Source organism: Kluyvera ascorbata ATCC 33433 (assembly GCF_000735365.1).
GTDB classification, from domain to species: domain Bacteria; phylum Pseudomonadota; class Gammaproteobacteria; order Enterobacterales; family Enterobacteriaceae; genus Kluyvera; species Kluyvera ascorbata.
In genome coordinates this window covers 1-57,671 of the sequence record NZ_JMPL01000006.1, presented here as the reverse complement: position 1 = coordinate 57,671, position 57,671 = coordinate 1, and the positions used below count along the sequence as shown (strand labels likewise).

Annotated in this window: 52 protein-coding genes (1 of these 52 running past the window's edge); 27 read left to right on the top strand and 25 right to left on the bottom strand. The window is 55.0% G+C overall.

Features of this window, described 5'->3' with window-relative positions; genetic code table 11:
* The 3 genes from pyrH to rpsB all read right to left on the bottom strand — a co-directional run.
* A protein-coding gene (pyrH, locus tag GKAS_RS03215; RefSeq protein ID WP_035891961.1) for a UMP kinase crosses the window boundary here: on the bottom strand, positions 1-70 show its 5' end (the start). Its footprint begins 656 nt before the window's first position; 70 of the gene's 726 nt are visible here — the first part of the coding sequence; it begins with the start codon at positions 68-70; its stop codon lies off the left edge, out of view.
* A 166-nt stretch (positions 71-236) separates the two neighbouring features.
* Positions 237-1,088 carry a translation elongation factor Ts gene (tsf, locus tag GKAS_RS03210; protein WP_035891960.1) on the bottom strand — a complete coding sequence of 284 codons (852 nt, stop codon included), beginning with the start codon at positions 1,086-1,088 and terminating at the stop codon, positions 237-239.
* A 136-nt stretch (positions 1,089-1,224) separates the two neighbouring features.
* Positions 1,225-1,950: a 30S ribosomal protein S2 gene (rpsB, locus tag GKAS_RS03205; RefSeq protein ID WP_035891959.1), complete on the bottom strand. Its 726-nt coding sequence runs from the start codon at positions 1,948-1,950 to the stop codon at positions 1,225-1,227.
* Between the two features lie 334 nt (positions 1,951-2,284).
* Between rpsB and map the strand changes: the two genes are divergently transcribed.
* From map to GKAS_RS03185, 4 genes are all read left to right on the top strand, one after another.
* Positions 2,285-3,079: a type I methionyl aminopeptidase gene (gene map, locus GKAS_RS03200; protein ID WP_035891958.1), complete on the top strand. Its 795-nt coding sequence runs from the start codon at positions 2,285-2,287 to the stop codon at positions 3,077-3,079.
* A gap of 64 nt (positions 3,080-3,143) precedes the next feature.
* Positions 3,144-5,816: a bifunctional uridylyltransferase/uridylyl-removing protein GlnD gene (glnD, locus tag GKAS_RS03195; protein ID WP_035891994.1), complete on the top strand. Its 2,673-nt coding sequence runs from the start codon at positions 3,144-3,146 to the stop codon at positions 5,814-5,816.
* 33 nt (positions 5,817-5,849) lie between these two features.
* Positions 5,850-6,674, top strand: coding sequence for a 2,3,4,5-tetrahydropyridine-2,6-dicarboxylate N-succinyltransferase (dapD, locus tag GKAS_RS03190; protein ID WP_004872026.1), 825 nt, complete (start codon positions 5,850-5,852; stop codon positions 6,672-6,674).
* 108 nt (positions 6,675-6,782) lie between these two features.
* Positions 6,783-7,166 carry a DUF3461 family protein gene (locus GKAS_RS03185; protein WP_035891957.1) on the top strand — a complete coding sequence of 128 codons (384 nt, stop codon included), beginning with the start codon at positions 6,783-6,785 and terminating at the stop codon, positions 7,164-7,166.
* 55 nt (positions 7,167-7,221) lie between these two features.
* Here the strand turns inward: GKAS_RS03185 and cdaR are convergent, their stop codons facing one another.
* The 3 genes from cdaR to dgt all read right to left on the bottom strand — a co-directional run bounded on the left by cdaR (position 7,222) and on the right by dgt (position 11,627).
* A complete protein-coding gene (cdaR, locus tag GKAS_RS03180; protein WP_035891956.1) occupies positions 7,222-8,379 on the bottom strand; it encodes a DNA-binding transcriptional regulator CdaR in 1,158 nt (385 codons plus the stop codon).
* Positions 8,380-8,537: 158 nt separating this feature from the next.
* The gene (degP, locus tag GKAS_RS03175) at positions 8,538-9,977 is read right to left on the bottom strand and encodes a serine endoprotease DegP (RefSeq protein WP_035891955.1); all 1,440 of its coding nucleotides are present in this window, start codon (positions 9,975-9,977) and stop codon (positions 8,538-8,540) included.
* A gap of 135 nt (positions 9,978-10,112) precedes the next feature.
* A complete protein-coding gene (dgt, locus tag GKAS_RS03170; protein ID WP_035891954.1) occupies positions 10,113-11,627 on the bottom strand; it encodes a dGTPase in 1,515 nt (504 codons plus the stop codon).
* An 83-nt stretch (positions 11,628-11,710) separates the two neighbouring features.
* On the opposite strand from dgt, the gene mtnN reads away from it, so the two are divergent.
* Genes mtnN through GKAS_RS03155 form a run of 3 tightly spaced genes read left to right on the top strand, consistent with a single transcriptional unit; the run spans position 11,711 to position 13,840 of the window.
* Complete coding sequence (gene mtnN, locus GKAS_RS03165; RefSeq protein WP_035891953.1) at positions 11,711-12,409, top strand: 5'-methylthioadenosine/S-adenosylhomocysteine nucleosidase; 699 nt, start codon at positions 11,711-11,713, stop codon at positions 12,407-12,409.
* On the top strand, positions 12,402-13,202 hold the full coding sequence (btuF, locus tag GKAS_RS03160) for a vitamin B12 ABC transporter substrate-binding protein BtuF (RefSeq protein ID WP_035891952.1): 801 nt from the start codon (positions 12,402-12,404) through the stop codon (positions 13,200-13,202). Before mtnN ends, btuF begins: the two co-directional genes overlap by 8 nt.
* Before the next feature lie 14 nt (positions 13,203-13,216).
* A complete protein-coding gene (locus GKAS_RS03155) occupies positions 13,217-13,840 on the top strand; it encodes a TRIC cation channel family protein (RefSeq protein WP_035891951.1) in 624 nt (207 codons plus the stop codon).
* A gap of 134 nt (positions 13,841-13,974) precedes the next feature.
* Here GKAS_RS03155 and erpA read toward each other — a convergent pair whose 3' ends face one another.
* Positions 13,975-14,319: an iron-sulfur cluster insertion protein ErpA gene (erpA, locus tag GKAS_RS03150; RefSeq protein ID WP_035891950.1), complete on the bottom strand. Its 345-nt coding sequence runs from the start codon at positions 14,317-14,319 to the stop codon at positions 13,975-13,977.
* A gap of 82 nt (positions 14,320-14,401) precedes the next feature.
* The gene (gene clcA / locus GKAS_RS03145; RefSeq protein WP_035891949.1) at positions 14,402-15,820 is read right to left on the bottom strand and encodes a H(+)/Cl(-) exchange transporter ClcA; all 1,419 of its coding nucleotides are present in this window, start codon (positions 15,818-15,820) and stop codon (positions 14,402-14,404) included.
* A 181-nt stretch (positions 15,821-16,001) separates the two neighbouring features.
* On the opposite strand from clcA, the gene hemL reads away from it, so the two are divergent.
* On the top strand, positions 16,002-17,282 hold the full coding sequence (gene hemL / locus GKAS_RS03140) for a glutamate-1-semialdehyde 2,1-aminomutase (protein ID WP_035891948.1): 1,281 nt from the start codon (positions 16,002-16,004) through the stop codon (positions 17,280-17,282).
* Positions 17,283-17,402: 120 nt separating this feature from the next.
* On the opposite strand, the gene fhuB is transcribed toward hemL, so the two are convergent.
* From fhuB to hrpB, 6 genes are all read right to left on the bottom strand, one after another.
* Positions 17,403-19,385 (bottom strand): Fe(3+)-hydroxamate ABC transporter permease FhuB, encoded by a 1,983-nt coding sequence (fhuB, locus tag GKAS_RS03135; protein WP_035891947.1) that lies wholly within the window; start codon positions 19,383-19,385, stop codon positions 17,403-17,405.
* The gene (gene fhuD, locus GKAS_RS03130; RefSeq protein ID WP_035891946.1) at positions 19,382-20,272 is read right to left on the bottom strand and encodes a Fe(3+)-hydroxamate ABC transporter substrate-binding protein FhuD; all 891 of its coding nucleotides are present in this window, start codon (positions 20,270-20,272) and stop codon (positions 19,382-19,384) included. Before fhuD ends, fhuB begins: the two co-directional genes overlap by 4 nt.
* Complete coding sequence (gene fhuC / locus GKAS_RS03125; RefSeq protein WP_035891945.1) at positions 20,272-21,069, bottom strand: Fe3+-hydroxamate ABC transporter ATP-binding protein FhuC; 798 nt, start codon at positions 21,067-21,069, stop codon at positions 20,272-20,274. The genes fhuD and fhuC overlap by 1 nt, the downstream gene beginning before the upstream one ends.
* Positions 21,070-21,117: 48 nt before the next feature.
* Positions 21,118-23,322: a ferrichrome porin FhuA gene (fhuA, locus tag GKAS_RS03120; RefSeq protein ID WP_035891944.1), complete on the bottom strand. Its 2,205-nt coding sequence runs from the start codon at positions 23,320-23,322 to the stop codon at positions 21,118-21,120.
* Positions 23,323-23,626: 304 nt separating this feature from the next.
* Positions 23,627-26,164 carry a bifunctional glycosyl transferase/transpeptidase gene (gene mrcB, locus GKAS_RS03115; RefSeq protein ID WP_035891943.1) on the bottom strand — a complete coding sequence of 846 codons (2,538 nt, stop codon included), beginning with the start codon at positions 26,162-26,164 and terminating at the stop codon, positions 23,627-23,629.
* 122 nt (positions 26,165-26,286) lie between these two features.
* Positions 26,287-28,716, bottom strand: coding sequence for an ATP-dependent helicase HrpB (gene hrpB, locus GKAS_RS03110; RefSeq protein WP_035891942.1), 2,430 nt, complete (start codon positions 28,714-28,716; stop codon positions 26,287-26,289).
* A 73-nt stretch (positions 28,717-28,789) separates the two neighbouring features.
* Here hrpB and thpR point away from each other — a divergent pair, with 73 nt between their 5' ends.
* The 16 genes from thpR (at position 28,790) to GKAS_RS03030 (ending at position 43,394) form a co-directional block, all read left to right on the top strand.
* Complete coding sequence (gene thpR, locus GKAS_RS03105) at positions 28,790-29,323, top strand: RNA 2',3'-cyclic phosphodiesterase (RefSeq protein WP_035891941.1); 534 nt, start codon at positions 28,790-28,792, stop codon at positions 29,321-29,323.
* A gap of 12 nt (positions 29,324-29,335) precedes the next feature.
* A complete protein-coding gene (sfsA, locus tag GKAS_RS03100; RefSeq protein ID WP_035891940.1) occupies positions 29,336-30,058 on the top strand; it encodes a DNA/RNA nuclease SfsA in 723 nt (240 codons plus the stop codon).
* Positions 30,059-30,214: 156 nt separating this feature from the next.
* Positions 30,215-30,670, top strand: a complete 456-nt coding sequence (dksA, locus tag GKAS_RS03095; protein ID WP_035891939.1) for an RNA polymerase-binding protein DksA — start codon at positions 30,215-30,217, stop codon at positions 30,668-30,670.
* 68 nt (positions 30,671-30,738) lie between these two features.
* The gene (gene gluQRS / locus GKAS_RS03090) at positions 30,739-31,629 is read left to right on the top strand and encodes a tRNA glutamyl-Q(34) synthetase GluQRS (RefSeq protein WP_035891938.1); all 891 of its coding nucleotides are present in this window, start codon (positions 30,739-30,741) and stop codon (positions 31,627-31,629) included.
* 61 nt (positions 31,630-31,690) lie between these two features.
* Entirely contained in the window at positions 31,691-33,088 is a 1,398-nt protein-coding gene (gene pcnB / locus GKAS_RS03085; RefSeq protein ID WP_202209294.1) for a polynucleotide adenylyltransferase PcnB, read from the top strand.
* Positions 33,085-33,564 (top strand): 2-amino-4-hydroxy-6-hydroxymethyldihydropteridine diphosphokinase, encoded by a 480-nt coding sequence (gene folK, locus GKAS_RS03080; RefSeq protein WP_035891936.1) that lies wholly within the window; start codon positions 33,085-33,087, stop codon positions 33,562-33,564. The genes pcnB and folK overlap by 4 nt, the downstream gene beginning before the upstream one ends.
* Before the next feature lie 119 nt (positions 33,565-33,683).
* Positions 33,684-34,475 (top strand): 3-methyl-2-oxobutanoate hydroxymethyltransferase, encoded by a 792-nt coding sequence (gene panB / locus GKAS_RS03075; protein ID WP_035891935.1) that lies wholly within the window; start codon positions 33,684-33,686, stop codon positions 34,473-34,475.
* Positions 34,476-34,596: 121 nt separating this feature from the next.
* On the top strand, positions 34,597-35,445 hold the full coding sequence (gene panC, locus GKAS_RS03070) for a pantoate--beta-alanine ligase (protein WP_035891934.1): 849 nt from the start codon (positions 34,597-34,599) through the stop codon (positions 35,443-35,445).
* 262 nt (positions 35,446-35,707) lie between these two features.
* Entirely contained in the window at positions 35,708-36,088 is a 381-nt protein-coding gene (gene panD / locus GKAS_RS03065; protein ID WP_035891933.1) for an aspartate 1-decarboxylase, read from the top strand.
* Between the two features lie 360 nt (positions 36,089-36,448).
* Positions 36,449-37,033, top strand: a complete 585-nt coding sequence (locus GKAS_RS03060; RefSeq protein ID WP_051910716.1) for a fimbrial protein — start codon at positions 36,449-36,451, stop codon at positions 37,031-37,033.
* A 61-nt stretch (positions 37,034-37,094) separates the two neighbouring features.
* Positions 37,095-37,829 (top strand): fimbrial chaperone, encoded by a 735-nt coding sequence (locus GKAS_RS03055; protein ID WP_035891932.1) that lies wholly within the window; start codon positions 37,095-37,097, stop codon positions 37,827-37,829.
* A 57-nt stretch (positions 37,830-37,886) separates the two neighbouring features.
* Positions 37,887-40,463, top strand: coding sequence for an outer membrane usher protein (locus GKAS_RS03050; protein ID WP_035891931.1), 2,577 nt, complete (start codon positions 37,887-37,889; stop codon positions 40,461-40,463).
* 18 nt (positions 40,464-40,481) lie between these two features.
* Complete coding sequence (locus GKAS_RS03045; protein ID WP_051910715.1) at positions 40,482-41,057, top strand: fimbrial protein; 576 nt, start codon at positions 40,482-40,484, stop codon at positions 41,055-41,057.
* Between the two features lie 24 nt (positions 41,058-41,081).
* On the top strand, positions 41,082-41,642 hold the full coding sequence (locus GKAS_RS03040) for a fimbrial protein (RefSeq protein ID WP_035891991.1): 561 nt from the start codon (positions 41,082-41,084) through the stop codon (positions 41,640-41,642).
* A gap of 22 nt (positions 41,643-41,664) precedes the next feature.
* Positions 41,665-42,261, top strand: a complete 597-nt coding sequence (locus GKAS_RS03035; protein WP_373995170.1) for a fimbrial-like protein — start codon at positions 41,665-41,667, stop codon at positions 42,259-42,261.
* A gap of 23 nt (positions 42,262-42,284) precedes the next feature.
* A complete protein-coding gene (locus GKAS_RS03030; protein ID WP_035891930.1) occupies positions 42,285-43,394 on the top strand; it encodes a fimbrial protein in 1,110 nt (369 codons plus the stop codon).
* Positions 43,395-43,396: 2 nt separating this feature from the next.
* On the opposite strand, the gene GKAS_RS03025 is transcribed toward GKAS_RS03030, so the two are convergent.
* The 4 genes from GKAS_RS03025 to GKAS_RS03010 all read right to left on the bottom strand — a co-directional run bounded on the left by GKAS_RS03025 (position 43,397) and on the right by GKAS_RS03010 (position 46,935).
* Entirely contained in the window at positions 43,397-44,626 is a 1,230-nt protein-coding gene (locus GKAS_RS03025; protein ID WP_035891929.1) for a polysaccharide deacetylase family protein, read from the bottom strand.
* A gap of 63 nt (positions 44,627-44,689) precedes the next feature.
* Complete coding sequence (locus GKAS_RS03020; RefSeq protein WP_035891928.1) at positions 44,690-45,130, bottom strand: PTS sugar transporter subunit IIA; 441 nt, start codon at positions 45,128-45,130, stop codon at positions 44,690-44,692.
* Positions 45,131-45,241: 111 nt separating this feature from the next.
* Positions 45,242-46,012: an ABC transporter permease gene (locus GKAS_RS03015; RefSeq protein ID WP_035891927.1), complete on the bottom strand. Its 771-nt coding sequence runs from the start codon at positions 46,010-46,012 to the stop codon at positions 45,242-45,244.
* Positions 46,009-46,935: an ABC transporter ATP-binding protein gene (locus tag GKAS_RS03010; protein ID WP_035891926.1), complete on the bottom strand. Its 927-nt coding sequence runs from the start codon at positions 46,933-46,935 to the stop codon at positions 46,009-46,011. Before GKAS_RS03010 ends, GKAS_RS03015 begins: the two co-directional genes overlap by 4 nt.
* Before the next feature lie 226 nt (positions 46,936-47,161).
* On the opposite strand from GKAS_RS03010, the gene can reads away from it, so the two are divergent.
* Positions 47,162-47,824, top strand: coding sequence for a carbonate dehydratase (gene can, locus GKAS_RS03005; RefSeq protein ID WP_035891925.1), 663 nt, complete (start codon positions 47,162-47,164; stop codon positions 47,822-47,824).
* A 90-nt stretch (positions 47,825-47,914) separates the two neighbouring features.
* Here the strand turns inward: can and hpt are convergent, their stop codons facing one another.
* On the bottom strand, positions 47,915-48,451 hold the full coding sequence (gene hpt / locus GKAS_RS03000; protein WP_035891924.1) for a hypoxanthine phosphoribosyltransferase: 537 nt from the start codon (positions 48,449-48,451) through the stop codon (positions 47,915-47,917).
* A 204-nt stretch (positions 48,452-48,655) separates the two neighbouring features.
* Between hpt and GKAS_RS02995 the strand changes: the two genes are divergently transcribed.
* The gene (locus GKAS_RS02995; RefSeq protein ID WP_035891923.1) at positions 48,656-51,046 is read left to right on the top strand and encodes a glucose/quinate/shikimate family membrane-bound PQQ-dependent dehydrogenase; all 2,391 of its coding nucleotides are present in this window, start codon (positions 48,656-48,658) and stop codon (positions 51,044-51,046) included.
* 69 nt (positions 51,047-51,115) lie between these two features.
* Here GKAS_RS02995 and GKAS_RS02990 read toward each other — a convergent pair whose 3' ends face one another.
* Both GKAS_RS02990 and cueO read right to left on the bottom strand, forming a co-directional pair.
* Positions 51,116-51,640, bottom strand: coding sequence for a hypothetical protein (locus GKAS_RS02990; protein WP_035891922.1), 525 nt, complete (start codon positions 51,638-51,640; stop codon positions 51,116-51,118).
* Between the two features lie 122 nt (positions 51,641-51,762).
* Positions 51,763-53,328 carry a multicopper oxidase CueO gene (cueO, locus tag GKAS_RS02985; protein ID WP_035891921.1) on the bottom strand — a complete coding sequence of 522 codons (1,566 nt, stop codon included), beginning with the start codon at positions 53,326-53,328 and terminating at the stop codon, positions 51,763-51,765.
* Between the two features lie 143 nt (positions 53,329-53,471).
* Between cueO and GKAS_RS02980 the strand changes: the two genes are divergently transcribed.
* Positions 53,472-53,819: a YacC family pilotin-like protein gene (locus tag GKAS_RS02980; RefSeq protein WP_035891920.1), complete on the top strand. Its 348-nt coding sequence runs from the start codon at positions 53,472-53,474 to the stop codon at positions 53,817-53,819.
* A 33-nt stretch (positions 53,820-53,852) separates the two neighbouring features.
* On the opposite strand, the gene yacL is transcribed toward GKAS_RS02980, so the two are convergent.
* The 4 genes from yacL to acnB form a co-directional block, all read right to left on the bottom strand.
* Positions 53,853-54,215, bottom strand: coding sequence for a protein YacL (gene yacL, locus GKAS_RS02975; protein ID WP_035891919.1), 363 nt, complete (start codon positions 54,213-54,215; stop codon positions 53,853-53,855).
* 148 nt (positions 54,216-54,363) lie between these two features.
* Positions 54,364-55,086, bottom strand: a complete 723-nt coding sequence (locus GKAS_RS02970) for an SDR family oxidoreductase (protein WP_035891918.1) — start codon at positions 55,084-55,086, stop codon at positions 54,364-54,366.
* Positions 55,067-55,531 carry a GlcG/HbpS family heme-binding protein gene (locus GKAS_RS02965; protein ID WP_035891917.1) on the bottom strand — a complete coding sequence of 155 codons (465 nt, stop codon included), beginning with the start codon at positions 55,529-55,531 and terminating at the stop codon, positions 55,067-55,069. The genes GKAS_RS02970 and GKAS_RS02965 overlap by 20 nt, the downstream gene beginning before the upstream one ends.
* Positions 55,532-55,768: 237 nt before the next feature.
* On the bottom strand, positions 55,769-57,671 hold a 1,903-nt coding region (gene acnB / locus GKAS_RS02960; protein ID WP_035891916.1), incomplete at its 5' end, for a bifunctional aconitate hydratase 2/2-methylisocitrate dehydratase.

The following is a 57,671-nucleotide window of genomic DNA, read 5'->3' as shown; positions in this document are numbered from 1 at the left end:
TCCCCTGCAATGCTTCACCGCTAAGCTTGAGCAGAATACGTTTGTAGACAGGTTTTGCGTTGGTAGCCATTTTCTTTCCTGGAGTGTCACGATTGGGATGGTAAAAATTCAGGTGACATCATGCGTTCCATGCCAGTGCATCCCTATAGGAGCAGGCTGATTCTCACATGACGATTTTGTGCATTAACCCTTAGTGCACAAAAGAGAGCCGCCCTCAGGCGGCTCCTTTACAGCAATTAAGACTGCTTGGACATTGCAGCAACTTCTGCTGCGAAGTCAGTCTCAACTTTCTCGATGCCTTCGCCCACTTCGAAGCGGATGAAGCCAGTCACGTCAGCGTTGTGCTCTTTCAGCAGCTGGCCAACAGACTTGCTTGGATCCATAACGAATGGCTGGCCAGTCAGAGAAACTTCGCCGGTGAATTTCTTCATGCGGCCTTCAACCATTTTCTCTGCGATTTCTTTTGGCTTACCAGACTGCATCGCGATGTCCAGCTGTACCTGGTATTCTTTCTCTACCACTTCAGCGGATACGTCTTCTGGTTTAACGAATTCTGGCTTGCTTGCAGCAACGTGCATTGCCAGCTGTTTAACCAGCTCTTCGTCAGCGCCAGTAGCAGCAACCAGAACACCGATGCGAGCACCGTGCTGGTAGTTGCCCAGAACTTCGCCTTCCAGGGAAGCCACGCGACGGATGTTGATGTTCTCACCGATTTTAGCAACCAGCGCAACGCGTTCTTCTTCGAACTGTGCTTTCAGAACGTCAACGTCGGTGATGTTACCAGCAACAGCTGCGTCCAGAACTTTGTCAGCAAATGCCTGGAAACCGGAGTCTTTAGCAACGAAGTCAGTCTGGCAGTTAACTTCCAGAATGAAGGCGATGTTGCCATTGATTTTGGTTTTGATCACGCCGTCAGCAGCAACGTTGCCTGCTTTTTTCGCTGCTTTGATAGCACCGGATTTACGCATGTTTTCGATTGCCAGCTCGATGTCGCCATTAGCTTCAGTCAGGGCTTTTTTGCAATCCATCATGCCTGCGCCAGTACGCTCACGCAGCTCTTTTACCAGGGAAGCGGTAATTTCAGCCATTCTAAAATCCTCGGAAGATTTGATCTGCCCGGCGATAAACCGCACAGATTTAAAAGTGAAAAAGGGGGCCATAAACAGGCCCCCTAACCAAACGTGTTACTACCTGGTTTATAAGGGCTCTTTCGAGCGTGCCTTATTACTCAGCTTCTACGAAGCTTTCTTCCGCCTGGGAAGCCAGATCAGAAGAACGGCCTTCACGAACGGTAGCAGCAACTGCGCTCAGGTACAGGGTCACAGCACGGATTGCATCGTCGTTACCAGGGATAACGAAATCAACGCCATCTGGATCAGAGTTGGTATCAACGATAGAGAATACTGGGATACCCAGGTTGTTCGCTTCTTTGATAGCAATGTGTTCATGGTCAGCATCGATAACGAACAGTGCGTCCGGCAGGCCGCCCATGTCTTTAATACCGCCCAGGCTGTTTTCCAGTTTCGCCAGCTCACGAGTACGCATCAGCGCTTCTTTCTTGGTCAGCTTGTCGAAAGTACCGTCCTGAGACTGAGTTTCCAGATCTTTCAGACGTTTGATGGACTGACGAACGGTTTTCCAGTTAGTCAGCATACCGCCCAGCCAGCGATGGTTCACGAAGAACTGGTCGCAGCTCAGAGCAGCATCTTTCACAGCTTCGCTTGCAGCGCGTTTAGTACCAACGAAAAGGATTTTGCCTTTACGAGAAGAGATCTTGTTCAGTTCAGCCAGAGCTTCGTTGAACATTGGTACAGTTTTCTCAAGGTTGATGATGTGAACTTTGTTACGTGCGCCGAAGATGAAAGGCTTCATTTTCGGGTTCCAGTAACGGGTCTGGTGACCGAAGTGTACACCAGCCTTGAGCATGTCGCGCATGGAAACAGTTGCCATGGTTAAAACCTCTATAGATTAAGTTGGGGTTATGCCTCCACGTATCCCATATTACCGACCCCGAAGGGCACCCCGGAATATGTGCCGATACGTGTGTGTTATTTACACAAAGTGAGATTTGTCGCTTCCGGACAAAACAAGAATGAGCGGAAGTTCGGCGCGCTTTATACCATAAAAGCGGCGCAGATACCAACAGTTGTTATCTCCGACGCAGGGCACGAAAGGCGAAGTTCAGAATGATTCTCAATTTGGCACCAGGCGCCTCGGGCTGTTAACATTGACATTACTAACACTCAATTATTGTCGAAAAAATCGACACTGATGGACATATTCCATGGCGATTTCTATTAAGACCCCTGAAGATATTGAAAAAATGCGCGTTGCCGGCCGCCTGGCCGCCGAAGTGCTGGAAATGATCGAACCGTACGTGAAGCCTGGCGTGACCACCGGCGAACTGGACCGCATCTGCAACGACTACATCGTCAACGAGCAGAAAGCGGTCTCCGCCTGCCTGAACTACCACGGTTTCCCGAAATCCGTCTGCATCTCCATTAATGAAGTGGTATGCCACGGTATTCCGGATGACGAAAAACACCTGAAAGATGGCGACATCGTCAACATCGACGTCACGGTCATCAAAGACGAGTTCCACGGTGACACCTCCAAAATGTTTATCGTGGGTAAACCAACCATTCTGGGCGAGCGTCTGTGCCGCGTGACTCAGGAAAGCCTGTATGTGGCACTGAAAATGGTGAAACCGGGCGTGAACCTGCGTGAAATTGGCGCAGCTATCCAGAAGTTTGTGGAAGCGGAAGGGTTCTCTGTGGTACGCGAATACTGCGGTCACGGCATTGGCCGCGGCTTCCATGAAGAGCCGCAGGTACTGCACTACGACTCTCGCGAAACTGACGTGGTGCTGAAACAGGGCATGACCTTTACTATCGAGCCGATGGTTAACGCCGGTAAGAAAGAAATCCGCACCATGAAAGACGGCTGGACGGTAAAAACCAAAGACCGAAGCTTGTCTGCGCAGTACGAGCATACTATTGTGGTGACAGACAACGGCTGCGAAATACTGACGTTACGCAAGGATGACACCATCCCGGCGATAATCTCGCACAACGAATAACGAAAGCCGGCGAATGCCGGCTTTTTTTATGGGTGATAGTTTTTTCTTATGGGCGGCGCGCGCTATGAGTAACTCCATACCTGAACTGGCTTGTACAATCCTCCCTGCCCTGCCCGGCCAGCCGGAGAATCCGGTCGATTGGCCCGAAGCCAGTCTGAACTGCACCGATATCAAAAACCGGCTCGATGAGTTTCAGCGCTGGCTGGGCGTTGCCTTTGATGAAGGCATCTCTGCCGAGCAATTGATTGAAGCGCGCACCGAATTTATCGACCAACTGCTGCAACGCCTGTGGCTGCTGTACGGTTTTGGTCCCGTAGAAGATGCGGCGCTGGTCGCCGTGGGCGGCTATGGTCGCGGTGAGCTGCACCCGCTTTCCGACGTTGACCTGCTGATACTGAGCCGCAAAAAGCTGCCCGATGAGCAGGCGCAGAAAATCGGCGAACTGCTGACGCTGCTGTGGGATATCAAGCTAGAAGTAGGCCACAGCGTACGTACGCTGGAAGAGTGTCTGCTGGAAGGCTTATCAGACTTAACCGTCGCCACCAACCTGATTGAATCACGCCTGCTGATTGGCGATGTGGCGCTGTTCCTCGAACTACAAAAGCATATTTTCAGCGAAGGCTTCTGGCCGTCAGAAACGTTCTTCCCGGCCAAAGTTGCCGAACAAGAGGCGCGCCACCAGCGCTATCACGGCACCAGCTACAACCTCGAACCCGATATTAAAAGCAGCCCCGGCGGCCTGCGCGATATCCATACCATTCAGTGGGTCGCTCGCCGTCACTTTGGCGCGACCTCAATGGATGAGATGGTGAGCTTCGGCTTCCTGACCGAAGCCGAGCGCAATGAGTTAAACGAATGTCTACACCTGCTGTGGCGCATCCGCTTCGCTCTGCACCTCGAACTCAATCGCTATGACAACCGCCTGCTGTTCGACCGCCAGCTCAGCGTTGCCCGTCGCCTGAAATACGAAGGCGAAGGCAACCAGCCGATCGAACATATGATGAAGGATTTCTATCGCGTCACCCGCCGCGTCGGCGAGCTAAACCACATGCTGTTGCAGCTGTTTGACGAAGCGATTCTCGCCCTCACTGAAGATGAAAAGCCGCGAGCGATTGACGACGATTTCCAACTGCGCGGTACGCTTATCGACCTGCGCGACGACACCCTGTTCATCCGCGAGCCGCAGGCCATTCTGCGCATGTTCCACATCATGGTGCGTAACAGCAGCATTACCGGTATTTACTCGACCACGTTACGTCATCTGCGCCATGCCCGTCGTCACCTCAGCCAGCCGCTGTGCTATATCCCGGAAGCGCGTGAGCTGTTCCTGAGCATGCTTCGCCACCAGGGCGCCGTCAGCCGCGGCCTGCTGCCGATGCATCGCCACAGCGTACTGTGGGCCTACATGCCGCAGTGGTCGTATATCGTCGGTCAGATGCAGTTTGACCTGTTCCATGCCTACACGGTCGATGAACACACCATTCGCGTATTGCTGAAGCTCGAGAGCTTCGCCAATGAAGAGACGCGTTCGCGCCACCCGCTGTGCGTCGATCTCTGGCCGCGGCTGAACCATCCAGAGCTTATCCTGATTGCCGCCCTGTTCCACGATATTGCCAAAGGGCGCGGCGGCGACCACTCCATTCTTGGCGCGCAGGATGTCCTGAAGTTCGCCGAGCTACACGGTCTGAACTCGCGGGAAACCCAATTAGTTGCCTGGCTGGTACGTCAGCATCTGCTGATGTCGGTCACCGCTCAACGCCGCGATATTCAGGACCCGGAAGTGATCAAGCAGTTTGCCGAAGAGGTGCAGACCGAGCACCGTCTGCGTTTCCTTGTGTGCCTGACGGTCGCCGATATCTGCGCAACCAACGAAACCCTGTGGAATAGCTGGAAGCAGAGCCTGTTGCGCGAGCTCTACTTCGCCACCGAAAAGCAGCTGCGTCGTGGGATGCAGAACACGCCGGATATGCGCGAGCGCGTCCGCCATCATCAGATGCAGGCGCTGGCGCTGCTGCGTATGGACAACATTAATGAGGAGACGCTGCACCAAATCTGGAACCGCTGTCGCGCCAACTATTTTGTGCGCCACACGCCAAACCAGCTTGCATGGCACGCCCGTCATCTGTTGAAGCACGACCTCACCCAGCCGATGATCTTGCTCAGTCCGCAGGCCACCCGCGGCGGTACCGAGATTTTTATCTGGAGCCCGGACAGACCGTATCTGTTTGCCGCCGTTTGCGCCGAGCTCGACCGCCGCAATCTCAGCGTGCACGACGCGCAGATTTTCACCACCCGTGACGGCATGGCGATGGACTCCTTTATCGTACTTGAGCCAGACGGCAGTCCGCTCTCCGGTGACCGCCATGAAGCCATTCGTTTTGGGCTGGAACAGGCAATTACTCAACGCAGTTGGCAGCCGCCGCAGCCGCGTCGTCAGGCGGCAAAACTGCGCCATTTCTCGGTCGATACCGAAGTCAATTTCCTGCCGACCCACACCGACCGGAAATCGTTCCTCGAACTGATTGCCCTCGATCAGCCCGGCCTGCTCGCTCGCGTCGGCCAGGTGTTTGCCGACCTCGGGATCTCGCTCCACGGGGCGAGAATTACGACAATTGGTGAACGAGTAGAAGATTTATTTATAATCGCCACCGCCGACCGGCGTGCGCTTAATAATGTGCTCCAACAAGAAGTGCAACAACGGTTGACAGCAGCCCTCAATCCAAACGATAAAGGGTGACGTATTTTTTTTAAGTAAATGGAAAGAGAAACAATGCAGCAATTACAGAACGTTATTGAGTCCGCTTTTGAGCGTCGCGCCGACATCACGCCGGCAAATGTGGATACCGTAACCCGCGAAGCGGTTAACCAGGTGATTTCCCTGCTGGATTCCGGCGCGCTGCGTGTCGCTGAAAAGATTGACGGTCAGTGGGTAACTCACCAGTGGCTGAAGAAAGCGGTTCTGCTCTCTTTCCGTATTAACGATAACCAGGTTATCGACGGTGCGGAAAGCCGCTACTTCGATAAAGTACCAATGAAATTCGCTGACTACGACGAAGCGCGTTTCCAGAAAGAAGGTTTCCGCGTAGTGCCACCGGCTGCGGTTCGTCAGGGCGCATTCATCGCTCGCAACACCGTACTGATGCCATCCTACGTGAACATCGGTGCTTACGTTGACGAAGGCTCCATGGTGGATACCTGGGCGACCGTCGGTTCTTGCGCGCAGATCGGTAAAAACGTTCACCTGTCCGGCGGCGTTGGCATCGGTGGCGTTCTGGAACCACTGCAGGCTAACCCAACCATCATCGAAGACAACTGCTTCATCGGCGCACGCTCCGAAGTCGTTGAAGGCGTTATCGTAGAAGAAGGTTCCGTAATCTCTATGGGCGTATACCTGGGTCAGAGCACCAAAATCTACGACCGCGAAACCGGCGAAGTCTTCTATGGTCGCGTACCGGCAGGCTCCGTTGTCGTTTCCGGCAACCTACCATCCAAAGACGGCAAATACAGCCTGTACTGCGCGGTGATTGTGAAGAAAGTGGATGCCAAAACCCGCGGTAAAGTGGGCATCAACGAGCTACTGCGTACTATCGATTAATAAGATGCGAAAAAGCGGGGGCAACCCCGCTTTTTTTTATTCGTAAGCTGGCGGAAATAGATTTTTTCGTTAATTATTCAATAGTTAATTTAGAACAGGGGTACCGCTATGTACGATAATTTGAAAAGCCTGGGGATTACCAATCCCGATGAAATCGATCGTTACAGCCTCCGGCAGGAAGCCAACAACGATATCCTGAAAATCTATTTCCAGAAGGACAAGGGTGAGTTTTTCGCCAAGAGCGTGAAGTTCAAATATCCGCGCCAGCGTAAAACCATCGCCGGTGATGGTCAGGGTTTCAAGGAAGTGCAGGAGATAAGCCCAAATCTGCGCTACGTGATTGATGAGCTGGACCAAATCTGCCAGCGCGATCGCACGGAAGTCGATCTTAAGCGTAAGATCCTTGACGATCTGCGCCATCTCGAAAGCGTCGTCACCAACAAGATCAGCGAAATTGAAGCCGATCTGGAGAAGTTGACCCGCAATAAGTAAGTTTTATGCGGTTTGTCTTCCCGGGCGAGCGCAAGCGACCCCGGGTTCCATTAGCTCATCGTTGTTCATCCAACTGCAACGCAATATACAGCAGCAGCCTGTCGTCGAAATTCCCCAAATCAAGCCCGGTCAGCTCCGAAATTCGGTTCAATCGATACTCCAGCGTATTTCGGTGAATAAACAGCGCCTTTGAGGTCGCCAGCGGCTGCACATTGTTGCGAAACCATGCCGTCAACGTCCGACGCAGCAGGCCATTATTATCCATCGCCTTCAGGCGCATCAGCGGACGCGACAGCTCGTTGGCCTGCCAGCCACCGCGGAGGCTGTCGAGCAGTACTGGCAGCATCAAATCCTGGTAAAAATAGCTACGGCTCTCCGGCATGCGCTGTTTACCCACCATCATGGTGGTGCGCGCCGTACGGTAGGAACGGGCGATACTGCCCGGCCCGGTAAAGTAGTTGCCGAGCGCCACGCGAAAACGCAGATGCCCATTCTCTTTCATGCGGGAAATCAGCTGTTCTACTCGCTTCTGGTGATCTTCTGCATCCCAGCGTCCAAACTGGTTGAGCGCCGGTTTCAGCACCACCATTTCGGTCAGCGAAACTATCGCAATCAGGTTATTACGCTCTGGCGTCGTCAGCGCATTTTGCAGCTGCTGAAGCTCAGCCATCGCGCTGTCAACGCCCAACTGCCCGCTGTCGACTTCCACCACCGCCGCCACACGCGGCTGATTGAGGTCAATGCCCAGTCGCTGCGCCCATTCGGTCAGCGCCGGGGTGTTCTCTTCGGCTTGAATCAGGTTCATCACCAACTCTTCACGCAGGCGGCTATCCTGCGCCAGCAGGTGCATCAGACGAGACTGTTCCAGCATCATCTCCGCCGTCATGCACACCAGCTCGCCGTATTTTCGCAGCGTTTCAGGCTCTCCGGTCAGGCCAATAACGCCGACAATCTCGCCTTCCAGGCGCAGCGGCAGGTTAATCCCCTGACGCACCCCGTGCAGGTGTCGGGCAACGGCATCGTCGATGTCCACCACGCGCCCTTGAGAGAGCACCAGCAGCGCGCCTTCGTGCAATTCCCCAATACGCTCACGATCGCCACTGCCGATAATGCGACCGCGGGCATCCATTACGTTAATATTGGTATCGATAATGCGCATGGTGCGCGCCACGATATCCTGCGCCATTTTAGTATCAAGATGCCAGCTAGCCATGAACCCCTCCTATGAGCAGGTTACATGATAAGAAAGATACAAAAGCGCCGCACTGTGCAAATGCACAAAGCACGGTTGAGAACTATGGAGTTGTGGGGTGCTTCACATTACGAAGGGAAAAACCCTTTCCCCGGGCGGGGAAAGGGTTGAGGTCACGATTACTGCATCAGCAGGTAGATGGAGCTATCGCCACGCTGGATGTTCAGCGCCAGTACGGAAGGTTTACTATCGAGGATTTTGCGCAGCTCAGCGATGTTTTTCACCGCCTGCTGGTTAGCGCCCACGATAATGTCCCCTTTCTTCAGGCCAATCTGCGCTGCCGGAGAACCCGCTTTCACGGTATTCACCACCACGCCTTTGTCCTGACCTTTGTTGCTCATTTCAGCCCCTTCGATACCGCTGAAGATAGAGCTGGAGTCAACCTGGGTCTGGCTGCTCTGCTGAAGTTCTAGTTCTACCGTTACCGGCTTACCGTCACGCAGCAGGCCAAGGCTGATTTTGCTGCCTACCGGCATGGTGCCGACCTGCGCACGAAGTGCCGCGAAGCTACTGATCGCCTTACCGTTCAGTGAGGTAATCACGTCACCGGCTTTAATCCCGGCTTTCGCCGCAGAAGAGTTCGGCATGACCTGGCTTACGAAAGCACCGCGCTGAGCGTCGACCTTCATCGCTTTCGCCAGCTCGGAGTTCAGTTCGGTCCCCATAATGCCCAGCTCACCGCGTTTCACCTGGCCAAATTTCACCATCTGGTCGGTCAGGTTTTTCACCATATTGCTCGGGATGGCGAAGCCGATACCGATGTTACCGCCGTCCGGTGCGAGGATAGCGGTGTTAATACCGATAAGCTCGCCGTTCAGGTTCACCAGCGCGCCGCCGGAGTTACCGCGGTTAATGGCCGCATCGGTCTGGATAAAGTTTTCGTAGTTTTCAACGTTCAGGCCGCTACGACCCAGCGCGGAGACGATACCGGAAGTCACGGTTTCACCCAGACCAAACGGGTTACCGATAGCCACGGTGTAGTCACCAACGCGCAGGGCGTCAGAGTCCGCCAGCTTAATTGCCGTCAGGTTTTTCGGATCCTGAATCTGAATCAGCGCAATGTCGGAACGCGGGTCTTTACCCACCACTTTCGCGTCAAACTTACGACCGTCACTCAGCTGAACCTTAATGGAATTGGCGTTATCCACCACGTGGTTGTTGGTGACGACGTAGCCTTTCGCGGCGTCAATCACGACCCCAGAACCAAGGGCCATAAATTTCTGTTGCTGCTGCGGCTGGTTGCCGCCATCCGGGCCAGCGCCGCCCTGACAGAACGGGGAGCTCTGGAACGGGGAACCGTCCTGGCAGAACGGCGAGTTGTCGCCGAAGAACTGCTGGAAGTTACGTCCCATACGCGGCGTGTTTACCGTTGTGCTGCCCTCAACATTAATGCTGACGACAGACGGCATCACCTTTTCCAGCATCGGTGCCAGACTTGGCATTGGCTGCGCAGCGGATGCGGAAGAAGATGCCGTCTCGGCCGCGCTAGCGGACAACGGAGACAGAGCCAGACTTAAACTAAGAGCCAGTGCACTCATTGCTAACGTGGTTTTTTTCATGTGTTTCAATCTCAATATCAGATTACGCAAAATTGCTATGTTCGTGACTATCAGATTCACTTTATGGCACTAAGTTCCGTGCAACTGCATCAGCTAAAAGTAAAAATTTATTGAGCGTCTTTACAAAACTTCTGATTATTCTACCGCCATCAAGCGACGATATTCATCCCATGCGTAGAGATCCGTCATCCCGCTGATATAATCCTGAAGCAGGCGACAACGATAATAATATTCCATTACCGGAAAATCGACGGAATCACGAGAAAGTTTATTTACTGCCTCAACGTAAGCTAAACGATGGCGTGTTGAGAGCTTGCAAAATAGCCGGGATTCGATAGGCAAGTGGCGCACACGTTCTTGTTCTGCAAGCTCACTAAAATCGCTTAAGGATAATTTAAGCAAAGGCGCGTAAATATCCAACAACCCACCAATCACCCGGTAGCCCTGGAGTTCAAGTTGCTCAACCTCTGGATGGCTAAACACATGTTTTCTTGCAACATTCTTATATAGCTTCAGCAATTGGCTGTAGCTACTGTCATCTTCCAGCAGCGCATGGTTAAAATCACCCTGATAAATCTTCGGAAGATTTTCAATAAACCGCTGTGCCGCGTAAGGCACCAGTTTATTTAATGTATTCACCCGCAAATACATAAAGAACTGATCTTCTGTGCTACGGCTTAATGAGTTTGAACGGGATTTATCCCACGCATTTTCGACGACCTGAGCAAACAACGAGCCTTTGTTATGCTCCGGCCAGGCGTCATATAAATGCTGATACAACAGCTCGACGCTGAAGACGCGTTTTTCCACCGCATCTTCGAGGTCAGCCACACAATAAGAAATATCATCCGCTGCTTCCATAATCCAGGTTAATGGGAAGCGATTGTAAGGTGCTAAATCCAGTTCTTTACGTAAACGTTCAATATAGGGCTCTTCCGCCAGGTAGTAACCGGGCTTTTTCATTAAATAGCTGTGCGTCGCCGGGGTCTCTGTCGCCCACCAGGCCGGGCGCGTATATTTTAAGATGCACCCCACCTGCGCCCAGGTCAGGTTCATGCGCATCAGGGTATGTACCAGGCGGATCCCCTGCGCGTTCCCTTCAAAATGGCACAGGTCCTGACGCACTTTGCTGCGCAGCGTATTGAGCGTCTCTTCGCCCTCTCTCAACCGCAGGTCGGCAACTTCACAGCGATCATGGCTTAATGGCTGACTCAGCGCATCTTTCGGGGCCAGACGCTGGCTAAACCAGTCGTTGATTGCCGCTTCACCAAAATGACCAAACGGCGGGTTGCCGATATCGTGCATCAGGCAGGCCATCTCTACGATACTTTCAAACGGCCCGGTCAAGTCATCCAGCCCGTAAACTTCCAGCAGCTTTTTCTCTTTTAAGCGGCTCAGTATCTCTTTGGCGATGTAACGCCCCACCTGCTGGACTTCCATCGAGTGCGTGAGGCGGGTACGGACAGCCGCGTTACGCTCCAGCGGAAACACCTGCGTTTTCTGCTGCAAGCGACGTATCGCCGGTGAGTTGATAATGCGCCCGCGATCGCTTTCAAAAATGCGCAGAATCTCATGTTCGGAGCTGACACCCTGCGGTGAACGATAGCGCCGACGCCAGTTAATTTTATTGCGAAAATCAATCTTAGTCATAGCCTCTCCGTCGCAAGCAATGCGCTTCCCCTGAACCGCATGATAGACTATGCCTTTAAACATGGCACATCGCGAGTAAATCTATGAAAATCGGCATTATTGGCGCAATGGAAGAAGAAGTTACGCTGCTGCGTGACAAAATCGAAAATCGTCAGACTATCACCATCGGCGGTAGCGAAATCTACACGGGTCAGCTGAACGGCGTAGATGTCGCGTTACTGAAGTCCGGCATTGGTAAAGTTGCCGCCGCAATGGGTGCTGCGCTGCTGCTGGAGCGCTGCCAGCCAGACGTGATTATCAACACCGGCTCTGCGGGCGGCCTTGCGCCAACGCTGAAAGTGGGCGATATCGTGGTTTCTGACGAAGCGCGCTACCACGATGCCGACGTTACCGCATTCGGCTACGAAATTGGCCAGATGGCAGGTTGCCCTGCGGCGTTTAAAGCCGACGACAAACTGATTGCCGCCGCTGAAGCGTGCATCAAATCCCTCGACCTGAACGCCGTGCGCGGCCTGATCGTCAGCGGTGATGCCTTCATCAACGGCTCCGTCGCGCTGGCGAAAATCCGTCACAACTTCCCGCAGGCCATTGCCGTAGAGATGGAAGCCACGGCTATTGCCCACGTTTGCCACAACTTTGGCGTGCCGTTCGTAGTCGTTCGCGCGATTTCCGACGTTGCCGATCAGCAGTCTCACCTGAGCTTCGAAGAGTTCCTGGCCGTTGCCGCGAAGCAGTCGACCCTGATGGTCGAAACGCTGGTACAGAAACTGGCGCGTGGCTAAGCGGCTGATAACAGGGCTACTTGCCCTGCTGCTTAGCACCCCGGCGTGGCTTTTCGCCGCGCCGCGGGTTATCACCCTATCCCCTGCGAATACCGAACTGGCCTTTGCCGCCGGGATCACGCCCGTTGGCGTCAGCGCCTGGTCTGACTACCCCGCCGCCGCAAAAGAGATAGAACAGGTCGCCTCCTGGCAAGGGATTAACCTTGAACGTATAGTCGCGCTGCACCCGGACGTCGTATTAGCGTGGAAAGAAGGCAACGCCGAACGCCAGGTCAACCAACTGCGTTCGCTGGGTATTACCGTCCTGTGGGTTGATACGCACAGTATTGAAGAAATTGCCGCGACGCTTCGCCAACTGGCGAAATGGAGTCCACACCCGGAGAAAGCCGAGCAGGCGGCCACCGCGCTGCTGAGCGACTACGCACAGCTAAAGGCGCAGTACGCCAGTAAGCCGAAAAAACGGGTCTTTATGCAGTTTGGCTTTAACCCTATTTTCACCAGCAACAAAAGCGCCATTCAGAACCAGGTGCTGGAAATCTGCGGCGGTCAAAACATCTTTGCCGACAGCCGGGTAGCCTGGCCTCAGGTAAGTCGCGAACAGGTGCTGATGCGTAAGCCGCAGGTGATTGTCGCGGCCGGCGATGTAGGTCAGATTCCGAAAATCCAGCAGTACTGGGCAAGCCAGCTCACAATCCCGATTATTCCCCTCAATAGTGACTGGTTTGAACGCGCGAGCCCACGTATTATCCTCGCCGCAAAACAACTCTGTACTGCGCTGTCGCAGGTTAATTAATCGGGTAATTGGTCATGCTTGTCTATTGGCTGGATATTGTAGGCACCATCGTTTTCGCGGTCTCCGGCGTACTGCTGGCGGGAAAGCTACGGATGGACCCTTTTGGCGTATTGGTACTGGGAGTCGTTACCGCCGTCGGTGGTGGGACCATTCGCGATATGGCGCTGGCCAACGGCCCGGTATTCTGGGTGAAAGACCCCACGGACCTGGTGGTGGCGATGGTGACCAGTATGCTCACGATTGTTCTGGTGCGTCAGCCGCGCCGCCTGCCCAAATGGGTGCTGCCGGTGCTCGATGCCGTGGGGCTCGCCGTGTTTGTTGGTATCGGCGTGAACAAAGCGTTTCTCGCCCACTCTGGGCCGCTTGTCGCCGTCTGCATGGGCGTGGTCACCGGCGTGGGTGGCGGGATAATCCGCGACGTACTGGCACGTGAAGTGCCGATGATTCTACGAACAGAAATCTATGCCACCGCCTGTATTATCGGCGGGATTGTGCACGCCACCGCCTATTACACTTTCCAGGTACCGCTGGAAAACGCCAGCATGATGGGAATGGTGGTGACGCTGGCCATTCGCCTGGCGGCCATTCGCTGGCATCTGAAGCTGCCGACCTTTGCTCTGGACGATAACTGGCGTTAAACCTGTGTAGCCCGGCCAAGCACAGCGCCGATGGGGATGCCCCGGAGTCGACGCTAGCGCACCTCGTCCGGGCTACAAGAAATACAAAAAAAGCCCACCATTCGGTGGGCTTTTCATTTATCTGGTCAGCAAGCTTAGATGCTGAAGGAAGAACCGCAGCCGCAGGTGCTGGTTGCATTTGGGTTGGTTACGATAAAGCGAGAACCTTCCAGACCTTCGGTGTAATCCACCGAACCGCCTACCAGATACTGCAGGCTCATCGGGTCGACCACCAGGCCTACGCCCTGTTTCTCGATGGTCATGTCGCCTTCGTTGATCTGGTCATCAAAGGTAAAGCCATACTGGAAGCCGCTGCAACCGCCGCCCGTGATGTACACACGCAGCTTCAGGTTTGGATTCTCTTCATCCGCAATCAGGACTTTTACTTTTTTGGCTGCGGCGTCGGTAAACTCCAGCGGCAGCACTACGTCATCACTCATTTTTTGCTCCCATTAATACAGCGGGTCTGGGCAAATAATAACCCGACTCTTTTGGCCATTATCTAATACCCTAGTAAATCGTTCAAGTATTCTCCGGGGCCGACTGCCTGGCTTTCGCCTCTTGCTCGGCCTCCTGCTTCGCCAGGGTGCGCGCCAGAATCGTGGCGTAGAGCGGTTGTCCGCCGAGGAACTGCGCTAATAGCGTGGCACCGAGCCCGGTAATAATCATTGGCAAAATGAGCTGATAATTGTCGGTCATCTCCAGCACCAGCACAATCCCGGTGAGCGGCGCACGCACAGAAGCCGCCAACAGCGCGCCCATTCCGGCGATAGCAAAGGTCCCCGCATCCAGATTGTAGGCAGGAAAGAGATGCATCGCCGCCACACCAAAGGCCGTGCCCAGCAAGGTGCCCAGCGCCAGCATCGGCGCGAAAATACCGCCCGGCGCACCGGAAGAGAAGCACAAGAGCGTGGTGATAACACGAGCCACAAACAGAAACAGCAGCGTTCCGACGGTAAAGTTGCCCGCCGCCGCAATCGGAATCAGGTTAAAACCACCGCCCGCCGCCGCCGACTGAAACAGCCCCAGCACACCACAGCCACCGCCAATCAGACCACCAATCAACACCCATTTTTTCGTATTGCCGCCATGAATACGGAAAAACATATCCTGTGTTTTCAGCACCAGGGTATTAAACAGCGGGCCAACACAGCCAAAAATCACACCCAATACCAGATAAAGCCACAGCGTGTTAACCGGCGCATTGCTCAGTTTGCCGACTTCAATCACCGGCGTTTCGCCGTTGAAGATACGGAACACGATGCTCGACATAATAACGCCGGTAAACACCGCTTTAATGGAGATAAGGCTGTAGCGGAACTGCGGGCGCATCTCTTCAATAATAAAGAGGATCCCCGCAAGCGGCGCGTTAAACGCCGCCGACAGCCCCGCTGCCGCGCCGGTTGCCAGTAAGGTGTGGCGCGATTCTTCGCCGCGCTGGCGGAAGATATCGCCTACCATGCGCCCGATATTCCCACCAATCTGGACCGTTGGACCTTCGCGTCCAAGCACCATGCCCGAGCCGAGCGTCCCCAAGCCGCCAAAGAATTTCACCGGCAGCACGCGCCACCAGCGAACCGGGCGCAGGTCTTCCAGCGCGCCTTCAATTTCCGGAATGCCCGAGCCGCCCGCTTCCGGCGCAAAACGTCGCATCAGCCAGTAGCCGAACATGGCTAACAGCGCCGACAGGATAAACGCCAGCGGCCAGACCAGATACCAGTGGTCGGCAACCTGCACCAACGTACCGATACGCACGTTCAGCACCCAGTTCACCGCATGTTCAAATGCCACGCCAACCACCCCAACAAGCGTGCCGACTACGGCGGACATCAGCAGCACCATCAGCGGTGTTTTATCGCGGTTCAGTAATTTACGCACCACATCGCGGCGACGTTTATGCACTATTCGCTGTGCCTCTAAAGGGGGTATTTCTGCTTTCATACCGTCATCACTAATTGGTAATACAAATAGGAAGGGAGGGCATTTTACCCAAGCCTGTGCGCTACGTCGCGAAAAAATTACGCTACGAGTGCTTTGTTGCAATCAGGCAAAAATTTCATAACTTCTGTGGAATAATTTAGAATAGCGGACAAAACATTTTTCACGAACCAGGATCCTGGCAATGAGCAAATCTGAAAACCTCTATAGCGCAGCGCGTGAACTTATCCCTGGCGGGGTCAACTCACCGGTACGTGCTTTCACCGGTGTCGGCGGTACGCCGCTGTTTATCGAGCGTGCGGACGGTGCCTATCTGTACGACGTGGATGGCAAAGCCTATATCGATTATGTCGGTTCCTGGGGGCCGATGGTGCTGGGTCATAACCACCCTGCCATCCGCAATGCGGTGATTGAAGCGGCAGAGCGCGGCCTGAGCTTCGGCGCACCAACCGAAATGGAAGTGACCATGGCGAAGCTGGTGACCGAACTGGTGCCAACCATGGACATGGTGCGTATGGTGAACTCCGGTACCGAAGCCACCATGAGCGCCATCCGTCTGGCGCGCGGTTTCACCGGCCGTGACAAAATCATCAAATTCGAAGGCTGCTACCACGGCCACGCCGACTGCCTGCTGGTGAAAGCGGGTTCCGGCGCGCTGACCCTCGGCCAGCCAAATTCACCGGGCGTACCGGCGGACTTCGCTAAGCACACCCTCACCTGTACTTATAACGATCTGGCTTCCGTACGCGCCGCGTTCGAGCAGTTCCCACAGGAGATTGCCTGCATCATCGTTGAACCGGTTGCCGGTAACATGAACTGCATTCCACCGCAGGCTGATTTCCTGCCGGGCCTGCGCGCGCTGTGCGACGAGTTTGGCGCGCTGCTGATTATCGATGAAGTGATGACCGGCTTTCGCGTGGCGCTGGCAGGGGCACAGTCCTACTACGACGTGGTGCCGGATCTGACCTGCCTTGGCAAAATCATCGGCGGCGGTATGCCGGTGGGCGCTTTCGGTGGCCGTCGCGACGTGATGGACGCGCTGGCACCAACGGGCCCGGTGTACCAGGCAGGTACGCTTTCCGGTAACCCAATCGCGATGGCAGCGGGCTTTGCTTGCCTGACCGAAGTGGCACAGCCGGGCGTACACGAAACGCTGACCGATCTGACCAACCAACTGGCACAAGGACTGCTGGATGCCGCGCAAGAGACCGGCATTCCACTGGTGGTGAACAACGTGGGCGGGATGTTCGGGATCTTCTTTACCGAGGGTAAAGAAGTCACCTGCTATCAGGACGTGCTGAAGTGCGACGTTGAGCGCTTTAAGCGTTTCTTCCACCTGATGCTGGATGAAGGCGTGTACCTGGCACCGTCGGCGTTTGAAGCGGGCTTTATGTCCATCGCCCACAGCGAAGAAGACATCAATAACACCATTGACGCGGCGCGTCGGGTGTTTGCGAAGCTGTAAGTCTGACCTATCCCGGCGGCGCTGCGCTTGGCCGGGCTACAACAGCAGGCAATAAAAAATGGCCATGCAGATAAGCATGGCCATTTTGTAGCCCGGCCGAGCACAGCGACGCCGGGAAACCTACCGGCTCTGCTTTCTCAGCAGATAGATAAAGTACGGCGCACCGATAAAGGTCGACAGCAGCCCTGCTGGCACCTGATACGGGAACATCAGCATGCGTCCACACCAGTCGGCAAACACCAGCATCAGTCCCCCGATCAGCGCGGAAATCACAATATGCGGCATCGTACGACGGAAGCCCATCATGCGCGCAATATGCGGCGCCATCAGCCCAACAAAGCTTAGCGGCCCGATGGTCAGCGTGGCCGCCGCCGTCAGGCACGCTGCCAGCAGCAGCAGGCCGATACGTGCCGGAGAGAGCGCCATCCCGATAGACCGCGCCGTCTCACCGCCCAGCGGCAGAATGGTTAACCAGCGACGGCACAGCGGCACCAGCAGCAGTAAAATCACCATCGCGATAGCCGACTGCACCACCTGCTCACCGGTCGCGTTATAGGTTGAACCGGAGATCCACGTCAGGATCTGCGCCATGCGCGGGTCACCGCTCGCTTGCAGCATCATCAGCAGCATAGTAAATGCGGTACTGAGCGCCATCCCCGCCAGCAGCATGCGATGCGGCGAAAATCCACCGCGCCCGGCGGCAATCAAGATAATCAGCAGCGTCACCGCCGCCCCCAGACTCCCCGCGGGTAGCAGCCAACCAAACGCGTTGCCCGGCACCACAAACAACATCAAGACCACGCCGAACGCCGCACCGGAGCTTATCCCCAGCACTTCCGGGCTCGCCATCGGGTTACCCGTTAAGCGCTGAATAATGCAGCCCGCCACCGCCAGCATCACACCCGCAATCAATGCCGACGCAATGCGCGGCCAGCGCCACTGCGCCAGCTCGTCAAGCAGCGTAGCGCTCGCCCAGTGCCAACTGTGCGCATCGCGCCCCAGCGACAGGGCAACGAACATCGCCGCCAGCAGAATCACCAAACCGCCCAGCGCAAACCACTGCACGTTCTGACGTTCATTTGCCACGCTATCGCTGGCGTTCATTGACGGTGCGCTCATGCTACGCAGTCGAGGTAACAGCCAAAGCAACAGCGGTGCGCCAATCAGCGCGGTCACGGAGCCGGTAGAGACTTCCATCCACACGCGGGTGAGCCAGAGAATAAGCTGGTCAGAAAGCCACAGAATCAGCGCACCAATCAGCGGTGCCAGCATCAGTCGGGATAGCAAACGTCGTGCGCCGAGCATCTTCGCCAGCAGCGGCGCAAACAGGCCGATAAAGCCAATAATCCCCACCGCATTGACGAGGAACGCACTGATAACGATAGCCAGCGTCAGCGCGCCCAGACGTGCCAGCGACAGCGCCAGCCCCAGGTTGCGCGCCACGCCGTCATCCAGGCCCATCAACGTTAACGGGCGCAGCAGCAGCAGCGTCAGCATCACGCCGCCCAACAGCTGTGGCCACAGACGCTGTACCACGCTCCAGTCGGTTTGCGTCAGCGTCCCGGTGCTCCACAGGAACATGCTTTGCAGCTGGTCGTGATGGAAAATCACCATCAGCTGGTTGATTGCGCCGCAGTACAGGCTCACCACCAGCCCGGCCAGAATCAGCGTCACCGGCGAGAGACGTTTACCCCACGCCACACCAAACACCAGCGCGCCCACGATACAGGCACCCGCCAGGGCGGCAAACTGCGAAGTCAGCACGCCCGGTATCGCCCACAGCGTGGTTATCGTCATCCCCAGTTGGGCACCGGTTGCCACGCCAAGCGTCGTTGGCTCAGCCAGCGGGTTACGCAGCACCTGCTGGAACAGAACGCCCACCAGCCCCAGACCCGCCCCCACCAACAGAGAGATGGCCAGACGAGGCAATAGGCTGTAGTGGAACAGCATCTGGTCAATGGCGTTGATATCCGGCTGACGCATTGCCTGGAACCAAAGCGCGTTGGGCAGTGCCAGGTTGAAGTTAAACCAGGTCAGCGCCAGCGCGAGGATAAATAGCGCCAGCAGCAACACAGAGGCAAAAGGAGAGCGGGTCGTTTTCACGCTTGACCTCCTAATGCATTATCGAGGATGCGAGCGAAGTTCATCGCCGACAGCGTCGCACCATAGAACCACACCGCCGGGACGTTCTGCACGCGGTTGGCGCGCACAAACGGCATCGCCTGCCATAACGGCGTGGCGGCCAGGCGGCGCATATCAGCCTCATTGCCATGATCAAAGCAGAGAACGTCCACGTCTTTGTACGCCGCCAGCCTGTCGATACCGACCACCGTACTGCCCCAAAAATTAGTTTCACCCTGCCAGGCGTTTTTCACACCCAGACGGTCGAGAATCTCCTGGAATAGGCAGTTCGGGCCAAACACCAGCATATGGCGAGAATCGAGCAGCGACATCATCAGCAGAGGGCGTTCGCCGCGCTGTGCAAAACGTGGCTTCAGGCTATCGATATAGGCATCAAACTTCGCCAGATGACGATGGGCCACATCCTGCTTGTTGAGCAGGTCTGCCATTTCCAGCAGCGAGCGGCGCGCCTGCTCCAGCGGCTGTTTGCCATCGCTGAAGGCAAAGCTTCGGCCCGGTGCAATTCGCGCGAGGATCTTCGGTGAAGGACCATAACCTGCAGACCAGACCAGCATAGAGGGCTTCATCTGGGTCAGCAGTTCAAGATTAGGTTCGGTACGCAGCCCGACGTCAATCACCGAGTCCGGCAGCACCGGCTCGTTGACCCACATGCGGTAGTTGGGGATATCCGCCACGCCGTAGGGCGTTACGCCCAGCGCCAGCATCAGCTCGACGGGCAGCCACTCCAGCGCCACGATACGTTCGGCATTCACCGGCGCAGCCTGCGCTTTTTGCATCTGCCAGAGCAGCGGCGAGAGCGCCATCGCCGCCAGAAAACGGCGACGGTTTATCAAATTCGAATCAGTCATCAATAGACAAAACTTACCGGTGCAGCACCGGCTGGATGCGGCAGAATGCCCATTGGAATGCCGTAAATCTGCTCCAGCGTGTCGCTGCGCATCAGTTCATCAGGCGTTCCCTGAGCAATCATTTCACCGCCGCGAAGCGCCACCAGATAATCGCAGTAGCGCGCCGCCATATTAATATCGTGCAGGACAGCAACGACCGTCAGACCGCGCTGCTGGCTCAGGCGATGCACCAGCGCTAGCACATCAACTTGATGAGCAATATCCAGCGCCGAAGTTGGTTCATCGAGCAACAGACAGCGACTGTCTTGCGCCACCAGCATGGCTATCCACGCACGCTGACGTTCGCCGCCGGAGAGGCTGTCCACCAGGCGATGCGCCAGCGGTTTTAGGCCAACCAGCGAAATCGCTTCTTCCACCTTCTCTCTGTCAGCCACGCCAAAACGTCCCAGCGCGCCGTGCCACGGGTAGCGACCAATTGCCACCAGTTCACGTACGGTCATCCCTTCTGCGGGCGGCAGCTGCTGCGGTAAATAAGCGACCTTACGGGCAAACGCTTTGCTGTTCCAGCTCGCCAGCGGCTGACCGTCGAGCAGAATCTCCCCTTCCGACGGCGGCTGATGGCGGCCAAGCATTTTCAGCAGCGTGGATTTGCCCGAGCCGTTATGACCGATAAGACCGGTCACTTTGCCCGCAGGAAAAGTTAAGGAAAGAGGATGAAGAAGCGTACGGCCTGGAACGCGAAAAACGACCTGTTCCAGAGAAAAGGTCGTATCAGAATGAGTTGTGTTGTCCTGCATAACCGTCAACATGTTAAAGGGCGCGGAAAATCCGCGCCCTGGAGGTGGTTAGAAACGGAACGTTGCGGTAGCAACAACCTGACGCTCTGCGCCCCAGTAGCATGCATATTCGCTATAGCAGCTGGAGACGTATTCGCGGTTGAACAGGTTATTGACGTTAACGGCAACAGACGAACCCGGCAGGCCGAAGCGGCCCAGATCGTATTTCACCATTGCATCGGCTACGGTATAACCGGCCACGTTAAACGCTTCATTTTTCTGCGCAGTCACGTTTTTGTAGTAGCTCACGGTTGAACCGGTATACCGCACACCCGCACCGAAGGTCAGGCCACTCAACGCCGTATCGTAGAAGGTGTAGTCAGTCCACAGAGATGCCTGATTACGTGGTACTTCTGCCGGACGCTGACCATTGAAGGTTGTATCTTCAGTGTATTCGGCATCGGTATAGCTATAGGCAGCCGTCACATTAATATTTTCGTTAACCGCTGCTTTCGCTTCTAATTCAATACCACGAGAGCGAATTTCCCCAGTCTGAACGCTATACCAGCCTGTAGTATCGTTCGGATCGGAGGTCAGGTTCTTATTCTTGGTTAACTGATATACCGCTGCGGTCAACACGACTGGCATATCTTTAGGTACGTACTTCACGCCAGCTTCATACTGCTTACCACGAGAAGGATCGAATGGCTTACCTTCTTTGGTCGAGCCAGAAGTCGGTTCGAAAGATTCGCTATAGCTGAAATACGGGGAAATACCATTATCAAACAGGTAGTTCAAACCACCACGCCAAGTGAACTGCTGGTCGTGATTCTGCGCCAGAGAGCTGCTGGAGCGGGTCAGGGTTGAAGCCATCGCATAGTCATAACGACCGCCCAACGTCAGCACCCATTTATTCCACTCCATCTGATCCTGCGCATACAGACCAGTCTGCTCCATACGGTTAAGTACGGCATAGTGAGACGTAATCTTGACGTCAGGATTGCCATACTGCGGATTACTCATATCCAGGGCACTGGCATCGCCATACAGCGCATCGACATCGTTACGCATGCGAGAATAGTCAACGCCAGTCAGCAGCGTATGATCAACATCGCCCGTGGCGAAGTTGGACTGCAACTGCGTATCAACAGTGAAGGCATTGAGGTTCTCGTCAGAGCGCACATACTTGCGCTGGATCTGGCCAGGATTGATATAGCCATAACCATATACCGAACGGTAGAGAGTTTTCACTTGATCGTAGCGCAGGTTCTGGCGCACGGTGAAGGTATCGTTGAACTCGTGAGAGAAGCTGTAGCCCACCATCTGCTGGCGGCGCTGCATTTTGTTATCTTTCTCGCCTTCATTGAAGTCGGTCGGCAGCTTGTGGGAATTGCCGTTCGCGTCAACGTAAGGAACAACTGTACCTTCACGCGGCAGCCAGCCGTAGTAACCCGCATCCGGATCGCTCTGGAAGTTACTCAGGAAAGTGAAATCTGTCTTATCATCCGGGCGCCAGCTGAAAGACGGTGCAATGGCGTAACGACTCGATTTCGCCATATCCTGCTGCGCATCCTGGCTGCGGCCTAAACCGGTCAGACGGTAAGACCATACGCCTGCATCATCGATAGCATCACTAAAGTCAAAACCGGTCTGCCAGAGATTATCAGTGCCCATCTTGAACTGAATTTCGCGCAGCGGTTCGGTGGTCGGGCGCTTGCTGACCATGCTCACGATACCGCCTGGGTTGCTGTTGCCATACAGCACAGAGGTTGGCCCGCGCATCACTTCAACGCGTTCCAGGAAATACGGGTCCATCGAAATTTCAGAGTAGTTATTGCCCTGAAGCTTCATACCATCCAGATACTGGTTGGTGTTAACCGTCGTCGGCGAGGTAAAACCACGAATGGAAACCACATCATAAGTTGATGAGCTGCCGCGGGTGGAGAAAACGCTTGGCGTATAGGCCATCGCATCTTTAACCGTCGCTGGCTGACGGATATCCATCTCTTGACGGGTAATCACCGAAACAGACTGTGGAGTCTTCTCAATCGGCGTATCCGTTTTGGTTGCTGTCGCAGAGTGTTTTGCCGCAATCGTTGCCGCCGGACCCCAGGCACTTTCCTGAGCAGCCGGAGCTGCGGTAACGGTGATGGTTTCTTCTTTTGGTTTTTCTGCAGCCTGTGCATAAACAGACATGCCGCTAACCGCCGTGGCTACTACAACCGCGAGTTTACGCAGCGAGTGGGTTGGCTGAGCAGTTTTAAAACGCGCCATTGGTATATCTCTGATGAAGTGAATGATAACGTAAACGAGAATTATTATTATAACGATGGGAATAATAGGTCATGCATTGCACGCATAGCAAGCGATATAAGTCCCTACCAGAATTAAGGGGTTAAGAATTAAACAGATGAAATAATGGCGTTAAGAAAAAGAAAAAACTTAGGGATAAAAAAGCCCCTGCGCAAGGCTGGGGCTTAGTACTGATACGGTGATGCTGTGATTGGCACCGAGCTATCCCGGAGTCGGCGTAAACGCCTCGTCCGGGCTACAGCTGGGTATAATGCCGGGTGCAACTTTAGTTGCCGCCGAACATATCCTTAATCCAGCCCGCTACGCCGTCGCTGTCTTTCTTCTCCTGCGCTGGCGGCTGCTGTTGCTGCTGCTGCGGTTGTGAAGAAGACGAGTCAAACGGGTTCGCTGACTGCTGCTGCTCGATAGCCTGCTGGCTCTGCTGACAGAGCGAATCCGGATCGGTTGTCCAGACCGGCAGCATACGCGTGCCCCCGCCGCCGCAGACGAAGTTACCGCCGTCGTCCACGCCCATGTTCACCACATCTTCCGGCGGCGTCAGATCCAGCGCGATAGGCGACTGGGTTTCCAGATAACGCTGGTAGATGGACATCGCACCGCTGGCACCGTACAGCTTGGTTGGCTGGTTATTATCGCGGCCTACCCAGGTGATCACCACTTCACGACCGTCAATCCCGGCAAACCAGGTATCGACGTTGTTGTTGGTGGTCCCGGTTTTCCCTGCCAGATGCAGGTTCGGGTATTTCGCACCCAGCTGACGACCAGTACCGCGCTGCACAACCTGCTGCATGGTCCACAGCGTCAGATAAGCCGCCTGCGCCGGAACGGCACGTTCAGCCTGCGGGTAGCTCTGGTACAGCACGGTACCGTCTTCCGCAATCACCGAACGCAGCGCCGATAATGGCGCACGGTTACCGCCGCTGGCGATGGTCTGGAACGCCTGCGCCACTTCAATCGGCGTCAGGTTCAGCGCCCCCAGCAGCATCGCCGGAACGGCGTTAAGCTGATCTTTCGGCGCGCCCAGTTTCAGCCAGGTATCGGTGACCGCTGGCAGACCCAGCGCCATACCGAGGTTAACGGTTGGCACGTTCATGGAACGCGTCAGCGCATCCACCAGCATCACCTGACCGCTATAGCGACGGTCATCGTTCTGCGGTGACCATACTTGACCATTCGGCTGTCGCAGCGCAATTGGCGCATCGGCAATCCAGGTGTTCAGACGATACTGGTTCGGCTGGCTTAACGCCGTTAGATAGGTCGCTGGCTTAGCCAGAGAACCAATCGAACGACGCGCCTGCATCGCACGGTTGTAGCCCGCAAACTGCGGTTCAGCACCGCCAACCATCGCCCGCACTTCACCGCTGAAGCGGTCGACCACAACCATTGCGGTTTCAAGGTCGCTGAGTTTGCGCTGTTTCTTCAGCACCGGAATGCCGTCGGTTGCCGCTTTTTCTGCCGCATCCTGCGCCACAGAGTCGAAGGTGGTAAAGATCTTCACGCCGGAGAGATCTTTCACTTTATCGCCCAGCTTAGCCTGCAATTCCTGACGCACCATTTGCATAAACGCTGGCTGCGGTGAAATCACCCCGCCGCGTGGCTGTACGCCCAGCGGACGCGCACTCAGCATGTCGTAAAGCTCTTGATCGATGACCTTCTGCTGTTGCAGCAGGCGCAGGACCAGGTTACGACGCTCCAGCGCCAGTTTCGGGTTACGCCACGGGTTGTAAACCGATGCCCCTTTCACCATGCCCACCAGCAGCGCCTGCTGGTCAAGGCTCAGCTCTTCCACCGGACGACCAAAGTAGTACAGGCTCGCCAGCGGGAAGCCGCGGATTTCATTGTCGCCGCTCTGACCGAGGTACACCTCGTTCATATACAGCTCAAGAATGCGGTCTTTGCTGTAGCGGGCGTCCATGATCAGCGCCATGTAGGCTTCGTTCGCCTTACGCCAGTAGGAACGCTCGCTGGAGAGGAACAGGTTCTTCACCAGTTGCTGGGTCAGCGTACTTGCCCCCTGCACCGTTCTACCGGCGGTCAGGTTCGCCAGCACTGCGCGTCCCATTGAGTAGAAGCTAATACCGTCATGCTCGTAGAAGTGACGGTCTTCGGTCGCGATAAGCGTATCGATCAGCAGATCCGGGAAGCCACTGCGCGGCACAAACAGACGCTGCTCGCCGTTTGGCGAGGACATCATGGTGATAAGGCGCGGATCGAGGCGGAAGAAACCGAACTGGCGGTTGCTGTCCAGGTTCTCGATGGTTTCCAGGTGATCGCCAGAGAAGGTCAGACGCGCGCGCACCTGCCCTTCTTTACTATCCGGGAAATCGAACGGGCGACGGATCATCTCAATGCTGTTCGCCTGCACGGTGAATTCACCGGGCCGCGTCATCGCCGTGACCTGGCGATACTGGGTCGCCGTCAGCAGCTGCACCATCTCTTTTTTGCTGATCGGCATATCCGGCTCAAGGCTCACCATGCGGCCATAAACCGCCGCCGGAAGCTGCCAGACTTTACCGTCAATGCGGCTGCGGATTTTTTGATCCAGATAGACGCCATAAATGGCCATCAGCACGGCAAAAACGATGCCCAGCTTTACCAGGAACCAGAACCAGCGGTGTTTGCCGCGCGGTTTCTTGCCCTTTCCGCCGCCTTTACGCGAGCGAGGCTTTTCATCGTCATAGCCATCATCATCATAATCGTCGTCATACTCATCATCTCTGAGCTGTCGACGGCTTACCTTTTGCTTTGCCGGACGTGCAGGCTTGCCTTTACGTCCAATCGGCTCGCGGTCATTCCCCGCCATGCTTTCTCTCCGCAACATTCAGGCATAAAGGCCTGATTCTCAATTCTTCTGTCACGAGACAGAAGAAGATATCTCTCAATTTTATGCAACACGTTCCCTCTCCCACAGGGAGAGGGAGAAAATCACGAATACTTTTTCGTCCGCCGCGTTGGCGCGGTGTTTGCCGGATCGTCCGGCCAGACGTGCTTCGGATAGCGCCCCTTCATCTCTTTTTGCACTTCCCGGTACGCGCCCTGCCAGAACGCGCTTAAATCACGCGTAATTTGCAGCGGGCGCTGCGCCGGTGAGAGCAGTTCCAGCACCAGCGCAACCCGCCCTTCGGCAATCGTCGGCGTGCTGGCCTCACCAAACATCTCCTGCATACGCACCGCCAAAGCCGGAGGATTTTCATCATCATAGCGAATGGCAATCCGGCTTCCTGTAGGCACAGTGTAATGAGTTGGCAGCAAACTCACCAGACGTTGTCGTAATGACCAGGGCAACCACTCGAGCAGCGCCTGGTGAATATCCAGCGATTTCAATCCGCGCAACGAGTGAACGCCGCTCATATGCGGCAGCAGCCAGCTTTCCAGCGCTGCCAAAAGCGACGCGTCATCTACCGCTGGCCAGGCATCTTCCGGCAGCCAGCGCGCGGCGCACTGTAGACGCAAGCGTAGCTGTTCCGCTTCGTTCGTCCAGTTGAGCACGCTTAATCCTTTCTCGCGAATACCGGTGAGCATCGCCCGATGCAGTTCCTCTTCCGACGGTTTCGCCAGCGGACGCACGCTTAGCGTTAGCTGGCCAATCTGGCTTCGGCGCAGCGCTTTCAGCGTGCCCTGGGTATCATCCCATTCAATGGTGTCAGATTGTTGAATCAGCTGCGGGCAGCGCGCCACCAGCGCATCAATATCCAGCGCGCAGGCTTGCAAGATTCGCGCATCTGGCGAGGCATTGCCCTGTAACAGCAGCGGCGCAATCAGCCACTCGTGGCGATTCAACGCATCGTCGGCGTCTAGCATCGCCCCCATGCCGTTGGCAAGCTGGTAGCGCCCTTCCTGCCCGCGTCGGCGGGCGATACGATCGGGGAAACCCTGTGCCAGCAGCGCGGGAATCGCGTCGCTGTCCGGCTGCCCGGCCCGGCGATTCAGGCGCTTACAGAGCTGTTGGCTACGCTGCTGCCACGCCCCCTGCGAACGGGTAAAAGCCTGCATGAGATCGCCGCTGCCGCCGCGTGGGGGCTCTTCCAGAATGGCCGTCAACCGTGCCGCCGTAGCGACTTCATCGTCGCTATCTGCCGCCACCAGCATCGCCGCAAGGCGTGGATCGTTCCCCAGCGCCGCCATTTTCTGCCCTTTCGCCGTTAAGCGCTCGTCGGCCAGCGCCCCAAGCTGCGTTAACAGACGACGCGCCGCAGCCAGGTTCACCGCAGGAGGCGTATCCAGCCAGCTCAGCTGCGACGGGTCGTTACAACCCCATTGCAAAAGTTCGAGCAGCAGCGAGGAGAGATCGCTTTGCAAAATTTCCGCTTCGCTCTGCGCCGTCGCACGCTCGGCCTGATCTTTTGCCAGCAGATGCACGCACACGCCGGGCTCCAGACGCCCCGCACGCCCGGCGCGCTGGGTCATTGAGGCCTGACTGACGCGCTGGGTTATCAGGCGCGTCAGTCCGCTGCGCACATCAAAGCGCGCTACGCGCTCCTGGGCGCTATCCACCACTAAGCGGATACCTTCGATGGTCAAGCTGGTTTCAGCAATATTGGTCGCCAGCACTACCTTCCGCTTGCCCTGCGGCGCGGGAAGTATCGCCCGGCGCTGCTCGCTGAGCGGCAGTGCGCCGTATAGAGGACAGAGCAGGACGTCATCGGCCACGCGCTCAGCCAGATGGTTCTGCACCCGCTGAATTTCACCCACGCCGGGTAAAAAGAGCAGCAGCGAACCGCTTTCATTGCGCAGCAGTTCTGCCGTGGCGATAGCCACCGCCTCATCAAAGCGCTGGTGCGCGGGCAGCGACTGATAGCGACGATCCACCGCAAACGCACGACCTTCGGAAATTACCACAGGCGCATCCGGGAGCAGGCGTTGAAGCTTGTCGTTATCGAGGGTGGCCGACATGATCAGCAGCTTGAGATCATCGCGAAGCCCCTGCTGAACATCCAGCAGCAGCGCCAGCGCGAGGTCGGCCTGTAGGCTGCGTTCGTGAAATTCATCGAGGATCACCAGCCCCACGCCCGACAGCTCGGGATCGTGCTGGATCATACGCGTCAGGATCCCTTCGGTCACGACCTCTAACTGGGTAGCTGGCCCCACGCAGGTTTCCGCACGCATACGGTAGCCGACCGTTTCCCCTGGCTTCTCACCCAGCAGCTCAGCCAGGCGCTGCGCGACGTTGCGGGCCGCCAGACGCCGCGGCTCCAGCAGCAAAATGCGCCCGTTGATGCCGCCGTCGCGTAAAATTTGTAGCGGCAGCCAGGTGGATTTACCCGCACCCGTTGGCGCGTTCAGCAGCACCTGGGGCGATTGCTGTAAGGCATGAAGGAGTTGAGGAAGGATGCTTGCGACCGGCAACAGGGACACGAATGGCTCCAGAGGGTTAACATTAAACGGCGGACATTGTAGCATCGCCTCAATTCATAACCGAGTCCCCACCATGTCAGAGTCAAAAAGGCTGTTTTTCGCCGTTGAGATCCCAAAGCCTATCCAGAAGCAGCTGGTGCAGTGGCGTGCCGATAATTTCCCTGCCGATGCCGGGATACCCGTCGTCGCGGCTAATCTGCACATCACGCTGGCGTTTCTGGGGGACGTGAGCGAGGAAAAGCAGCGTGCGCTGGCCGCCATGGCAGGACGTATCCGTCAGCCGGGTTTTACGCTGAATCTGGATGATGCCGGACAGTGGCTGCGCTCCCGCGTCGTATGGCTTGGTACGCGTCAGCCGCCGCGCGGGCTGCTACAGCTCGCCAATATGCTTCGCGCTCAGGCCGCCCGCAGCGGCTGTTATCAAAGCCCGCAGCCGTTTCACCCGCACCTGACGCTGCTGCGCAACGCCGCACAGGCGGTGCCTATCCCCGCACCCGGCTTTCTCTGGACGTTTCCGGTGACCGAATTTGTGCTCTACGAATCACGCTTTGTCCGGGGACGCACAAAATACACGCCATTACAGCGCTGGACGCTCAACGAATCATAATAAGGAAAACGTATGAAGTTTACGCCACCGCTCAAGCACGCCACGCTGATTCAACGCTACAAACGCTTCCTCGCCGATGTCGTCACGCCGGAAGGTGAAACCTTCACGCTGCACTGCCCAAATACCGGCGCGATGACCGGTTGCGCCACGCCAGGCGATACCGTTTGGTACTCCACTTCAGAAAATACCAAACGGAAATATCCACATACGTGGGAATTAACTCAAACACAAAAAGGGGCGTTCATCTGCGTCAATACGCTACGGGCAAATACGCTGGCAAAAGAGGCCATTCAGGCCAATAGTATCCCCGAGCTGACCGGCTACAACATCCTGAAAAGCGAAGTGAAATACGGCGAAGAAAACAGCAGAATCGACATCATGTTACAGGCAGATGATCGTCCCAACTGCTATATTGAAGTGAAGTCAGTCACACTTGCGGAAAATGAATTTGGCTACTTTCCGGATGCGGTGACCGTGCGCGGACAGAAGCATTTACGCGAGCTGATGGGCGTAGTCGCTAGCGGCGAACGCGCTGTTTTACTGTTTACTATCTTGCACTCAGCCATTGAATATTTCTCTCCTGCACACCATATTGATGCTAAATATGCACAACTGCTTATTGAAGCACAAAAACAGGGGGTGGAGATTTTGGCTTATAAAGCGGAACTTTCTGCCGATAATATGACTCTGATATCGCCGTTACCCATTGCGTTATCACCGGGGGTATCTGCATAGAAAGTGTTCGGGCTGCGGCGCAAATACGCTTTTCCTCACAGCATTGTCAAGTGTTACGTTTAGATAATTGCCATGTGGAAAAGCATCTGTTATTTATAGCGGCCTGATTTTTCCCCCGAACACGGGGATCGATAGTGCGTGTTAAGGAGAAACAACATGCAAGAAGGGCAAAACCGTAAAACATCGTCCCTGAGTATTCTGTCCATCGCAGGGGTGGAGCCGTACCAGGTGAAACCGGGCGAAGAGTATATGAACGAAGCCCAACTGGCGCACTTCCGACGTATTCTTGAAGCATGGCGTAATCAACTTAGGGATGAAGTCGATCGCACCGTTACTCACATGCAGGACGAAGCTGCAAACTTCCCGGACCCGGTAGACCGTGCCGCGCAGGAAGAAGAGTTCAGCCTCGAACTGCGTAACCGCGATCGTGAACGTAAGCTGATCAAAAAGATCGAGAAGACGTTGAAGAAAGTCGAAGATGAAGATTTCGGCTACTGCGAATCATGTGGTGTTGAAATTGGTATTCGTCGTCTGGAAGCACGTCCGACGGCTGACCTGTGCATTGACTGCAAAACGCTGGCAGAAATCCGCGAAAAGCAGATGGCAGGTTAAGAGAACGCTAACTCTCTATCTTCAAGGCGGGAATCTCTCCCGCCTTGTTGTTTTTTATTGCAATAATCATGTCGATACAACCTTATATAGGGCGATTTGCCCCTTCCCCTTCCGGTGAACTGCATTTTGGTTCGCTCATTGCTGCACTGGGAAGCTATCTACAAGCTCGTGCCCAGCAGGGTATCTGGCGAGTTCGCATCGAAGATATCGATCCTCCTCGTGAAGTTCCCGGTGCTGCAACCACCATTTTGCATCAGCTGGAACATTACGGCCTCCACTGGGACGGCGACGTCCTCTGGCAATCGCAGCGGCACGATGCCTATCGTGAAGCCCTCGCATGGTTGAAAAGCCAGAACCTGTGCTACTACTGCACCTGTACGCGCGCTCGTATTCAAAGCATAGGCGGCACCTATGACGGACACTGCCGTGACCTTAACCACGGCCCCGAAAACGCGGCCCTGCGTCTGCGTCAAACGCACCCGGTGACCGAATTCGCCGACCTGCTGCGCGGCACTATCAAGGCCGATGAACGTCTCGCTCGCGAAGATTTCATTATTCATCGACGTGATGGTTTGTTTGCCTATAATCTCGCGGTGGTGGTCGATGACCAGTTTCAGGGGGTCACAGAAATTGTGCGTGGTGCGGATTTAATTGAACCCACCGTACGGCAGATTTCGCTCTACCAGCAGTTTGGCTGGCAGGCACCTGACTATATTCATCTGCCGCTGGCATTGAATGAAGATGGTGCTAAACTTTCTAAGCAAAATCATGCACCTGCCCTACCAACCGGCGATCCACGCCCCGTACTTATCGAGGCGCTACGCTTTTTAGGCCAGGATATTCCGGCGCAATGGCAGGATTTCAGCACGGCGGAAATATTGCAAAATGCGGTCGCCAGTTGGTCGCTTGCACAGGTGCCCGAGACGGCGAAGATCAATCCGCCATTCTCAAATGCGTAATGCTGAGCTATGATTAGCCGCTATTTTTTTGTCCTGGATACTGATATTACCGAGGTGCACCATTTTTACCCGAGTCGCTAATTTTTGCCGCAAGGTGCTAAGCCGTGAGGAAAGCGAGGCTGAAAACGCCGTCGCTAAACCTGCTATGACCGTTATTCCGCGCGAGCAGCACGCTATTTCCCGCAAAGATATCAGCGAGAATGCCCTCAAGGTTCTTTATCGTCTGAACAAAGCTGGCTACGAGGCTTACCTCGTCGGCGGCGGCGTTCGCGACCTGCTGCTGGGCAAAAAGCCAAAAGATTTCGACGTGACCACCAGCGCCACGCCTGACCAGGTCCGCAAGTTGTTCCGCAACTGCCGTCTGGTTGGTCGCCGCTTCCGTCTGGCGCACGTCATGTTCGGCCCTGAAATTATCGAAGTCGCCACCTTCCGTGGTCACCACGAAGACGGCCAGTCCGATCGCACCACCTCACAGCGTGGGCAAAACGGCATGCTGCTGCGCGACAACATCTTCGGTTCCATCGAAGAAGACGCCCAGCGCCGCGACTTCACCATCAACAGCCTTTACTACAGCGTGGCGGACTTCACCGTTCGTGACTACGTTGGCGGTATGCAGGATCTGATCGACGGCGTGATTCGTCTGATTGGCGACCCGGAAACCCGCTACCGTGAAGACCCAGTGCGCATGCTGCGTGCCGTACGCTTCGCCGCGAAGCTGGATATGCGTATCAGCCCGGAAACCGCTGAGCCTATTCCGCGTCTGGCAACCTTAATGAACGACGTGCCGCCAGCGCGCCTGTTCGAAGAAGCACTCAAGCTGCTGCAGGCAGGCTACGGTTTCGAAACCTACAAGCTGCTGCGCGAATACAATCTGTTCCAGCCGCTGTTCCCGACCATCACCCGTTACTTCACTGAAGACGGTGATAGCCCGATGGAACGCATCATCTCTCAGGTGTTGAAGAACACTGATACCCGTATTCGCAACGATATGCGCGTTAATCCGGCATTCCTGTTCGCCGCGATGTTCTGGTATCCGCTGCTGGAGATGGCGCAGAAAATCGCGCAGGAGAGCGGGCTGGCCTATTACGATGCCTTTGCGTTGGCGATGAACGAAGTGCTGGATGAAGCCTGCCGCTCGCTGGCGATTCCAAAACGTATTACCACGCTGGTACGTGATATCTGGCAGCTGCAGCTGCGGATGTCCCGTCGTCAGGGTAAACGCGCCTGGAAGCTGATGGAGCATCCAAAATTCCGTGCGGCATACGATCTGCTGGCCCTGCGTGCCGAAGCCGAGCACAACGGCGAACTGCAGCGTCTGACCCAATGGTGGGGCGAGTTCCAGGTGGTTGCGCCGCCGGCTCAGAAAGATATGCTCAACGAGCTGGGCGATGAACCGGATACCCGTCGTCGTCACCGCCGACCGCGCAAACGCGCACCGCGTCGTGAAGGCTCCTCGTGACCCTCGCATACATTGCGCTCGGCAGTAATTTAGCCTCTCCTCTGGAGCAGGTTAATGCTGCCGTGCAGGCGATCGGTAATATTCCCGACAGCCGTATCGTGGCGGTCTCCTCGTATTACCGCACGCCACCGTTAGGCCCACAGGATCAACCCGATTATCTGAACGCCGCCGTGGCGCTGGAAACTACGCTCGCCGCCGACGAGCTGCTCAGCCATACCCAGCGTATCGAACTGCAGCAGGGGCGCCAGCGCAAAGCCGAACGTTGGGGTCCGCGTACCCTCGATTTAGACATCATGCTATTTGGTCAGGAAATTATTCATACCGATAATCTGACCGTCCCGCACTACGACATGCACAACCGCGGCTTTATGCTGTGGCCGCTGTTCGAAATTGCCCCTGAGCTTATCTTCCCTGATGGCATCAGCCTGCGTCAGCGCCTTGATGCAGTGGCGGAAAACTGCCCTGCGCGCTGGTAGCGTGCCCTACCTTTTTTAGCGATCCCTGCTCTACCTGATATCGTTTGCCTAAAGTCATTGCCCCCCTGATTTCGGCTGTTAGAATGCCGGGTAATACGATCTTACCATCAGGGATTATTATGAAACCTACCACCATCGCTTTATTGCAGAAATGCAAACAAGAGAAAAAACGCTTTGCGACCATCACGGCATACGACTACAGCTTTGCCAAACTGTTCGCAGACGAAGGCATCAACGTGATGCTGGTTGGCGACTCTCTTGGCATGACCGTTCAGGGCCATGATTCCACCCTGCCTGTGACCGTTGAAGACATCGCCTACCACACTCGCGCCGTGCGCCGTGGGGCGCCGAACTGTCTGCTGCTGTCCGACCTGCCTTTTATGGCTTACGCCACGCCGGAACAAACCTTCGAAAATGCCGCCACGGTGATGCGCGCCGGGGCCAATATGATCAAAATTGAAGGCGGCGCGTGGCTTGCCGACACCGTCAAAATGCTGGCCGAGCGTGCGGTACCGGTCTGTGGCCATCTGGGATTAACCCCGCAGTCGGTTAACGTGTTCGGCGGCTATAAAATTCAGGGCCGCGGTGACGCAGGCCAGGTGCTGTTGGATGACGCGCTGGCGCTGGAAGCCGCGGGTATTCAACTGCTGGTACTGGAGTGCGTACCGGTTGAGCTGGCAAAACGCGTCACCGAGGCGCTGTCGATTCCGGTTATCGGCATCGGCGCGGGCAATGTCACCGACGGACAGATCCTCGTGATGCACGATGCGTTCGGCATCACCGGCGGCCATATTCCTAAATTCGCCAAAAACTTCCTCACCGAAGCGGGCGACATGCGCGCCGCGGTACGGCAGTATATTGCCGAAGTAGAGTCCGGTGTTTATCCGGGTGAAGAACACAGTTTCCATTAATTTATCGGCCTGCTCGCCATTACGCCGCATGGCGGCGCTTCGCGCCCGATCCGGCCTATAACGGCACGCGTAGGCCTGATAAGCGAAGCGCCATCAGGCATCGTATTTAAGGAGTCTTGTTGTGTTAATTATTGAAACCCTGCCGCTGCTGCGCCAGCATATTCGCCGTTTGCGTCAGGAAGGTAAACGCGTTGCGCTGGTTCCCACTATGGGCAACCTGCACGACGGTCATATGACGCTGGTTGAAGAAGCCAAAACCCGTGCAGACGTGGTGGTGGTCAGCATCTTCGTTAACCCGATGCAGTTCGACCGTGTTGAAGACCTGGCACGCTATCCGCGTACGCTGCAGGAAGACTGCGAGAAGCTGAACAAACGTAAAGTCGACTTCGTCTTTGCTCCGGCGGAAAAAGAGATTTATCCGCAGGGCCTGGAAGGCCAGACCTTCGTTGATGTACCAGGCCTCTCCACCATGCTGGAAGGGGCAAGCCGCCCAGGCCACTTCCGTGGTGTATCAACCATCGTCAGCAAGCTGTTCAACCTGATTCAGCCGGATATCGCCTGCTTCGGTGAGAAAGACTTCCAGCAGCTGGCGCTGATCCGCAAGATGGTGGCCGATCTTGGCTACGATATTGAGATCGTCGGCGTCCCGATTATCCGCGCCAAAGACGGTCTGGCACTTAGTTCCCGTAACGGATACCTCACCGCAGACCAGCGTAAAATCGCGCCAGGTCTGTACAAGGTGATGAGCCGCATGGCAGAAAAACTGAAAGCCGGTGAGCGTGATCAGGGCGAGATGATTGCGATCGCCGAGCAGGAACTGAACGAGAAAGGCTTCCGCGCCGATGATATTCAGATTCGCGATGCCGATACCCTGCTTGACCTGACCGACAGCAGCAAACGTGCGGTGATCCTGATGGCGGCGTGGCTGGGCCAGGCGCGTCTGATTGATAACCAGAGCGTAGAACTGTAATTTTCGTGCCCTTCCCGGTGGCGCTTCGCTTGGCCGGGCTACAATCGGGCAACCCGGGCGAGGCGCATTAGCGCTGACTCCGGGGCGTCATTCTGCAATGACGATACCGTTTGCAGCAGGTTATGCGTGTCGATGCGCAATTAATCGTAAGCAAGGTTAATCGCATATGGACACCTGGTATAAATCGGGCAATACTGCCTGCGAAATTTCTCAAAGCAGTCGCGAACTGCTTTGTTTCCGTTAAGAATTAAAGGTAAACGCTATGATTCGCACAATGCTGCAGGGCAAACTCCACCGCGTGAAAGTCACGCATGCCGACCTGCACTATGAAGGTTCCTGCGCGATTGACCAGGACTTCCTCGACGCCGCCGGTATTCTGGAAAACGAAGCCATTGATATCTGGAATGTGAACAACGGCAAGCGTTTCTCCACCTACGCTATCGCGGCTGAACGCGGTTCGAAAATCATCTCCGTCAACGGCGCTGCGGCGCACAACGCTGACGTAGGCGATATCGTTATCATCGCAAGCTTCGTAACCATGAGTGATGAAGAAGCGCGTACCTGGCGCCCGAACGTTGCCTATTTCGAAGGCGACAACGAAATGAAACGCACCGCGAAAGCCATTCCGGTACAGGTAGCTTGAGGCAAATTGCGGGGACAGCCTGAGTCAGGTTATCTCCGCACATTTTATTCCATGTAACAGGACATCATAATACATTTAATAAATTAGTATAACCCATCATCGCTTTATCTATTGCGAATTGTCTCCCACTTTCTTGGATTAATCCTTTTCTCAAAATCTGCGCTAAGCCGCATAAAATGGCTACAGATGATGTTGCAAGCCAGCATTGTTGAGGCGTACATCACCTAAATTCAAATATAACTTAACGAGCCTTTTAGAAAATATAACGACAAAGGATTGCAATCCGCACATATAATCCAAAGTGTTGTCAGGAAATTAAATGAATTAATTTTTATCATCACTCATAAATGGACGTTATATATGTTTTATAAAACAACACTGGCTACTGCCTTCGCCGTAGCGACAATGGGTTCTCTTTCAGCACAGGCTGCTGATATAGGTCTTATTACTTTTGATGGCGCAGTCACGGATACGACCTGTACCATCACAACCAATAACGGCGTTGATGCAAACAATGTCACCATTTCACTCCCTGTCGTACAGAAAACCGATGTTGAAGGCACAACCCTCGATAAAGGGGTGGGTGATAAAGAATTCGAATTGAAGCTCACTAATTGCCCGGACGGACAAGCGAGCGCCTCCGCCACCTTTACCTCACAGCAGTTTGCCGATCTCACTAACGGTACGCTAAAAAGCGACCCCACCGTGGCAGGCCACGCTAACAACGTCAACCTGGCGCTCTACAACAACGCTAGCGCAGATAAAACTCGTATTAACATCGGGCTCGCTGGCAACAATACCCAAGCCGCCGACACCAGTACTGGTGAAGGCACGCTCTCCTATCGCGTGGCCTATGTTCCCAGCGCTGACTGGGCCAAAGGCACAAACGATATCACTGCTGGTAGCGTGAACAGCAACGTGACCTTCACAATGACCTATCAATAATTACGTTGATAAACAGGCGCTTACCTATCAGGTGAAGCGCCTTTAATATTTATGGATGAATATGATGAGTCTGACTAAAACCACCCAATCTGCACTATTGTTTGGTGCAACCTTTCTGGCATCTCATGCCGCTCTCGCCGATATAGTGATTTCCGGCACCCGTGTTATCTACCCGGAATCAGCCAAAGACGTGACGGTAAATATGGAAAACCGAGGAGGAAAACCGCTATTAGTGCAAACCTGGCTAGACGATGGCCGCGATACCACTAACCCACAGGAACTGAAGCTTCCTTTCATCATCACACCGCCAGTATCACGTGTTGATGCCGGAAAAGGCCAGACGGTGCGTATCACCTGGCTTGGGCAGCCACTCGCTCAGGACAGAGAAACCATGTACTGGTTTAACGTACTTGAAGTGCCGCCAAAAGCCAAAAACGCTGAAACCCAAAATATGCTGCAGTTGGCGTTCCGCACCCGTATCAAAATGTTCTTCCGCCCAAATGGATTGAAAGGCTCGCCTTCAGCCGCAGCGGCACAATTAACATGGTCTCAGCAACAGCAAAACAGCAAGCCTGTTTTGGTTGCACGCAACGATTCGCCCTATTACATCTCGCTGGCAAAAGTCACCGCTCAGTCTGGTGGCACATCCGAAGAAGTTGAGCCGCACGTTGTCGCGCCGTTCAGTAGCCAGGCAATGACATTCACTCGTACCGGTTCGGCGAAAGTCACCCAAATTACCTACGCATCGATTAATGATTTCGGTGGAGTAGAACAACACCAGACGGTCATAAAATAACATAACAACCCGCTAGCAGTGCTGCTGCTGTTAGTAACTAATGGATTAGTGAAGAGATTGTTACTGCATCGTTCGATTTACTGCATTTTTATCTATTTTGCTGCTCAGGCTCCATCCTTTGCGGCCGATACCTCTACGCCTCAACCTTCTGATGAAGAAGTCGAATTCAACGATCAATTCTTATTTAACACCGGTAATAATATTGACATTAGCCGCTTCTCAAAAGGCAACCCCATCGTTCCTGGAACATTCAAAACCCAACTATCACTAAACAAAAGAAAAAAGCTGCTGACCAATTTTACCTTTAAGGATAATAACACCCCGCGAGCCACACCCTGCTTCACCCAAAAAATATTGATGCAGATAGGGATTAAAGCGGATTCAATTAAAGAAAAACTTAAAAAATACGACGAAGATACCTGCATTGATATCACCAGCGCCTTCCCCGGTATGAGTTGGGATTTCGACGCCAGTACCCAGGTTCTCAACCTCAATTCGCCGCAGATTTATATCGACAGACACCCGAATGGCTATATTGATCCTTCGCTCTGGGATGACGGGATCGCAGCAGCTATGCTTTCATATGATCTCAACGCATGGCGCAGCCATAGCGCCAATAGCACGACTGAAACCGCCTATGCTGGCCTGAAATATGGTCTGAATATCGGGCCGTGGCGCCTGCGTTCACGAGGCACTCTCAACTGGGATCAGGATAGCGGCGCTGACTACGCCAGCCAGGACATTTATCTACAGCGCGACCTCACGCAGCTACATTCACAGTTGTTGCTTGGCGATTCCTATACGCGTGGCGATGTATTCAACGCTTTCAACCTGCGCGGAATGCGTATTTATAACGATGACCGTATGCTGCCGGGCGGGATCTCGACGTATGCGCCTACGATTCATGGCATTGCCACCAGCAATGCTAAAGTCACCGTGACGCAAAGCGGCAATAAAATTTATGAAAGCACCGTTCCGCCGGGTGAATTCGAAATTAGCGACTTGAGCACCGTGGGCTACGGCAGCGATCTGGTGGTTACCGTCGAAGAGTCGGACGGTAGCCAGCGAACCTTTTCCGTACCTTACTCTTCCGTCAGCCAGCTGATTCGCCCCGGCAATGCCCGCTGGGATATCGGCGTAGGGGAGCTGAATGATAGCAATTTGAAGACACGCCCCAAAGTGGGCTATCTCTCCGGTTTTTACGGCTTAACGGATCTTGTCACGGGATACGCTGGCGCGCAGTATGCCGATAACCATTATTTTTCCGGCTTGTTAGGGTTGGCAGTCAATACGCGGCTGGGTGCATTCTCATTGGATGCCACCTATTCCGACGCTGACATTAGCGGCCTGGGCGCGCTAAGCGGCCAAAGCTATCGCCTCTCCTGGAGCAAGCTGATTGAGCCGACACACACCTCTTTCAACGTCGCCGCCTACCGTTTTTCAACGGCAAACTATCTGACGCTAAGCGATGCTGCCACGCTCGCCGACGAAATCCAAAGCCACACGGGCAACGATAGCAACAGCACCTATAACAGCTATCAACGGATGAAAAACCAAATACAGATGAATGTGAGCCAACCGCTGGCGGCGGAAAAAAAGGACTATGGCTCGCTTTATCTGACAGGAAGCTGGCAAAACTACTGGAATAACAGTAGCACCACATCTCAATACTCTGTGGGTTATAACAACTCGTTCAGCCTGGGCAGCTACAGTATCTCATTACAGCGCAGCTACAACGAATATGGTGAAAAAGACGATCGGCTATATATCAACCTGAGCATTCCACTTGAAACGCTGTTTGGTCACGAAAAATCCACGGCCGGATTCTCCAGTATCAACACCAGCCTGAGTTCAGACCTCAAAAAGAATTCTACGCTGAATACCAGCGCTAACGGTAATACCGAAGATTACCGATTTAGCTACAGCATCAATGCCAGCGCTACTCATGCTGATGGCAGCGATACCAAACAAATCGGCGGATACGGTAGCTACAACAGCGCCTATGGTCCATTAAGCCTCTCCGCCTCCGCCGCAGACGGAAGTAACCGCCAGACATCCTTGAGCTACAGCGGCGGTATGCTGCTGCACTCCGGAGGGATGACGCTTGCTCCCGGCAGCATCGGCGACACAGATACGCTGGCGCTGGTCAACGCTCCCGGGGCAAAGGGCTCACGCTTAACAACCGGCGATGGCGTTATCGACGGCTCTGGTTACGCCATCATGCCGTATTTGTCTGCTTATCGGGAAAACACAATTGGTCTTGATATCTCCAGCCTGGAATCCGACGTAGAGATTAAAAACACCAGCACCATCGCCGTACCGCGCAGCGGCGCCGTCATTCGAGTCGATTTTGAAACCGATCAGGGCCGCTCATTGCTGCTCGATCTGCACCGTTCAGACAACGGTTTTATCCCGCTTGGCGCAGATGTGCTCAATGAAAAAGGACTTTCCATCGGCTCCGTCGGCCAGGCGGGGCAGGCTTATGTCCGCGGCGTGCAGGACAATGGCACGCTACGCGTCATATGGGGAAATACCGCCAACAGCAGCTGTACAGTGACATATCGCATTACAGAGTCTGCGCAAAAGGTGGGGTTGAGCATCATGCTGAATAACCAAACCTGCCAGATGGATTAATTTCACAAGGAGTGTTTTATGCAATCATCATGGTTCTTTATACGTATTATCATCTTGCTGACGCTGTGCGTAAGCTCGCCGTCTATGGCTAGCGGCACGATCAACCTCGACCTGACCTTTACCGCGACGCTTCGTGAGACAACTTGCGATATGACCCTTGAAGGCGGCACCGGCGACGGCACAAACAATATTATTCCCATCGGCAGCGGCGGGATTACCCAGCTGGATAAAATCATCAACGCCGACAGCTCCGCGACGACCGCGTTTAAGCTCAAAATCGTCGATTGCCCGTCAAGCTTAACCAAACTGAAAACCACCATCACCGGTACCGCTTCCAGCATTCAGACGGCGATTAGCAATTCGGCGACCAATAACGCGGCCAGCAACGTTGGCGTCAGCATTGCCCGGGCCATCACGCCCGATCAACCTTTTGAAATCAACGCCACCGACGATGCCAAAAGCCTGCTTTGGACATCAAGCGAAATCAGCGCCAAGGAAGTGCCATTAGTTGCTCGGCTCATGGAAACGGCAACCGGTAAAGGAACAACCGGTATTTTCAGCGCCACCGCAACGTTTAATTTCGAGTATGAGTAACGGCAAGGAGCCAAAAAAATGAAAATGCGTACCCTGATATCTTTGATTACGATCACCCTGGCCACCGCGTGTTTTTCTCCGGTAACCCTCGCCGACATCACCGGCACGACTAGCGTCCAGGCAACGTTTACCTCAACCATTGAAGCCGGTACCTGCACAGCACAAATCCAGAGCGCGGGCGGGCAAGCCATCAGCACGCTCGCTTTTGGCGACGTATTTAAATCCGATCTGGTAGCACAAAGCCGCAGCGAAGCCTTCAAAATTGCCTTCATCGACTGCGTGGGCGTTAAGTCCGCCAGCATTCAGGCCACTTCCGGCAGCGGCGGCGCCTGTTCTGGCCCGAATTCTGACGGCGATTCATTCTCCGCGGGCAACGCCACCGGGTTTGAGATCTGGAAAGGGGAAGCCGGCGCAGGAACGCTATTAAGCTGCAATACCAAACCCGCACAGAACATCACCATTAGCGATACCGACGTCGATGTTGAGATGAATGCCCGCATCGTGATTGCCAAGACACGAACTATCAGCGACGTCACGGCTGGCAACGTCAGCGCCCCGGTCACCTTCCTGGTAACGTATCAATAGCAGATAAGGTTGGGAGAAAATCGTGTTATTCACGCTGAGTAAAAAAATACGCTCCATCTTCAGCCTATTAACGTACCTGGCAGCCGTAAGCACCTGTCAGGCGGGCGACGCCAACCTGGAGATGACCCTCAGCGCCAATATAGTTGAAAACACCTGCCAGATATCCGTGTCTGACGGCGGTCAGGTACATCTCCCTACCGTCGGAAAGGTGTGGTTTTATAACGCTGACGGCAGCTCGCGCCTTGCTCCCACCGACGCCGCTGCGGGTACCGCCTTTACAATAAACGTAGAAAGCTGCCCGGGAGATAATATGACGGTGAATACGCTGAGCTTCAGCTTCCAGCCGCAAAGCGGGCGGTGGCCAACGGGCAGCAAGCAGGTGTTTATCAACGAAACGCCAGCGACAGAAAGCGGCGCGGATAACGTCGGGATTGTTATTTTCTCAACGGCGCGCCACGCCAATGTACTCAACAGCGATGGTACCTCTAGCGTCACCATTGATATACAAAACAATAGCTGGGCCGCCGAGTACGAGTTCTATGCCCGGCCACAAAATACCGGCCCGGTTAGCGCAGGAAAAATTACCAGCAACGTACTGGTCAGCACCATTTATAACTAATTCAGGATGAAGGAAGGTTTCCTATGTTTATCACACGACGAAAACCGGCAAGGCGTCTTTATTTTCTGCTCGCCGTGCTGTTAATAGCAACTGGCTCAGCGCACGCCGCGATTGAGTGTCGGTTTGATGACGGCAGCGGTGGTACGACAACGCTGGTAAATGGCATATCCTCAAATAATATTCGCTGGAGCCAGTCCGATGGCCCCATGTATTCGAGTGGTGAGGTATTGCTCGCCACGGTAGATTTAACGCTGAGCCCCTCGCTGCAATCTACCTGTAGCTTAGGTCAGAGTGGTGAGGTATTAAAAGAAAAGCTCGATGATTCTTATGTTCGCGCATCGAGCGTATATGATGATGGCGCAGCCTGGTATTATACCAATATTCCCGGCATCTACTTTACTGCCAAAATTTATTCCGATGCCGGTGGCGGTTTCTTCAAAGGTTCGGACTCGTCCAGCGACGATGGTTGGGTCGTGGTGGAAGCCGATCACAACGACGAACGCTGGAAAAATAAAACCTGGAAGGCACTCATTCATATTTATCAGTACAACGGTGAGTTTAGCGGAAATACCACCGGTATCACCACATTAACGCCAAAAGCCAGTTTTTCTTTAGGGCAAATGGCAATTGGCGACAGAACCAATAAAGATAACAAGCCCTGGACATTCAACGTTACGCCAAGCAGCTTTCAAATCCCCATTATTACCACCACCTGCCAGGCCGCAGCGCTGAGCGATGGCTCAACCAATATCGATCTCGGTGACTATATGTTTGCCGATTTTAATCAATCAACGCGTAGCCAGGATATGTACGTACAACTTAAAGGCTGCAATAACCTGTTTGGCGCTGATGTGAAAATCACCTCGAATAAAACAACGGGAAGCAGTAACGACCTGCTGGGGAATACGCTCACCAGCAATGCTGCCTCCGGCGTAGGCGTCAAACTGCTGAGCGGGTGGAGCTACAGTCAACTCATCCCGAACTCATCCCTCGAAACACGCTACAGCTTCAATACCGGTTCAAACACCACGGCCAACGTATTCAGTTTTAGCGCTCAATTAGTCAAAGACGGTAATCCGATGAAGGCCGGAGAGTTCAAAGCCGCCGCCACCGTGTTAATGTCCTACTACTAACCTTACCCCTGCGGTTGATTGCTGATCAGCCGCGACATCGTCTCCAGCGAATCCGTCCGCATAATATACAGACGCTTCAGCAGCATCGGATTATCCCCCGGCTTCACCTTCCCTTTTACCGTCGTCACTGCCAGATGAAAGCCGGCATCGCTCGCCGCCTGCACCGCCGTCGCGTTATAGCCACCGAACGGGTACGAGAGATAAAGTACGTGCGGATTAAACTGCGCCAGCGCCCGTCGCGAGCGCTCAAAATCAAACAGGATATTGTGATAGCTCCGGCTCAGCAGAATTGGCCGACGGTGAGCATCTACCCGGTGCAGGAAGTGGGTATGTGACTGGAAATCAAAAACATCTTTAATCTCTTCCAGCTCGGAAACGCTCATAAACTGCAGCGACTTCGGCGCCCACTTCTGTGGATGGCGCTTAATGCGCGAGGTGATGATAAACGCCGTGGCTTTAAAGCCGTACTGCTTAAGTATCGGGTAGGCGTAGCGGCTGACCGACTTTAGCCCATCGTCAAAGGTTATCACCACCGCACGCGCAGGAAGATTAGCGCGATTATGAACATAGTCCTCAAGCTGATACATGGTCAGCGTGGTATAGCCCATATCGCGCAGCCAGGTCATCTGGTTACTAAAGGCACGTACCGAGGTAGTGGTGGAGGTATGACGAAAACGGGTGTTCTCTTCATCGCGCAAAATATGGTGGTAGGTAATGACCGGAATGCCGTTATCCGGCTGGGCGTCCAGCGCGCTGATATAGGCCAGACGTTCCCCGATGCGAATCTGATACCAGGTCTGATTGAGCCGGTCTTTCAGCTTGTTGATAACCGGATAGCGCAGGTTCTCCGCCAACGTACCGAATGGTGCGCTACCGATATCCGGCGCATTGTAGACCGGCGTGTCTTTCCAGGTCACCAGATTCTGATTGCTCAGCGGTTTGTTTAAATCCCCCAGCCCATCCTCAACGCGCTGTTTGCCCTGCACCGGCTCAAGGTGGCCTTTATCAATAAAGCCCTTACCGAAACCAAAGCTAAAGGTGTAGTAGTCTTCAACATCGGGCTCAATGGCGATGATTTGTCCGGCACGCAGGTTGCCCACGGTCATCGTTTTATTGCCGACACGCGCCCATATAGCAGCATCCTCGGTTGTCTGCATATAGCGAGTGGGCAACGCGGCGGCCACGCTGCCGGTGAGGAAAAGCAGGAAGAAAACAACCGTACGTATAGCCATGAGCAATAACCGAAGCGGGAAACGACTCTACTATTGTAACAAAAGCTACATCAATACCAATGTTTAAGACTCATACAGGTCGTGAAGTAGAACAAAGGGCGGATTTTTCTGCTGCTGATGCCACAGGCTGGTCACTCCGGGCGAACCCAGCGTCACAATGCGCTCGCGAAAGGCGCTGCTGCTGAGGGAATCCCGCAGAGGAATCATTTGTTCAATTAATGAATAGTGGATACCCGCGATCACTTCGCAGCCGCTGTGCTTATGGCTCATCAGCGCAGCCACGCGATACGGGGCGGCGCCCGCGTTATCGGTGAGAAAGATAACCCCGTCCCCAGAATCAGTCTGATGTAACGCATCGCACATCATGCGGCTGAGCATATTTGAACTCAGCCCTCGCCAGTAATTGACGGCTCGACACTGCGCCAGCGGCCCATATTTTTTTTCCAGACGATCCAGCAGTTCCTGTGCTTTGTCGTCGTGGCAGGAAATGACCCAACCTAACATAACTTGCCTCCTTAGCAGGCAAGCAGTTTAGCTAAGTAATCAATTAAGCGGGGTGATGACTGTCAAAGAATGGTTCCCGGCAGCGTTTACCTGCCGGGAAATGCAGCACTGCTAGCTACGCAGGCCGCGTCCACGCTGGATGAGATACCAGCACAGCAGATAAAACGCGGCGATGAACACCACCAGCACGCCAAATGTCGTCACCAGTGGGACATCATTAATGCCGAGGAAACCGTAGCGGAAGCCACTTATCATGTAGACGATCGGGTTCAGGTGCGACAGCCCTTGCCAGAACGGTGGCAGCAGCGTCAGCGAATAGAACACCCCGCCGAGGTAGGTCAGCGGCGTCAGCACGAAGGTTGGGATCAGGCTGATGTCATCGAAGGTCTTGGCAAAAACCGCGTTAAGCAGGCCAGCAAGCGAGAACAGCACTGCGGTCAGGATCAGCGTCAGCGCCACGAAGACCCACGAGTGAACCTGGAACGGTACGAAGAACAGCGAAATAGCCGTGACCAGAATCCCCACGCACAGGCCGCGCGCCACGCCGCCGCCGACAAACCCGGCGATGATAACGTGCGTTGGCACCGGTGCGACCAGCAGCTCTTCAATGTTGCGCTGGAACTTCGCGCTGAAGAATGACGAGGCCACGTTGGCATAGGCGTTGGTAATCACCGCCATCATAATCAGACCCGGCACGATAAACTGCATGTAGGTAAAGCCGTGCATTTCACCGATACGGGAACCGATCAGGTTGCCGAAAATAATAAAGTACAGCGTCATGGTGATGACGGGTGGTACCAGCGTCTGGATCCAGATACGCATAAAGCGGTGGATCTCTTTCGCCCAGATGCTTTTCAGCGCAACCCAGTAAAGCTGCATCATGCGCGATCTCCTTGTTTTTCATGAACCAGCGAGACAAACAGCTCTTCAAGGCGGTTCGCTTTGTTACGCATACTCAGTACCTGGATGCCCTGCGCGCTCAGCTGCGCAAAGACGCTGTTAATCCCCTGCTCACGCAGCACTTCGACTTCCAGCGTCGAGGTATCCACCAGCGTGTGCTTGTAACCTTCGAGCTTCGGCAGCGGGCTTTTCGGCGCCAGATCGAGAATAAAGGTTTCTGACTTCAGCTTGGAGAGCAGCTCCTTCATTGAGGTGTTCTCTACCAGTTCACCGCGCTGGATGATGCCGATATTGCGGCACAGCATTTCTGCCTCTTCCAGATAGTGGGTGGTCAGAATGATGGTGGTGCCTTTGTCGTTGAGATCCTTGAGGAATCCCCACATGGAGCGACGCAGTTCAATATCAACGCCCGCGGTAGGTTCGTCGAGAATCAACAGCTTTGGTTCATGCATCAGCGCACGCGCAATCATCAGACGACGCTTCATCCCGCCGGAGAGCATCCGCGCACGTTCGTTGCGTTTTTCCCACAGATCGAGCTGCTTAAGATATTTTTCACTGCGAATGACCGCTTCTTTATGCTCAACGCCGTAGTAGCCCGCCTGGTTCACCACGATTTGCTGCACGGTTTCAAACGGGTTGAAGTTGAACTCCTGCGGCACCAGCCCAAGCTGACGTTTGGCGTTGACCACATCTTTTTGCAGGTCATAACCAAATACGCTCACGCGTCCCGAGGTTTTGTTCACCAGCGAGCTGATAATCCCGATGGTGGTCGATTTACCCGCGCCGTTCGGCCCCAGAAGCGCGTAGAAATCACCGGCTTCGACTTTAAGATCGATCCCACGCAGCGCCTGTACGCCGCCAGGATAGGTCTTTGTCAGTTGCTCTAATTCCAGTGCAATGGTCATAGATTTTCGCTTACCTTACATTCTGATACTTGATATTTACTCTAGGTAATTTACGTTGCAACAAGGCGGCGACGCAGCGAATCCCCTGGAGCGTACGCCCGTACGTGACAGGGGTGAGCGAGGATAGCCAACGCCGTTGCAATGTAAAGTACGACGAGTATTTGGTTTTAATAAATCAGGAGTTGCCCTATATTAACCCAACGAAAATTACTGGGTTACCGCTTCCATGAACGACATAGATACACTCATCAGCAACAATGCACTATGGTCAAAGATGCTGAGAGAAGAGGATCCCGGCTTTTTTGCGACGCTGTCGCAAGCGCAAAAACCTCGTTTTTTATGGATTGGATGTTCTGACAGCCGCGTCCCCGCCGAGCGCCTGACCGGGCTTGAGCCTGGCGAACTGTTCGTCCACCGTAACGTCGCAAACCTGGTTATCCACACCGATCTTAACTGCCTTTCCGTGGTGCAGTATGCCGTTGATGTTCTGGAAGTTGAACACATTATTATCTGTGGCCACTACGGCTGCGGCGGCGTACAGGCGGCGGTGGAAAATCCGGAACTGGGCTTAATCGACAACTGGCTGCTGCACATTCGCGATATCTGGTTCAAACATAGTTCATTGCTGGGCGAGATGCCGCCGGAGCGCCGCATGGATACGCTATGCGAGCTGAACGTCATGGAGCAAGTGTATAACCTGGGCCATTCGACGATTATGCAATCAGCATGGAAACGTGGGCAGAAGGTGACGATTCACGGTTGGGCGTACGGTATTCACGACGGCCTGCTGCGCGACCTTGATGTGACCGCCACGAGCCGCGAAACCCTCGAGCAGCGTTACCGCCACGGGATTTCCAACCTCAAGTTAAAACATATCAATCATAAATAAGGGAAATCATCCCTTGTCGCCCGGCCGAACGCAGTGAAGCCGGGTGTGTCCCGGAGTCGGCGTTCCGCCTCGTCCGGGCTACCTGCAAACTTACTCGTCTAACAGCACCACTTTGCCAACGTATGGCAGGTGGCGATAACGCTGAGCGTAATCAATCCCGTAACCCACGACGAATTCGTCCGGAATAGAGAAGCCGACAAACTCAACCGGCACTTCAACTTCACGACGGGTTGGTTTATCCAGCAGCGTACAAATCGCCAGCGACTTCGGCTCGCGCAGGCTCAGGATCTCACGCACTTTCGACAGGGTGTTCCCGGAGTCGATAATGTCTTCGACGATCAGCACGTCTTTACCGCGAATATCTTCGTCGAGATCTTTGAGGATTTTCACGTCGCGGGTGGTGGACATACCGCTGCCATAGCTGGATGCCGTCATAAAATCGACTTCGTGCGGAACCTGTACTTCACGGCACAGGTCAGCCATGAACATGAACGAGCCGCGCAGCAGACCGACTAACACCATTTCGCTGCCGCTGTCTTTATAACGCTCGTTAATCAGACGACCCAGTTCAGCGATACGCGCCTTGATCTCCGCTTCCGGGATCATCACTTCAACAGTATGTTTCATTTAACTAACCACATGATTTTAAATGTAAATCACTCAACCCGTTAACCCAGAGTCACGAGGTTGATCAGCAAGCGAGAAAGTATACCAGCAAAACGATTCATGCGGCTAATTCGATAATAAAGCTCAATTTGTGATTTCGATCACACTTGTTAAATCCTATAATGAAATGAAAGCAATAATTAACAAACAAATGGACACTCTTCTATGGCTGAAACAAATCATCAACGTCCAGGACTTCTCGGGAGGCTAACTGCCCTCTTCGCGGCGTTCTGCGGCTTATATCTATTGATTGGCGGCATATGGCTGGTCGCGATTGGGGGTTCCTGGTATTACCCTATCGCGGGTCTGGTGATGCTGGGCATTACCGCACAGCTTTGGCGCGCTAAGCGTTCAGCGCTGTGGCTTTACGCCGTACTGCTGCTGGCAACCATGGTGTGGGGCGTGTGGGAAGTCGGCTTCGACTTCTGGGCGCTTACGCCGCGTAGCGACGTACTGGTTATCTTCGGCGTCTGGCTGATTTTGCCATTCGTCTGGCGCCGTCTGGTGGTACCGTCGAGCGGAGCCGTCGCGGCGCTGGTCGTCGCGCTGGTTATCAGCGCCGGTATCCTGACCTGGGCTGGTTTCCATGACCCGCAGGAAGTGAACGGCACGCTGAGCGCAGATGCGACGCCTGCAGAGCCAATCTCTCAGGTTGCCGATCAAGACTGGCCGGCCTATGGCCGCAACCAGGAAGGTCAGCGCTTCTCGCCGCTGAAGCAGATTAACGCCGATAACGTGCATAATCTGAAGGAAGCCTGGGTGTTCCGTACCGGCGACCTGAAGCAGCCAAACGATCCGGGTGAAATCACTAACGAAGTCACCCCTATCAAGATTGGCAATATGCTCTACCTCTGCACCGCCCACCAGCGCGTGTTTGCCCTGGACGCGGCAACCGGTAAAGAGAAATGGCACTTTGACCCGCAGCTCGGCACCGACCCAAGCTTCCAGCACGTGACCTGCCGTGGCGTGTCTTACCATGAAGCGACCGCTGCGAACGCATCCCCTGACGTGGTTGCCGACTGTCCGCGCCGTATTATCCTGCCGGTGAACGATGGCCGTATCTTTGCCCTCAACGCCGACACCGGTAAGCTGTGTGAAAGCTTTGCCAACAAAGGCATTCTCAACCTCCAAACCGACATGCCGGTCACCACTCCGGGTATGTACGAACCTACTTCACCACCGATTATCACCGATAAAGTTATCGTGATTGCAGGCGCGGTCACCGATAACTTCTCCACCCGTGAGCCATCTGGCGTTATCCGCGGCTTTGACGTTAACAGCGGCAAACTGCTGTGGGCCTTTGACCCGGGCGCGAAAGACCCGAATGCGATTCCAGGCGAAGGCCAGCACTACACCTTCAACTCGCCGAACTCCTGGGCTCCAGCAGCCTATGATGCGAAGCTGGATCTGGTGTATCTGCCAATGGGCGTCACCACGCCAGATATCTGGGGTGGCAACCGTACGCCAGAGCAGGAACGCTATGCGAGCTCGATTGTGGCGCTGAATGCGACCACCGGTAAGCTTGCCTGGAGCTACCAGACCGTTCACCACGATCTGTGGGATATGGATATGCCGTCCCAGCCGACGCTGGCTGACATCTCCGTTGACGGTAAAACGGTGCCGGTTATCTACGCGCCAGCGAAAACCGGTAACATCTTCGTGCTCGACCGCCGTAACGGCGAGCTGGTCGTTCCGGCACCGGAAAAACCGGTTCCACAGGGCGCGGCCAAAGGCGACTACGTCACCAAAACCCAGCCGTTCTCCGATCTGAGCTTCCGTCCGAAGAAAGATCTGACCGGTGCGGATATGTGGGGCGCCACCATGTTCGACCAGCTGGTGTGCCGCGTGATGTTCCACAAACTGCGCTATGACGGCATTTTCACCCCGCCGTCCGAGCAGGGCACGCTGGTGTTCCCGGGTAACCTGGGGATGTTCGAGTGGGGCGGTATCTCCGTCGACCCTAACCGTCAGGTGGCGATTGCTAACCCAATGGCGCTGCCGTTTGTATCGAAGCTGATTCCGCGCGGACCAGGCAACCCAATGGAGCCACCGAAAGACGCGAAGTCCAGCGGTACCGAGTCCGGCATTCAGCCGCAGTACGGCGTGCCGTTTGGCGTAACGCTGAACGCGTTCCTGTCACCGTTTGGTCTGCCATGCAAACAGCCAGCCTGGGGTTATATCTCCGCGCTGGATCTGAAAACCAACGAAGTGGTATGGAAAAAACGTCTGGGTACGCCGCAGGATAGCCTGCCGTTCCCAATGCCGGTTCCGCTGCCGTTCAACATGGGTATGCCGATGCTGGGTGGCCCAATCTCCACGGCGGGTAACGTGCTGTTTATCGCGGCAACCGCCGATAACTACCTGCGCGCATACAACATGAGCAACGGTGAGAAACTGTGGCAGGGCCGTCTGCCAGCAGGCGGTCAGGCAACGCCGATGACCTATGAGGTGAATGGCAAGCAGTACGTGGTCATTTCCGCAGGTGGTCACGGTTCGTTTGGTACGAAGATGGGTGATTATATCGTCGCCTATGCGTTACCTGACGACGCGAAGTAAGCGTTAGCGCCGACCCCGGGGTCGGCGTATACGCCTCGCCCGGGCTACGAATATTGTGGCCCGGCCGATTTACTTATCAAACTTAATCGACAGCAGTGAAGCCCTGGCCACATCCTTATATTGCCCTTCCAAATCTTTTGTCATGTTAAACGCGGCCTGCACGGCTTTATCGTTTTCTGACGTCACCAGCAGCATATTCAGGATATCAGTATCCGCCGCCTGAGAGCGGAAGGTAATCAACCACGCCTTATGCCCATCCACCGTCACGGATTCCGCCTGCGGTTTGAAGTTTTTCAGCATGTTCAGCGTCGCATCCTTTGCCACGTCGAGCTTGTCTGCGGGCAGCGCATGGCGACCGTTACTAAGGCCTAAAGACGCTTTACCGCGTTCATCACCATAGATCACCTGCGGGCGGTTTTCAGAAGGGTATTTGATTTTCGCCATGTCATCAGGCATTGGTGTGAGCGTCTGCGGGATCTCGATGCTCAGCTTTAATTCAGGGATGTCTTTGCGTTCCATCTTCATGTCAGCGTGCGCCGATACCGCCACCAGCATGACAAAAGAGGCTGCCAGAGCCTTACCAAAGATAGCCATTCTTACCTCGTGATTAATCGTTAACCACCGGAGTATAGCGAGAAGTTCGCTGAATGATATGGCTGAAATCTGTATCTACCCCAGAGGGTTACCGGATAGCGGGACCGCTATCCGGTGGCACGTTAAACGGTAAAGCCGAGCATCATGCCGGTATCTTCATGCTCCAGCAGGTGGCAGTGCGCCATATAGGCCTGCTCTTTCGGTGCGCTGTGGTCAAACTTCACCAGTACCTCGCTGACACCGCCCTCAACACGAACGGTGTCTTTCCAGCCTGCGCGATGCGCCGCCGGTGGCTGACCGTTCTCGCGCAGGATGCGGAACTGGGTGCCATGAATATGGAACGGGTGCAGCATCATGTCGCCCTCGCCGGAAATCACCCAACGCTCATACTGCCCTTTAGCCGCAGCAAACATCGGCACTTTCATATCAAACGCTTTGCCGTTGATACGGTTCGCGTTGTGGAAGTCGAACCCACCGTCGCCGTGGTGCATATTACCCATTCCGCCGTGGTCCATTTTCATCCCACCGTGGCCCATCATGCCGCCGTGATCCATGCCGCCCATCGCCTGATTTCCGTACTTCTGCATCAGCGCCTGCATGCCCATCATGTCGAGCATCGGGTCCATTGAGAGCTGGAGCTTGCGTTCAGTCAGCCCATCCAGCGACGGCAGTGCAGGCATGTCTACGAGTGTATCCGGCAGCGTTGCTGATCCCGGAATGCCGATAGGCTGAACGTGCAGGACCGGCACCGCCTTATCGAACGGCGCGACGGCCATGCCCATCTGCGTCACAGGAAGGGTCAGGATATCGAACGGTTTGCCATCGCGGGCATCCACCAGCACTTCAAAACGCTCGCCCATCAGCATCGGCAGCTCACTGACTTTCACCGGCTCAGCCAGCAGTCCGCCATCGCTGGCAACCACATACATCGGGCGCTTATCGCTGGTCGCAATGGTCAGTGAGCGTGCATTACAGCCGTTCAGCAAACGCAGGCGCAGCCAGCCCCGTGGCGGCGTATGCTGCGGGTAGGTCACGCCGTTGGTCAGCAGCGTATCGCCAAACCAGCCCACCGCGGCGCTCATTACGTCCAGCTGATAGTCAATCTCACCGGCGGCGGTAAATTTTTTGTCCTGCATAATCACCGGCACATCGTCGATACCCCACTGTTTAGGCAGCATCAGTTTCTGGCTATCTACATCTTCGATGAGCACAAGGCCCGCCAGCCCCATCGCCACCTGATGCCCGGTTTTGCCGTGCTGATGCGGGTGGAACCAGCAGGTTGCCGCGCGCTGGGTTGGCGTAAACGTGACGGTTCGGCTGCCGCCAGGTTGGATAACCCCTTGAGGACCACCGTCTACCTCACCCGGCACTTCCAGTCCGTGCCAGTGCACGGTGGTCTCTTCCGGCAGGGTGTTGTTAATTTTCACCGTAATGGGTTTACCCTGTTGCAGCTGAATAGCCGGCCCTAACAGGCTGCCGTTGTAGCCCCAGGTTGTCGCGGTTTTTCCCGCAAATTGCGTCTTTCCGGCCTGAACGGTCAGCAAGATCTGATTATTCGCATCGGCGGCAAGCAGGGGAGGAATGGGAAGCATGGTGCGCTCGGCGGCGAATACCGCACGGCTCCACAGAGGCAAGGCGCTGGCAACGCCGATAGCGGCGCTGAGTTTGATAAAATCACGACGATGCATCGTTACATCCTTTTCGGCTTCTGGTGATTAATTGAGCTTAAACCCTACCCCTGCGGGAAGGTCAAGCAGAAAGCTTTAAGAAAGCCTCCCGCCGCTTCTGGAAGTATGTTAACGTTGAATATCGACGATGTAAGGTAGAAGAAATGAAGACGTTTTTCCGAACGGTACTGCTTGGATCGCTGCTGGCGATGTCCAGTTCCAGTTATGCTTTAAGCGAGTCTGAAGCAGAAGATATGGCCGATCTCACGGCGGTATTTGTCTTCCTGAAAAACGACTGTGGTTACCAGAATCTACCGAACACGCAAATTCGTCGCGCATTGGTCTTTTTTGCCCAACAAAATCAGTGGGATCTCAGCAACTACGATACCTTTAATATGAAGGCGCTGGGTGAAGACAGCTACCGCGATCTCAGCGGCATCGGCATTCCTACCTCGAAGAAGTGCAAAGCACTGGCTCGCGACTCTCTGAGCCTGCTGGCCTACGTGAAATAATGCGCGTCGCGGAGCCCACAGGCTCCGCATCCGTTAGCGCTGCTTGATAAACTCGCGATAGGCGGCAACGACCTGTAAAAAGTCCTCAACGCCGCACAGTGACAAGCTCTCTTCATCGTAGTAGCTCATCCCCTCTTCCATCTCATCGCCGGAAATCTCCAGCTGATTGGCGCGAACCATCACTTCTTCGCCGTCCAACCACAGGGTATATTCATGCCCCGCGCGCTGCCATGAGCGTTCGCTGCCTTTGACGGTACGTGCAGCCTGTTCCACTTCGTCCAGTAGCGTGAGGTTGTCTTTGACCTCTTCATTAAACCAGTGACCGACCACTTCGTGGCCCATCGACATACGTACTTTTACCCCTCCGGTAACGTCACGCAGAAATTCATAATCCATAATTTGTTCCTCTACAAAGGCAATGCGTCACCGCTGCATTGTACCTATAGGTAATTATCGCAGCAGCGAGCAATAAAAAAAGCGTGCCGGGTATAGTCGCGCAAATAAAAATGCGCTCACCGCCTGACCGAGCGCATTATCATCAGCTTCAGAGCATTATTCCGCCATCAATGGCGATATGCTGTCCGGTGATAAAGTTATTTTGCAATAGGAAGAGGTAGGCCTGCGCCAGTTCGTCAATCGTGGCCGTGCGCCCAAGCGGAATAGACTCGGCAAAACGCTGTCTGGTCGCCTCCAGCTGTTCAGCTGGCATATCGCGCCAGAATGGCGTCACCGTCCAGGTTGGCGAGACGGCATTGACGCGGACATTGGGCGCCATCTCAACTGCCAGACCTTCCACCAGCGCGTTAATACCCAGGTTGCCGACATAGCTTGCACAGGCATCCTGCGCTCGTCCACCGGTGCCGGAGGTATAAATCAGGCAACCGCCGGGCAGCAGCTTAGTGGCCGCCAATTGGCCGATTCTGACGTTGGTAAAGAACTTTGATTCCATCACGTGACGAATGGTCGCCATTGGCGCATTCAGGAAACCACCGCCCATCACGTCACCGACCATCGATACCAGATGGTTAAACGGCGGTAGTGCCGCAAATAATGCCTCCAGCGCGTCGGCGTTATGCACATCGGCTTCATGCGTCATGACGGCGACGCCCATCTGTGACAGTTCTGACCTCGCTGCCGTCAGGCGTTCTCGGTTGCGGCCGACGATAATCAGATTCGCCCCCTCCTGTGCCGCAAGCTGTGCCACACGAAAGCCAATCCCCGAGCTGCCGCCAATAATGACAACGGTTTTAGTCTGTAGTGCTGCCATCACCTGCTCCTTTATCTCTGGAAAATAGCATCGCCGCTGAGGTTGCCAGTTCCGCATCTTCATCACCGCTAGCACCGCTCACACCTACCGCGCCAACGATCAGTCCGTCAACAACCACCGGTACACCGCCCTGTAAAGGGGTCACGTCCGGCGTGGAAAGAAAGCTCGGTAAACCACCATTGATAAACGATTCGAAAACCTTCGATGACTCGCGTAATAGCGCCGCCGTGCGGGCCTTTTCGATGGCGGTATTGATGGTAACGCCTGAGGCGTCGTCGTCACGGGCGAATGCAATAAGCGCACCGTGAATATCAACAACGGCAATGCTCACCGCACGCGCTCTGGCTGCCGCCTGAGTCTGAGCGTGTTCAAGAATCTGACGCGCTCCATACAACGTCAGCTGTGGACGCAGTTTAACCAACGCTGAAGGGGGGATAACGGACATAGCAAACGCTCCTTCGGACCCGATGCCGAGGTGATTTTATGGAATCATTAAGTTTGCCGCGCGGTAAAGAGATGTTAAGGAAATGGTAAAACGCAGTAATAGACATTTGGTGCGGTTAAAACAGAAATAAAAAAAGCGAGAGTTCACACTCTCGCCTTTACTGGTAGCCCGGCCAAGCGTAGCGCCGCCGGGAATTTCCCGGAGTCGATGCTAACGCATCTCGTCCGGTCTACGTTCTTATACTGCGGTCTGGAAGATAACGCCGTCGGCTTTCTCAGTGTACTGAGAGAGCTGGTCGAAGTTCAGGTAACGGTAGGTATCTACCGCCGTCTTATCAACCTGAGCCACGAAGGTCTGGTACTCTTCCGGGGTTGGCAGCTTGCCGATCAGCGCCGAAACGGCCGCCAGCTCCGCAGAGGCCAGGAAGACGTTCGCACCGGTACCTAAACGGTTCGGGAAGTTACGGGTAGAGGTCGAAACGACCGTCGCACCGTCGGCTACGCGCGCCTGGTTACCCATACACAGTGAGCAGCCAGGGATCTCGATACGCGCACCGCTCTTACCGAACACGCTGTAGTAACCTTCTTCGGTCAGCTGAGCTGCGTCCATACGGGTTGGCGGAGCCACCCACAGGCGGGTCGGCAGCTGGCCTTTATGGTTATCCAGCAGCTTACCGGCAGCACGGAAGTGGCCGATGTTGGTCATGCAGGAGCCAATGAACACTTCGTCAATCTTCTCGCCCTGTACGTCAGACAGCAGACGCGCGTCGTCCGGATCGTTTGGCGCACACAGGATTGGCTCTTTAATGTCAGCCAGATCGATGTCGATCACCGCTGCGTACTCTGCATCAGCGTCAGCTTCCAGCAGTTCAGGGTTCGCCAGCCATTTCTCCATACCCTGAACACGACGTTCCAGCGTACGACGGTCGCCGTAGCCTTCCGCGATCATCCACTTCAGCAGAACGATGTTGGAGGTCAGGTACTCAACGATTGGCTCTTTGTTCAACTTGATGGTACAGCCCGCAGCAGAACGCTCTGCGGAAGCATCGGTCAGCTCAAACGCCTGCTCAACTTTCAGATCCGGCAGACCTTCGATTTCCAGAATGCGGCCAGAGAAGATGTTTTTCTTACCTTTCTTCTCAACGGTCAGCAGGCCCTGGCGAATCGCATACAGCGGAATCGCATGAACCAGGTCACGCAGTGTGATACCCGGCTGCATTTTGCCTTTAAAGCGCACCAGTACAGATTCCGGCATATCCAGCGGCATCACGCCGGTCGCCGCAGCAAACGCCACCAGACCAGAGCCCGCCGGGAAGGAGATACCGATTGGGAAACGGGTATGAGAGTCACCGCCGGTACCCACGGTATCTGGCAGCAGCATACGGTTCAGCCAGGAGTGGATAACGCCGTCGCCCGGACGCAGGGAGACACCGCCACGGTTCATGATGAAGTCTGGCAGCGTGTGGTGCGTGGTCACGTCAACCGGCTTAGGATAGGCGGCAGTGTGACAGAAGGACTGCATCACCAGGTCAGAAGAGAAGCCCAGGCACGCCAGGTCTTTCAGTTCGTCGCGGGTCATTGGGCCGGTGGTATCCTGAGAACCGACGGAGGTCATCTTCGGTTCGCAGTACGCGCCCGGACGAATACCTTTCACGCCACAGGCGCGGCCAACCATTTTCTGCGCCAGAGAGAAGCCGCGGCTGCTTTCCGCCACGTCTTTCGCCTGACGGAATACATCGCTGTGCGGCAGGCCCAGCGCTTCACGCGCTTTGGTGGTCAGGCCACGGCCGATGATCAGCGGGATACGGCCACCGGCACGTACTTCGTCGATCAGTACGTCGGTTTTCAGCTCGAAGGTTGCCAGCAGTTCGCCGGTTTCGTGGTTACGCACTTCGCCTTTGAACGGGTACACGTCAATGACGTCGCCCATGTTCAGGTTGGAAACATCGACTTCAATTGGCAGTGCGCCCGCATCTTCCATGGTGTTGAAGAAGATAGGTGCAATTTTGCCGCCAAGGCACAGGCCGCCGCCGCGTTTGTTCGGTACATGAGGGATATCGTCACCCATGAACCACAGCACGGAGTTGGTCGCTGATTTACGGGAAGAACCGGTACCCACAACGTCGCCCACGTAGGCCAGC

Excerpts from the sequence above, each read along its gene's own strand:
- erpA (WP_035891950.1), bottom strand. The coding sequence starts at position 14,319 with ATGAGTGATGACGTAGTGCTGCCGCTGGAGTTTACCGACGCCGCAGCC.
- dapD (WP_004872026.1), top strand. The coding sequence starts at position 5,850 with ATGCAGCAATTACAGAACGTTATTGAGTCCGCTTTTGAGCGTCGCGCC.
- GKAS_RS02970 (WP_035891918.1), bottom strand. The coding sequence starts at position 55,086 with ATGGCAGCACTACAGACTAAAACCGTTGTCATTATTGGCGGCAGCTCG.
- tsf (WP_035891960.1), bottom strand. The coding sequence starts at position 1,088 with ATGGCTGAAATTACCGCTTCCCTGGTAAAAGAGCTGCGTGAGCGTACT.
- dksA (WP_035891939.1), top strand. The coding sequence starts at position 30,215 with ATGCAAGAAGGGCAAAACCGTAAAACATCGTCCCTGAGTATTCTGTCC.
- GKAS_RS03040 (WP_035891991.1), top strand. The coding sequence starts at position 41,082 with ATGCGTACCCTGATATCTTTGATTACGATCACCCTGGCCACCGCGTGT.
- gluQRS (WP_035891938.1), top strand. The coding sequence starts at position 30,739 with ATGTCGATACAACCTTATATAGGGCGATTTGCCCCTTCCCCTTCCGGT.
- GKAS_RS03030 (WP_035891930.1), top strand. The coding sequence starts at position 42,285 with ATGTTTATCACACGACGAAAACCGGCAAGGCGTCTTTATTTTCTGCTC.
- mrcB (WP_035891943.1), bottom strand. The coding sequence starts at position 26,164 with ATGGCGGGGAATGACCGCGAGCCGATTGGACGTAAAGGCAAGCCTGCA.
- can (WP_035891925.1), top strand. The coding sequence starts at position 47,162 with ATGAACGACATAGATACACTCATCAGCAACAATGCACTATGGTCAAAG.
- GKAS_RS03020 (WP_035891928.1), bottom strand. The coding sequence starts at position 45,130 with ATGTTAGGTTGGGTCATTTCCTGCCACGACGACAAAGCACAGGAACTG.
- degP (WP_035891955.1), bottom strand. The coding sequence starts at position 9,977 with ATGAAAAAAACCACGTTAGCAATGAGTGCACTGGCTCTTAGTTTAAGT.
- GKAS_RS02990 (WP_035891922.1), bottom strand. The coding sequence starts at position 51,640 with ATGGCTATCTTTGGTAAGGCTCTGGCAGCCTCTTTTGTCATGCTGGTG.
- dgt (WP_035891954.1), bottom strand. The coding sequence starts at position 11,627 with ATGACTAAGATTGATTTTCGCAATAAAATTAACTGGCGTCGGCGCTAT.
- cueO (WP_035891921.1), bottom strand. The coding sequence starts at position 53,328 with ATGCATCGTCGTGATTTTATCAAACTCAGCGCCGCTATCGGCGTTGCC.
- sfsA (WP_035891940.1), top strand. The coding sequence starts at position 29,336 with ATGAAGTTTACGCCACCGCTCAAGCACGCCACGCTGATTCAACGCTAC.
- panB (WP_035891935.1), top strand. The coding sequence starts at position 33,684 with ATGAAACCTACCACCATCGCTTTATTGCAGAAATGCAAACAAGAGAAA.
- GKAS_RS03185 (WP_035891957.1), top strand. The coding sequence starts at position 6,783 with ATGTACGATAATTTGAAAAGCCTGGGGATTACCAATCCCGATGAAATC.
- map (WP_035891958.1), top strand. The coding sequence starts at position 2,285 with ATGGCGATTTCTATTAAGACCCCTGAAGATATTGAAAAAATGCGCGTT.
- hemL (WP_035891948.1), top strand. The coding sequence starts at position 16,002 with ATGAGCAAATCTGAAAACCTCTATAGCGCAGCGCGTGAACTTATCCCT.
- clcA (WP_035891949.1), bottom strand. The coding sequence starts at position 15,820 with ATGAAAGCAGAAATACCCCCTTTAGAGGCACAGCGAATAGTGCATAAA.
- GKAS_RS02995 (WP_035891923.1), top strand. The coding sequence starts at position 48,656 with ATGGCTGAAACAAATCATCAACGTCCAGGACTTCTCGGGAGGCTAACT.
- GKAS_RS02980 (WP_035891920.1), top strand. The coding sequence starts at position 53,472 with ATGAAGACGTTTTTCCGAACGGTACTGCTTGGATCGCTGCTGGCGATG.
- fhuA (WP_035891944.1), bottom strand. The coding sequence starts at position 23,322 with ATGGCGCGTTTTAAAACTGCTCAGCCAACCCACTCGCTGCGTAAACTC.
- panD (WP_035891933.1), top strand. The coding sequence starts at position 35,708 with ATGATTCGCACAATGCTGCAGGGCAAACTCCACCGCGTGAAAGTCACG.
- thpR (WP_035891941.1), top strand. The coding sequence starts at position 28,790 with ATGTCAGAGTCAAAAAGGCTGTTTTTCGCCGTTGAGATCCCAAAGCCT.
- fhuD (WP_035891946.1), bottom strand. The coding sequence starts at position 20,272 with ATGACTGATTCGAATTTGATAAACCGTCGCCGTTTTCTGGCGGCGATG.
- GKAS_RS02965 (WP_035891917.1), bottom strand. The coding sequence starts at position 55,531 with ATGTCCGTTATCCCCCCTTCAGCGTTGGTTAAACTGCGTCCACAGCTG.
- cdaR (WP_035891956.1), bottom strand. The coding sequence starts at position 8,379 with ATGGCTAGCTGGCATCTTGATACTAAAATGGCGCAGGATATCGTGGCG.
- GKAS_RS03060 (WP_051910716.1), top strand. The coding sequence starts at position 36,449 with ATGTTTTATAAAACAACACTGGCTACTGCCTTCGCCGTAGCGACAATG.
- hpt (WP_035891924.1), bottom strand. The coding sequence starts at position 48,451 with ATGAAACATACTGTTGAAGTGATGATCCCGGAAGCGGAGATCAAGGCG.
- GKAS_RS03025 (WP_035891929.1), bottom strand. The coding sequence starts at position 44,626 with ATGGCTATACGTACGGTTGTTTTCTTCCTGCTTTTCCTCACCGGCAGC.
- GKAS_RS03015 (WP_035891927.1), bottom strand. The coding sequence starts at position 46,012 with ATGATGCAGCTTTACTGGGTTGCGCTGAAAAGCATCTGGGCGAAAGAG.
- glnD (WP_035891994.1), top strand. The coding sequence starts at position 3,144 with ATGAGTAACTCCATACCTGAACTGGCTTGTACAATCCTCCCTGCCCTG.
- yacL (WP_035891919.1), bottom strand. The coding sequence starts at position 54,215 with ATGGATTATGAATTTCTGCGTGACGTTACCGGAGGGGTAAAAGTACGT.
- fhuC (WP_035891945.1), bottom strand. The coding sequence starts at position 21,069 with ATGCAGGACAACACAACTCATTCTGATACGACCTTTTCTCTGGAACAG.
- GKAS_RS03045 (WP_051910715.1), top strand. The coding sequence starts at position 40,482 with ATGCAATCATCATGGTTCTTTATACGTATTATCATCTTGCTGACGCTG.
- GKAS_RS03155 (WP_035891951.1), top strand. The coding sequence starts at position 13,217 with ATGCTTGTCTATTGGCTGGATATTGTAGGCACCATCGTTTTCGCGGTC.
- GKAS_RS03010 (WP_035891926.1), bottom strand. The coding sequence starts at position 46,935 with ATGACCATTGCACTGGAATTAGAGCAACTGACAAAGACCTATCCTGGC.
- mtnN (WP_035891953.1), top strand. The coding sequence starts at position 11,711 with ATGAAAATCGGCATTATTGGCGCAATGGAAGAAGAAGTTACGCTGCTG.
- rpsB (WP_035891959.1), bottom strand. The coding sequence starts at position 1,950 with ATGGCAACTGTTTCCATGCGCGACATGCTCAAGGCTGGTGTACACTTC.
- GKAS_RS03055 (WP_035891932.1), top strand. The coding sequence starts at position 37,095 with ATGATGAGTCTGACTAAAACCACCCAATCTGCACTATTGTTTGGTGCA.